The sequence below is a fragment of the Psychrobacter sp. DAB_AL62B genome (assembly GCF_028895345.1).
Taxonomy (GTDB): domain Bacteria; phylum Pseudomonadota; class Gammaproteobacteria; order Pseudomonadales; family Moraxellaceae; genus Psychrobacter.
On sequence record NZ_SAXC01000004.1, the window covers coordinates 1 to 57,671 of the forward strand.

Here is a 57,671-nt window from a genome sequence, read left to right on the forward strand (position 1 = left end):
TATCATACCGCCCATACCGCCATGTGAATATCCCCACCATGCCGCGACCGCTAGGGCAATGGCTGTGAAGATAAAGTCTAAATAAAAATGTCTCATGACACATCCTGTCTGGTTGCGTAAAGCTAAGTGTATCTACTAAAGATATGTGGTATAAAAAAAGTGGCTATTGCTAGCCACTTTTCTATGTGTAATTTTTAATGGAATATAAAGTATTTTTGAGAAATCTTCTATATAAAATTGTGAACGTATTTCAGCTTTACTCTACTACAATAAGAAATAAATCAATCATCAACAATATAAGGTAAATCAATGCATCAAATGAGTGACTGGGTGCTGGCTATCATGGCAAAGTTTGGCTATCTTGGCATTATGTTTGCTATGTTTGCCGAAAATGTTTTTCCGCCTATACCATCTGAGCTTATTATGCCAGCAGCAGGTTTTGCGGCCGCTAGGGGTGATTTAAATATACTGTTGGTGATAGTAGCCGGTACGTTTGGCAGCGTTTTAGGTGCCTTACCTCTCTATTATTTGGGAACTATATTTAATAAAGAGCGGCTAATGATATTTACTGAAAAGTACGGTAAATACGTATTTATTAAGTCTGAAGATGTTTTATCGTCCAATGCTTGGTTCGATAAACACGGTAAGAAAGCGGTTTTTTTTGGCCGCATGATGCCTGGTATTCGCTCACTGATCTCCATTCCTGCGGGGATGAATAAAATGCCGCTGGTCTCGTTTTTAGTATTAACGGCTTTGGGATCTAGCATTTGGACGACAATATTGACCCTAGCAGGGTTTTACTTGGGCAAAAACTACGAGGTCATTGCGACTATGCTAGCGCCTTACTCTAAAATCTTCTTGTTGCTTGCCGTAGTCATTATCATTGCTTGGCTTATCAAACGTCGACTATCTGATCACCACAATAATAATGTTTAATACAAAACTCATTTATTCATCTTCCAAATTTAAACGACTTTTCTAAATAAAACACAGCTAATGTAACCCTTAGTCAGCGCTAAGCTTCTCCTATGTTTTATCCCGTATACTGAAATTATAAATACAGTGGATGGTACAACCCATCTGTCATAAAAAAACACTCAAAGATAAAGGATAACATCATGAAAAACTTATCAACTCTAAGCAAATCTATCATTATGGTACTGAGTATTGCTGGTGTCAGCACCGCTGCTATCGCTGTAGGACAAACTACCACCACCAATAGCCAAGTCAGTGAAGCCGTAGCAGCGGCACAAAGCAAGATCAGTCTTGAGCAAGCTATTGTTATTGCTAAAAAAACCATTAAAGGTGATGTTGTTAGCGCTGACTTTGATCAACATGACCATTCAGCAGGTGGCAATTACGAGGTTAAGATTGTCGCTAATAATACTGAATATGAAGTAAAAATTGATGCAAATAGCGGTAAAGTTTTAAGCAATAAGCAAGAGAAGCTTGATAAAGAAGATATAGCAGAATATAACGCCATGAAAAAGTCTAAAACCAGTCTCAACCAAGCGATAAAAAAGGCTAACCAAAGTGTGAAAGGAAAAGTCATTGAAGCAGGATTTGATATGGATTTTGGCAAACCTGCTTACAAAGTTGAGATTGTTAAAGGCACTCAAGTACATAAAGTGGTTATCGATAGCATGACTGGTAAGATTATTCGTAGCCAAGTAGAAGCCGCTGACAGTGATGATTAATAGTAGTGCGAGTAAATGCTAAGATAGTAAGTTAACCTCTCATATCTAGTGATTTCTGAATGGCTCTAAGCGATATTATTATATCGCTTAGAGCGTTTTGGTTTAAAGCTGCCATTACCAATAAAGGATAGCTCATGCGCGTGCTACTGGTCGAAGACGATTTAATGATTGGCGAAAGCCTGAGCGAGGCGTTGCAAGATGAGGCTTATACGGTCGATTGGGTAAAAGATGGTCGCCAAGCCATCTTGACTTTAAAAGTTCAACCTTATGATATTATTTTATTGGATTTAGGCTTGCCTGAGATTGATGGTATGGGCGTATTGACCGTTATCCGAGATGCTAAGATTAACACGCCTGTACTCATTATTACCGCTCGTGATGATGTCAAAGACCGTATTGCAGGGCTTGATTCAGGGGCAGATGATTATGTGGTCAAACCTTTTGAGCTCGCGGAAGTCTTTGCACGGATGCGCGTGCTTATTCGCCGTGCTCAAGGCAAGGCGGACAATCAGCTCAGTGTTGTTGGTAATTTACATCTAGATACAGCGCATAAGCGCGTCATCATGGCTGACGCTCCTGTTGACTTGACGGCCAAAGAATATATGTTGCTCACTACCTTTATGCAGTCGCCAGAAAAAGTTATGTCTAAAACGGAACTTGAAGATTCCTTATATGGCTGGGGCGGTGAGGTTGAAAGCAATGCGATTGAGTTCTTGATTCATAGTCTAAGAAAGAAGCTGGGGCAAGACCGAATTAAAAATGTCCGAGGACTTGGTTGGTATATCAGTAACAATAAGGCGTAATCAATGCCACCTCTCTCTCCATAAACTCTTTAAATCGATGCAGTTTCAGCTGATTTTTTGGTCAATGTTAGCGTTGCTACTTTTAGCCATCGTTGCAGGTGGCTATGACTTTTGGTATAGCTATGAAGAAATCAATGAATTTCAAGATGATAACCTTAAGAGTATGTCAGCCTTACTTGAACAAACGATTGATATTGAAACATCTGGTGCTAATCCGTTGTGTAAGAACCGCATGCACTTCGAGACCGATGAGGACGATGGGAGTATCACTGTCGATGTCATCTTATAGTAAATCAACTATAAGCTGGTTGCTGTATAACTGGCTATAAAAGTGCGTTAAACAACGTTAACATACCTCTAAGTATGAGTAAGATTCATCGCCTTAGTATAGCCTGTAGGGGCAAACTTCATCGTGACAATCAGCATTACTACCAGCGTGATCAACAGCATCAACCAAACGGCCTGAAAACTTCTAGTCCATTCACTCAATACCCCTGCAAAATAAGGAACAATCGCCGTAATAATAAAGCCAATGCCTTGTACAAAAGCCGTCAGCGCGCCCGCTAATTTGGGCAGTGATAAATGATCAAGTGCGACTGTCAACGTGAGTGAAAAACAAGCCCCGAGACCACAACCGATGAGTGCCACCCAAAGAATTAGCAAGGAGGCTGGCATCAGAATTAACCCTACAAAACCGATGACCTGAATACCCACGGCAAAAAATAACCAAGGGCGGCGATCTAAGCGCTTAGCAGACAGCGCCGGCGCTCCTAACGCACCCAGCACCTGAAAAACAGTCATGATACCGATCAGCTCACCGCTACTTTGGGCGCTCCAATCTAAACCACGAGCATAAGTCGGTAAAAAAGCAATCATACAAGCATAGCCAGCGTTAGCCAAACCAAAATAGCTGGCTAATAACCACGCTCGGCGATTGCTAAAAAAATTGACTTTTACGCCACTATGTTTACTTTCCATCACCTCTGAAGGTCTGAGCCACCATAACAAGAGTGCAATGACCGGCAGTATGAGCCAGATACTCAGGCCCGCTTGCCAGCTGCCATAATGCTGCGCTACTAGCGGGCTGAGTGTGGCTGCAATACCGCCACCAGCCATGAGAGCAGCTGAATAAATACCCATCGCTAGCGGAACACGCCTAGGATACCAGCGTTTTACTACGCCAGGCGCTAACGCTTGTACGATAGCAATACCGGTACCGCCTATCAAAGCGCTAGCAATCAATGTCCAACCGGACCCTAACCACAAGCGCCATAAGCCAGCTGACGCAATGGCAAACAGACCGCCAGTTATCCAAGTACTTTCGCTCAGGCGCTTACCAACCCAAGGTAACAATAATGGAAATATGCCCATACACAGCATCGGCAACACCACCAGTAATGAGGCTGCTTGAAGTCCTATACCCGTACTCAGGCGGATTTCCTCCAGTAGAGGACCCGTGGACGTCAGTGTCGGGCGTAGCGTCAGTGCCAATCCAGCAATCACTATCATAGGCCAAAATAACGTCAGCGCCGACTGGTCTATCCTAGAGGTAATACGTTCAGTACTCATTAGTAAGCAGGTTTCCCTTGTCGCTCAAAGTGTGGCCGGAAAAAGCCGACGCAGGACGCCGACTTTTACCATATTTGTTTAAAACATTACAAACTATTAGAAAGGTTTAAAAGGTAGGAATTTACCATCAAGGGTAATCACTGCACGGTCGCCACCTTCTGGATCTGCTACTTTTTTGATATCCATTTTAAAATTGATTGCACTGATAATACCGTCGCCAAACTGTTCATGTACCAGTGCTTTAAGAGTCGTACCATAAACCTGCATCATCTCATAGAATCGGTAGATGGTAGGATCAGTAGGCATTTCACTGCCGATACTACCGCGTAATGGAATCATTTGTAATAAGGCGATCGCCTCATCATCAAGACCTAACGTTGCGCCAACTTTTTGCGCGGCTTCCGTCGGTAATGGATGCTGACCTAGCAGCGCTGCGGTGACGTATACATCACTGAGACCAGTGCCTGCAGCTATTTGCTCAAACGATAAGCTTTTCTCAGCTTTTGCCGCAATGATAATATCGGTTAGCGCTTGACGGGCGCTGTTGCTAATTTGAGACTGAATCATGATAGTGCCTTTTATAGTTAGTGGTGGTAATTAAATTAGTAATTGATTGGTTGATTGGTTGATTGGTTGATTGTTAAATTAAAAAAGTTTTAGTCAGTATGCTTGATACTTAACAGCTGATATTTAATACTTAATAAAATTCAAATACTCTTTTATTAAAAAATCAAATTAAACAGTCAGGTTAAACCACGACAGAAAGCTGCTGTATCGGATAAGCGCGAACCTCAGTATTCTCGGTAAGAGGAACAAAGTTGTTAGTAGCGCCATCTAACGCCTCAATACTACCCGTTTCAATATCGTAAACCCAGCCATGTAAAGCCAAACGCCCTTCTCTTATCGCCAAACGAACAGAGGGATGCGTTTTGATATTTTCAATCTGAGCGATGACATTTTCTCGTACCATAGATTCGATACGATCGCTGTCGCTTAGATGTTTGATAGATTCATTGACCACACGCGCTGAGTCGGCGTAACGTAACCAGCTGCCCACCGCTGGCATATGATCCATACAAGTACAATTAGCAATAGCTGACATGGCTCCGCAGTCTGAATGTCCACAAATCACCACATCGGTAACTTGCAAGGCAGTTACAGCGTATTCTACTGAGGCCGAAACCCCGCCTGGCTCTGGCCCATAAGACGGGACGATGTTACCAGCATTACGAATGACAAATAGCCCGCCTGGTTCACGCTGAGTGACCAACTCAGGTACTAAGCGGCTGTCCGAACATGAGATAAATAGCGTGCGCGGGTTTTGCTTAGTCGCTAAATTTTTGAACAAATCAGCGCGTTTCGGATAAGCATCACTATGAAACTTCAAAAAACCTTCAATAATATCTTTCATAACCGTTGGCTGTGTTGTGTCGATAAAGTAAATAATACGCCGTTATGATCATAAGGTAAAAGACTGGTATATTATGATATCGATAATAAATACTTATAGTTAAATCATAATATTTTATATAAGATATAAAAAACTTAGATAAAAAACGATATATAAGAGACTGTAGATAAATCATGATACTTCGACACATAAAATATTTTCTTGCGGTAGCAGAGCATCAAAGCTTTACACGAGCAGCAGCGTCTCTGTATGTCTCGCAGCCTGCTTTATCACAGCAGATTAAGCAGTTAGAAGAAAGTCTGGAGACGACTTTGTTTGATCGTTCGGGGCGTCATGTCAAACTTACCGACGCTGGTGAAGTGTATGCGCGCTATGCGCACAAGGCACTACAGGATTTAGAAGAGGGACGGCGAGCGCTTCACGATGTGCAAAACCTGAGTCGCGGCGCGTTGCGTATTGCGATTACCCCCACTTTCACCACTTACCTTATAGGGCCATTGATAAAGACGTTTCATAATCTTCACCCAAACATTACCCTGAGCGTGCAGGAAATGTCACAGGAACAGATGGAGAAGCAATTACTTGATGATGAATTTGATGTGGGTATTGCCTTTGCGCAGGTGCATTCTGCCGAGATAGAAACCCAGACCTTACTCGTTGAAACACTGGCGTTGGTTGTGAATAAAGACCACCCACTTGCAAAGTATCAAGCGATTGATTTACAAACGCTAAGCGAGCAATCATTAGTACTGCTAAGCCATGAGTTTGTAACTCGTGGACAAATTGAACATTATTGCCGTCAGCACGGCATAAAACCGCAGGTGTTGATGGAAGCCAATTCATTAAGCGCCGTTCTTGAAATAGTACACCATACTCAATTGACCACATTATTGCCGTCCAACATCGTGAGTAATCGAGATGAGCTGATTGCGATTGCACTGGCGCCCTCTTTACTCCAGCGCACTGCGGTATTACTGCAACGAAAAGGGGCTTATCAGAACGCTGCTACGAAAGCTTTTATTCACTTAGCGCATCAGCATTGCGAATCAAATTAAACAGTTAGTTTCGAAAAACCTAAATAACAACGATGACTAACAACGTGAGCCGTTTGGGTATGTTATAAACCATCTGTTGCTCTTACGCTGTTTGAAAAATAGTTGCTCAAAACATTGTTGTTTAAAAGTCAATCGGACTGCCATTTTTAAGTTAAAGTGATAAGTAGTCGCTAAATGGCAATACTATCTAAACATTCAGAGCTTTGCTGTACTACTTAAACGGGCATTTTATGATTAAAAAAATAGTTTTATTAGGGATTGCAGCGCTGGCTATCGTTCTGTTTTTTTATTTTGACCTAAATCAATTGCTAACGCTAGATGGACTAAAAGGCTCAATGGCAGAGTTTGAGCAATCTAAAGCGCAATCTCCGTTATTAGTTATTGGTGGCTTTTTCTTACTGTATGTATTGGTGACTGCCCTATCTTTACCGGGCGCAGCTATTTTAACCTTGGCAGCAGGTGCATTGTTTGGTTTAGCTGAGGGTTTATTGGTCGCCTCTTTTGCCTCCAGCATTGGTGCCACGTTAGCATTTTTAGTCTCACGCTATCTTCTACGCGATACAATTCAGCAGCGCTTCCCAGAACGTCTTGCAGCTATTGATGCTGGCGTTAAAAAAGAAGGCGCATTCTACTTATTTACTTTACGGTTAGTACCGATATTCCCGTTCTTTTTAATCAATCTGCTCATGGGTCTCACCGCTATTAAAGCACGGACATTTTACTGGGTGAGCCAAATTGGTATGTTGGCTGGTACTTTTGTGTTTGTAAATGCCGGTACGCAATTGGCGCAAGTTGAGAGCTTGTCAGGTATTTTATCGCTTAATCTGATTTTATCCTTTGCGTTATTAGGTTTCTTCCCACTGATTGCTAAAGCGATTTTGAATGGTTTTAAAAAACGCCGCGTCTATAAAAACTATCATAAACCTAAAAAATTCGACCGTAATATGATTGTTATCGGTGCTGGTGCGGGCGGCTTAATCACCAGCTATATTGCTGCGGCTGTCAAAGCAAAAGTAACCTTAATCGAAGCTGGTGAGATGGGCGGTGACTGTTTAAACTATGGTTGCGTACCCAGTAAAACAGTGATTAAAAGTGGCAAAGTTGCTGAGCAAATTCGGCATGGCGAGCTTTACGGCTTAGATAATATGACCCCCCAATTCTCGTTTAAGAAAGTAATGGCGCGCGTACAAACCGTGATTGACGCTATTGCCCCGCATGACAGTGTTGAGCGTTATGCCGATTTAGGCGTAGAAGTCCTAAAAGGCTACGCTAAATTAATCGACCCGTGGACGGTCAAGGTCGAGCTTAACGATGGCGGCACGCAAACCCTCACGGCGCGTACTATCGTTATTGCCACAGGCGCACGCCCCTTTATCCCGCCATTACCCGGTATCGAAGAAACCGGCTATGTCACCAGCGATACCCTATGGCGCAAGTTTGCTGAGTTTGATGAAGCACCAAAAAAACTTGTGGTACTCGGTGGTGGCCCAGTTGGCTGTGAACTGGCGCAAAGTTTTGCGCGACTCGGCTCAAGCGTTACCCAAATTGAAAGAAGTGCTCGCTTGATTAAGAAAGAAGATACTGAGGTATCAAGTTTTGCTTATGAAGCCTTAGCAGCAAGCGGTGTCAATATTCTCACCTCACACCAAGCACTACGCTGTGAAGCGCGCGACGGTAAAAAATTCATTGTGGTTAAACATCAAGAACAACAATTTGCTATTGAATATGATGAGCTACTTTGTGCTGTTGGTCGTAGCGCTCGCCTTGAGGGTTACGGCCTCGAAGCATTGGGCATTGAAACGGATCGCACCATTGTAACCAATGAATATTTAGAAACTTTATATCCGAATATCTATGCCGCAGGTGATGTTGTTGGCCCTTATCAATTTACCCATGTGGCCTCGCATCAAGCATGGTTCGCCGCCGTAAACGGTCTATTTGGTCATCTTAAAAAGTTTAAAGTGGATTATCGAGTGATACCGTGGACGACGTTTATTGACCCAGAAGTCGCTCGCGTGGGCATCAATGAGCAAGAAGCTATTGAAAAAGGTATCGATTATGAAGTCACCCGTTTTGAATTTAAAGCATTAGACCGCGCTATTGCTGAGGGCGCAACTAAGGGCTTTATCAAAGTCATTACTCCTAAAGGCAAAGATAAAATTCTTGGGGTGACGATCGTCTCTGAGCATGCAGGCGACTTATTGGCGGAATTTGTACTAGCAATGAAGCATAACTTAGGGCTTAATAAAATACTCGGCACCATTCATAGCTATCCGACTTGGGCTGAAGGCAACAAGTCGGTAGCCGGTGAATGGAAACGGTCGCATGCGCCTGAAGGCGTATTAAAATGGGTAGAAAAATATCATACTTGGCGTAGAGGGTAATTTTTTCAAAGATGCTTAAGACCTGTTTAAGACGCATTTAGAGTAATCGTCAAAAGCGTTATTTTTAGGCGCAATTTGACTTGATAAAACAGGTACTCTTAACAAGAGTAATATGAAAATCAACTTTAGATGATATTAATTTTGGATAACAACTGGAATCTAAATGCCCGCTATCAAGCCTTGGCCAACACTGACGCGCTACCGCCTTTACTGGGTGGCGCTTGGTTTTTTTTTGAGTATCTGTGTGGGCATCACAGCAAGCACGGCAATTACCCATACCAGTATCGAAGAGCAATCGTACTGGCAGCAGATAGAAACGCAGGGTAAAAACCAAGAGGTTTACTTTTATGCGTGGGGCGGTGATCCACAGATAAACGCTTATCTACAATGGGTAGCCAAGCAAGTTAAGAACAAATACAACATTAACTTAGTGCATGTCAAGCTCAGCGATACCAGCGAAGCCGTCAGCCGAGTATTAGCGGAAAAATCAGCCAATAATAACCGCCAAGGTAGCGTTGATTTGGTGTGGATAAATGGGGCTAATTTTGCCACCATGAATGAGCACTCATTATTATTGAAACAATGGGCGAATAAATTACCAAACTTTACCCTTACCGATCCCAATAACAATCCTGCCGTTACCTTTGACTTTGGTATTGCAACCGAAGGTATGGAAGCCCCGTGGGGACAGGCATCGCTTACTTTTTATTATGATAGCTTAGCGATTGACGGATCAGAAAACAACAAACCACCAACCACGTTAAATGAGCTATCACGCTGGAGTGCCCAACATCCTGGACGCTTTAGTTACCCAAAGCCGCCTGATTTTTTGGGCATGAGCTTTTTAAAATATGCCTTGGTCATGCTCCATGAGCAAAGCCCGGAAAGCATAAAATCACAATTAAACCAGCCAGCGACTAAGCAAAATACAGCGTTAGTATTAGAACCATTATGGCAGTTTTTAGATAAGCTGCACCCGACTCTATGGCGCAAGGGCGAGTCTTTTACACAAAGTGGCGCACAAATGCGCCGTTTAGTCGACGATACCGAACTAAGCTTAGCCTTTACCTTTTCAGCACCTGAAATACCTGCTGCGGTACAGCGTTATGACTTACCGACAAGTATTCGTAGCTATGCCATGGATGACGGTAGTTTGAGTAATACCCATTTTGTCGCCATTCCTTATAACGCCAGCCATCAAGCAAGCGCGCAACTGGTCGCTAACTTCTTGCTCAGCCCCACCGCACAGGCACACAAACAAAAACCTCATATCTGGGGCGATAGCACCGTGCTTGTTCAATCCATGCTCAGCCCCGAGCAACAAGCCTTATTTAAAATAAGCAAGCCGCATCCTAGCGCCTTGCCTGTTAATAGTATCAAACGCACAGTGAGCGAGCCGCATCCAAGCTGGGTTGAGGCGATTATGCAAGGCTGGCAGATGCGTTATGGGGTCAGTCCATGAGTACCGCGCCTAATAAAAAAGCAGATAATAAAGAAGCTGAGAAAGTTGCTGCTAAAGAAACTAATACTGCACCAGTAACGACTTACAAGACCGATAACTTTACACGCCTTGTAAAACTGAGCCCAAGATTTTTATTATTGTTGCTTATATTGCCGGTATTTGGCGGTTTAATCAGTGTGCTATTACCGGCCTTTGGTTGGTCACCAGCACTCGAGAAAACAACGTTTGGCCTGCAAGGTTTTAAGGAACTTTGGCAAACGCCGGGCCTTGCGAAAATGGTTAATTTAAGCGTGGCAGCTGGCTTAATAAGCACTTTTCTTGCCTTTGTAATAACGATTATGATGCTGGCCGCTTTTTTTAATAGCGTTTGGCTTAATCGTATTGAGCGTTTACTTAGCCCTATTTTAGTGATCCCACATGCAGCAGCAGCGATTGCCGTTGGCTTTTTAATTGCCCCATCCGGTATGTTCTCTCGCATAATCTCACCGTGGTTAACTGGCTGGGAGCTGGCACCGCACGGTATATTTCCGCACGATGCTTATGGTATCAGTATCATTTTGGGCTTAACGCTAAAAGAGCTGCCATTCTTATTGTTAATGGCGCTCGGCGTATTGGCGCAACCTGAGTTTGGCAAAAAGTTACGCCAGCAGCACAAGGTAGCGCTTAATTTAGGCTACTACCCAATGACGGCTTTTTTTAAAGTGGTATTGCCCAGTCTCTATCCGTTATTACGCCTGCCTATATTTGCCGTACTCGCCTATGCCAGCGCCAGTGTCGAGATGCCACTCATATTAGGTCCCAATACCCCGCCAACATTGGCCGTTGCCATCATGAATTGGTTTAACGATGTCGATTTAAATTTACGTATAAAAGCTTCTGCTGGTGCAGTATTACAGCTTGCTCTAACAGGTGGCTTACTTGCCTTTTGGCTGGCTGCTGAAAAGGTTGTAAAGTACTTATGTAGGCAGTCAATCACCAATGGTCAGCGCAACTATGGCGATACTGTTTGGCAAAAAATAACCGTAGTACTGACCACTGTGGTTATTGGTTTTATATTAATGGTATTGATTGGACTAGTAATGTGGTCGGTTGCAGGATTTTGGCGTTTTCCAGCGGCGCTACCAGAGCAATTTGTACTACTGCATTTTCAAAGCGCCTTGATGCAAATAGGCAGCCCGCTCTTTAATACGATTACTATTGGGCTAATAACGACTACTTTTGCTGTGGTGCTCACTTTGCTTTGTTTAGAATCAGAGCAGCTCACTGCCAAAGTCATTTCTCCCTTTACCAGTTTGATTATTTATTTACCGCTATTAGTGCCCAGTATTGCCTTTTTATTTGGCTTGGTATGGTTACAGCAATTGGTCAATAACCAAACCACGTTTTTTAACGTCGCCTTTACCCATTTATTATTTGTACTGCCTTATGTATTTTTATCGCTGTCGGGTAGCTATCGGCGCTTAGATCCGCGTTTTGCCAATGTAGCTGCCAGCCTTGGCGCTACTCCTAGCAAAGTATTTTTTCAGATTAAATTACCGCAGTTATTTGCGCCTATTTTAATTGCAGTGGCATTAGGCTTGGCAATCAGTTTTGGGCAATACCTGCCGACCTTGCTAGCCGGTGGCGGGCGCATAGCCACTATAACTACCGAGGCCGTTACTCTAGCTAATGGCGCCAGCAGACGCACTAGTGCCGTTTATGCCATTATACAAATGGCGTTACCGTTAATCGGTTTTACGCTAGCGTGGATATTACCTAAGTACTTTTTTAAAAGTGCGAGGCTTTAAGAGTGCAAAGCGTTAAATGTGCAGCTCGTTAAAACTGTATATTATTAAACGTACAAATTATGAATTAAAAGCGTACATCGTTAAAAACTCATATTTTTAAACAGGCGTAATGTTAAAGGTGTCTTGATGCAATCCTCTTTACAGATAAAAAACTTACAGCTTTTTCGTCAAGACCAGTTATTACTCAGCTTAAATGAGCAAGTCAATGGCGGCGAAATACTTACTATCATGGGACCTTCGGGTAGCGGTAAATCGAGTCTATTAAATTGGCTGACAGGCACACTTGCCAGCAGTTTTAGCGCTACTGGTGAGGTATTACTTAACGGTCAGAATATCAGCAACCTACCAACCCATTTACGTAATATCGGAGTGTTGTATCAAGATGCTTTATTGTTCTCGCACTTATCAGTTGCCGGAAATATTGCTTTTGCGATGCCTAAAAGTAATAAAGAGGGTAAGAAAGAAGGCAATAAAAAACAGCGGCTGGAAAAAATAGAGGACGCACTTGCGCAAGTAGGCTTAGCAGGCATTAGCAACCGCCATCCCGATAGTCTCTCTGGCGGACAACAAGCGCGAGTTGCGTTACTACGACTACTCCTTAGCGAGCCTAAAGCCATTTTACTAGACGAGCCATTTAGTAAACTGGATACCCAGTTGAGAGTGGATACACGCCAATTGGTGTTTGAGCAAATTCGTAACCGTAACCTGCCTGCTATTATGGTTACCCACGACCATAGCGATGCTGAGGCAACTAATGGCAAAGTGATTCATTTAGAGAGTGTTAATTAACAGCTTATCAACTCAGTACAATAGTTTTAGATTCACAAGTTTAAAGCCAAAAGGCAACCAGTATGCTAGATAAGTACCTTACTCCCATTATAAAACCACTGTTAACGCCCATAGTTATAGTACTGCATAAGCGTTCTATAACAGCTGATCAGTTGACGGTAGTGGGGTTTTTAATTGGACTACTAGCCGTACCACTAATCGCCTTTGAGTATTGGTATGCGGCATTAGTCGCTATCATTTTGAATCGGATTTTAGATGGTCTTGACGGCGCGCTGGCAAGATATGCCAAGCAAAGCTCTAGCGCTGGCGGTTATTTAGACATTACTCTCGATTTTCTATTTTACGCGGCGATTCCGTTTGGATTTATTCTCTCCCATCCTGAGCAGAACGCTGTTGCTGGTGCATTATTATTAGCGACATTTATTGGAACTGGCTCAAGCTTTTTAGCCTTTGCTATTGCCGCTGAAAAGCTTAAAATTGATAGACCACAGTTTAAATATAAAAGCTTTTATTATCTAAATGGCCTAACCGAAGGCACGGAAACCATTGCGCTATTTATAGCCTTTTGTATTTGGCCACAGCATTTTGCCTTATTCGCAACGCTCTTCGCTATTGCGTGTACGATTACTATTTTTACCCGCATATATGGCGGTTACCATACGCTCAAACAGCAAGAAGCCGAAATAGAAGCTAAAATAAATGGAGCAATCGATGACACATGAAGTATGGTGGCGACTCGGCTTCTTTTTTAGCATTTTAGTGATAATGATGCTAGTTGAATGGCTGAAACCAGCACGACAATCACCCATTAAAAGTAGCAAGCGTTGGTTCGCTAATTTTGGATTGGTGTTTGCCTCATCGCTTATTGCCCGCCTAGTAGTACCGATTGGTCTGACGGCGGTGGCAATTTATACCCAAAAAAATGGTATTGGCTTATTTAATCTCATAGAGCTGCCAAGCATCATAGTCATTGTGCTTAGTTTGATTTTGCTTGATATTTTAATCTATTGGCAACATCGACTGTTTCATCGCGTTCCTATATTGTGGCGTTTGCACCGAGTGCACCATGCCGATGCGCATGTCGATACCAGCACCGGTCTTAGATTTCATCCGCTTGAAATTGTACTCAGTATTCTGATAAAGCTGATTGCCGTTATTGTACTGGGCGTCCCTGCTATAGCAGTACTCATATTTGAGATCGCACTAAACGGTTTAGCATTATTTAATCATGCCAATATTCGCCTGCCACCAGCCATTGAAAAACCAGCGCGCCTTATATTAATGACCCAAATTTTGCACCGTATACACCATAGCCAAGTCGTGAGTGAGACCAACTCAAACTATGGCTTTAGCGTTATTTGGTGGGATAAATTGTTCGGTAGCTATAAAAGTGTCGCAAAAAAAACCGATGATCAAATTGATATCGGTTTAATTGAATACCCTACTGCCAAACAAAATGCGTCATTGTGGCACTTATTAATCATGCCATTTAGAAATAAATGAGTGGTTTATTAATTGGTTTCTACCAAGTTGTTTATGCCATCTCTATAAATAGGCGCGCAAGCTACTGGCTACCTTGGGGCATTTCTCACGCCACCGCATAATGCTATTTTCTTAGCAGCCAATGTTCCAGTTCCAAATTTAGTTGCAGCGGATGTAAACCTGCTTGCTGAGCAAATTATTCTGAGCAAGCAAATATAACTATATTATTGCAATATCGATCTTTGTTACGCACAATGATTATTTAGTGCCACTAATTATAAATACTAACCAATAGGTAAACTTATGATTAAAATTATTCCCATGGTCGCTTTTGCATTGCTAGCATCCTCTTGTGCAAGCCTTGGGCAAAACGTGCAAACATCTAAGGATAACCAATCAGTTAAAGAGACTGCTGCTTATGCAAATATTGGCGATGGCTTGGTCACACTTGAGAGTGATTATTCGGTTAAAGAGACTGCCGATAGATTCGAATCTATCATCAAAGAAAAAGGCTTAACGCTATTTACCAGAATCGATCACCAAAAAAATGCTGAAGGCGTCAATTTAGAGTTAAGACCGACGGAAGTCATCCTCTTCGGTAATCCGAAAGCTGGCACCAAACTGATGCAGTGCGCTCAAAATGTGGCGATTGATTTACCGCAAAAAGTACTCATTAGCGAAGGCGCAGATAAAAAGGTATATCTTTCATACAATAGTCCTGACTATCTTAAAGCACGCCATAATATTCAAGGTTGCGACAAAGTCATCAGTGACGTCTCAACGCTTCTTGGTAAGCTAAGTACTGCTGCGACCTCAAATTAATCTATGCTAGGCATAGTGCTAGATAAAAACTCTCAGCTCTATTTGATTTTTTACGCAGCAGCTATTAACAGTCAGCTCTATATAAAGTGAGAAGTTATACATATAGAGCTGATTGCATATATTTTGGATCACTACTTATTTTCTTATTGAAGTCAATTTATTCACTATTGATGACTTAGACTCGTTGATTATTCTGCAAAACACCTTGACTTGAATTAACATGTCTATATTATTAGACATATGGAAATAACTAACGCTACTGCCAGCTTTGCTGCCCTCTCTCAAGACACTCGACTAAAGGCATTTATGCTGCTGGTCAGTCATGAGCCTAACGGTCTGCCTGCTGGTGAAATCGCCCGTCAGCTTGATGTCCCGCATAATACAATGTCTGCTCATTTAGCCGTTCTTGCACGAGCAGGATGGGTGGTCTCACAACGCCAAAGCCGCCAGATTATCTATCGCGCCTCCCTCTCGCATATGGAAGCTGTCGTTCAGTTTTTATTAAAAGACTGCTGCGCTGGACACCCAGAGCTGTGTGACTCACTTTTAGAAAGTTTGAGTGATTGTGACACTAGCGTACTTAATAAGCTTAATAACTAAACGATTATTCTGTTTAAAAATACAAACACTTCTAACATTATAAAAGGTTGTTATGACACCTATCATTTTTCACAATCCCAACTGCGGCACCTCTCGCAATACCTTAGCAATAATGAAGGCGTCAGGTGAACAGCCGAATGTCATTGAGTATCTTAAAACACCACCTACTCGCGACTATCTGCTTGAGCTATTGGCTTTGATGCAACTATTACCACGCGAACTGCTACGCCAGAAGGAAAATATTTATAAAGAGCTTGGTTTGGATAACCTAGCGTTATCAGATGAGCAGCTTATTGATGCCATGATGGCGCATCCTATTTTGATGAATCGTCCTATTGTAGTGACCGATAAAGGCGCAGCTTTATGTCGACCTTCAGAACAGGTATTTGAATTATTAAACCATCCAGTGAGTAGCTTTACCAAAGAAGATGGCGAAATTATCTACAACTCTAGGGACAACATCATATCCGAAGCTGGTAACTATGATGATTTACCGAATATTGATGCGGCAGAACTGCAACCGATTGATATTGATGCTCTAATTGCTACTAATGATTTACGTCATCCACCAAAAATATTAGTGCTATATGGCTCTTTGCGTGAACGCTCGTTTTCTAAACTGGCAGCGGAAGAAGCAAGTCGGATATTGCGCTGGTATGGTTGCGAGGTACGTACCTTTGATCCATCAGGATTGCCGTTGCCTGATAGTACCGATGCCGATCATCCAAAAGTGCAAGAATTGCGCGAGCTGGCAGCATGGTCAGAAGGCATGCTCTGGGTCAGTCCTGAACGCCACGGCAGTATCACCAGTATTATGAAAGCGCAGATTGATTGGATTCCGCTATCTTTAGGTGGTGTGCGCCCGACTCAAGGTAAAACGCTTGCCGTAATGCAAGTTAGCGGCGGCAGTCAGAGCTTTAATACCGTCAATCAGCTACGTATTCTTGGCCGTTGGATGCGCATGATTACCATACCCAATCAGTCCTCTATTCCGAAAGCATTTTTGGAATTTAACGACGATAACCGCATGCAACAGTCGCCTTTATATCAGCGTATCGTCGATGTGTGTGAGGAATTGGTGAAGTTTACTTGGCTCACACGTGGACGCTCTACTTATCTGACCGATCGTTATTCTGAACGCGTAGAAAGCCGTGATGAGCTATCAAAGCGCGTCAATCAAAAATCGTTATAGTCAGTTCAAAATAAAAGAGAGTCATTTATAGCCATGTGCTACTGGTATGATTTTTTTGCTTGCTGTTCGCAAGCGTGACAGAGGCTGCAAAAAATCCATGCCAGCATCACTGTATTTTTCTTAAATTAAATCGACTATATAACGTCAACTTGCCATAACATCAGATGTTTTTAACGTCATTGTTTTATTAAGGCACTTTTATGCTCGCGTTAGCGATTTTTATCGTCACTTTGGTCTTAGTCATATGGCAGCCAAAAGGATTGGGTATCGGCTGGAGTGCGATGGGTGGCGCATTAGTCGCGCTACTCTTTGGAGTGGTGCAACTATCAGATGTTGGTATCGTCTGGAATATTGTCTGGGATGCGACTTTCACCTTTGTCGCGCTCATTATCATCTCACTGATATTAGATGAGGCTGGTTTTTTTGGCTGGGCAGCCTTACATGTAGCAAGATTGGGCAATGGTCAGGGGCGTTTGCTGTTTCCTATGATTGTCATTCTAGGGGCGTTTATTTCGGCTTTTTTTGCTAATGATGGGGCGGCATTATTGCTCACCCCTATCGTGATCGCTATCTTGCTGCGCCTTGATTTTACTCCTAAATCTGCCTTTGCCTTTATTATTGCTACCGGCTTTATTGCCGATACGGCAAGTCTGCCTCTCGTGACTTCTAACCTAGTCAACATCGTTAGTGCCAATTATTTCGATATTGGTTTTGGTCGCTATGCGGCAGTCATGGTGCCAGTGAATATAGTGTCTGTTATTGCAACGTTACTGGTGTTATGGGTAGTCTACGCGCGCCATATTCCAAAACACTATGCAACTAATAATCTTAGTTCACCGCAGTCTGCTATCAAAGATCCTTTGGTTTTTCGAGCGGCTTTTCCACTATTATCCTTATTACTTATTGCTTATTTTGCCACCGAATTACTCGGTATCGTGATCTCATTGGTGACTGGTATCGCGGCACTAGTGCTGATGGCAATCGCAGGTCGCTGGTGGCAAGGCGGTCGTGGTACAAAGTTTTCTGTGACCAATGTCTTGCGCAAAGCCCCATGGCAAATCGTCTTATTTTCAATCGGTATGTATTTGGTCGTTTATGGTTTGGGCAATGCTGGTCTCACCGCCTATGGCGCAAAGATACTTAACTGGTTAGGGCAACAAGGTAATGTCATTGCTACGTTAGGGACTGGCTTTCTCTCTGCTATTGTCGCTTCAGTCATGAACAATATGCCATCGACACTTATCGGCGCACTTGCTATTGATAGCGCTCAAGTCCCCGCGGCAACACGTGAGCTGATGATTTATGCCAATGTCATGGGCAATGATTTAGGTCCAAAATTTACCCCGATTGGTAGCTTAGCAACTTTGCTATGGCTACATGTACTGGCAGAGAAAGATTATAAAATCAGCTGGGGTCAGTATATGAAGATTGGCTTATTAATCACTCCTCCCGTATTGCTAGTCACACTTTTAGCCTTGGTATTTTGGTTGCCAATGCTAAGTGGCTAAGTGGCTAAGTACTTATAGTAAGCTCAACATAAAATACGTACGATTGTCACAACATTTATCATAACATTCTGCTGCTATAAATTTTTCTCGCTTGTTGTTCACTTTGCCAGACAGATACTTCTAATAAAAGTTTCGCAAAATTCATACCAGCAACAATATATTCTTTTTATAGTGAATAGACTATAGGTAATAGCTAGCGGGGTTACCGAACGTTTAAGTATGATTTTCTTTGCCCTATTTTGTACAATTTCTGCTTTGAATGATTAAATAATGAACGGTGGCTCTGTATTTATTCACTCATAAAATTATTCATATATATTGTGTGTTATCACCAGTCACGTCACAGTCGTACACTCATACTGATTTCTGCTAAAATTATCTAATGGCGTTAGCAATAGCTAATAATAAGTATAGATAAAAAGGACTGAACATGCGATTGGCATCACTTATTCAAAAAATACATGAGCGCACTCCTAAACTTGGCAAAGCCGTTTCACTGGCGACTGCAACTGGCGTCATTGCTGGCAATAGTTTTGGTGGTAGCATCCCCATGTGGTTAATGGGCGCGACCAAAATGGTTACCGGCGCGCCTGTTGCTGATAAGATCGTGATTAAAATCGCCAATCACTGGATCAATAGTAACAACGCCCTGATTGACAATATTTTGCCACAAAAAGACTGGCGTATTAGTTTGCCTGATGACACGCATATAAACGGTAAATACTTACTCGTGAGCAACCATCAATCGTGGGTCGACACCAGTATCGTTCAATATATTAGTGAAAAGCGCTTACCGTTAACGCGCTTTTTTACTAAGTTTGAATTGATATATATCCCTATCGTTGGTCAGACCTTTTATTTTTTAGATTTCCCAATGATGCGTCGGCATTCTAAAGAAGCCATTGCTAAAAACCCGTCATTAAAAGGCAAAGATATCATAGAAGCAAAACGTGCCTGCGCGCTGCTTAAAGACAAGCCTTTTACGCTGCTTAGTTATCTAGAAGGGACGCGCTTTACCCCCACTAAACGTGACAAGCAGCATTCGCCCTACACGCATTTACTTAAGCCACGGGCCGGCGGTTTGTCTCTTGCTATCAACGCATTGGGCGCAGACATAGATGGCATCTTGGATATGACCATCGTTTATCCTGATGGCGTACCGACTTATAGTGACTTATGGAAAGGTAATATTAAGCGCTTAGGTGTGGATGTACGGCATATTGACATGCCTGATGCGCTATTTTCCAGTATTCAAAATGGTGGTTACGAAAATGATGAGGCGACCAAAGCGCAAATGTTCGACTGGATAGAGCAAATATGGCGACAAAAAGATCAGCGTATTGCTGATATGCTTGCTGAATTTGAAACTGAAGCTGTTGATAAATAGGCTTAGTTGACCCTCTATTTTCTAAGCTAATGTTTGTGGATCTGACATCAGATATCACCTTTCTCGTAATATCAGAATGAGTATGTTTTATTCGATTTGGCAATGCCTATAAAACATCATACTCAGTGATATCTGAAGACGTTCTCGTCCAGCTTGGATAACCGTATGCAATAGTGCTAGGACTCAGATTTAGATAGCTTGAAGATAACTCTCTAAATCTGGTACTGCTGCCATGCCAATACCAAAATGGCAGCGGCCAGCAGCCAACCTACCACACCTAATAATAATGCTTTATACAAGCCAATATGGCTAAAAGTGAAAAACACCAAAAGCGTATAAATGAAATGCGGTATGACGCCAAGCATACTAAAAACCAGCGCTACTTTTAAATCTGCAGTACTACGCTGCGTACCGACTAAGAAATGACTGATTAGAGTAAAGGTTGGAAATAGTGGTGCAAGCGCTGCCAAATAAAAAAATCGGGTTTGGGCAAATAGTTGAATGATTAATACCATCAACGCGCCAATGAGCATTTTTAGCCAAATCATGGTCAGTTAATTTCCTTTCATACCTTTAATAATAGTAATAGCTATTATTATGCACGTTACCCTCTAGCGCACTAAAATAACTGGAGAGAGCGTACTGGCAATAATCTCGGTTGTTGTACTACCTAAAAACAGCTGCTGCCATTTAGAACGTCCATAAGCACCAATCACGATGATATCGATATTATTGTCTGCTTGAAAGGTCAATAATCCATTAACGGCATCTGTCTCAGGTAAGTGATGTGCCTTGATCATAAAACCTGCAGACATGAGTTCCGCAACTGCTGCCGCTAAGCTTTGTTTAGACAATTCATCATGATGACCGACCATCACGATATGACCTTGCAACCCTTTGAGTAAATAACTTCTAGCAACCATTTGTGTAGCGGTAATGGCTATTTTACTGGCATCAAAGGCAATCATATACGAGGTAGGCGTGGTAAATGCTTCTGAACAAATTAGGATAGGTATGCTGGACGCGCGCGCAACCGTTTCGATTTGGCTGCCAATATTGATTCGACTGCCTTTATGATCTTCTCCACGCCGTCCCATTACGATGGCGCGATTTTGGGTGTGGAAATGTTCAATAGCAGGTAATAGCTTGCCATGACGCTGATAGATACCGACGTCTACATCGAAGTGACTTTCAATATAGCTTTTTGCATCTTGGACCAAGGCGGTGCTATAACTGTTGACTACTTTGGCTCTTTGTTCATCTAACTGGGTTAATTCTTCTAATAAAACTTGGCGACTGTTGATACCTATCGCCCCTGACAAATCCCGTCTTGTCGACGCTGGTACGTCGATCACATTTAATAATGCAACCGGTAAGCCCAAGCGACTGGCATACCATGCGGCATAATCACACACGGATTCTGTCACTGCCGAACCATCAATACACGCTAGAATATGCTGTTGTGTTGTCATTATTTTATCCTTAGTATTTTTATTATTGAATGGGTAAGCTTATCAATGAGTGCCTAAGCTATTAGTGGCATCCGATTTGTCATGAACGCCGAATTTTTCTACCATCGCTTGACTGGCTTCATTCAGACCGAGGAGCTCAACTTCAGTACCTTGGCGGTGAAACTTGATAATAATCTTGTTAATAGCTGCGACTGCCGTCACATCCTAAAAGCGCGCGTCAGAGACCTCAATAACTACTTTAGCGACCTCCTCTTTAATATCAAAGGATTCCATTAGGCGCTCTGCAGATGTTAAAAACACTTATCCTTTTACCTGATAATAGCGCGTTTGTACTGATTCATCTAGCTGTGTCTCAATACTCATATAACGCTCAATCTTCTTGGCAAAGAATAATGCTGATAACAGCGCCCCAATTGTTCGGCGCTGTCGTGGCTTGCGGTCTCGGTTATGCTGAAGGGGCACGATTGTCACGAGAGCTCGGTAGTTGGCAAGTAATCAGTTGGGCTTTAGTGTTGTCTCTACCTGTTATGTTACCGCTGATGTGGTTAACCTGGCCAAAATCTTTGGAAGAAGTGGGTTTTGCTGCTTGGGCAAGCCTAATTTATATTGCTGTATTTAGTATGTTTATCGGGTTTCTGTTCTGGTATCGTGGTTTGGCTTTAGGCGGCATTGTTGCTGCATGAGACAGTTAGTATTGGTATGTTGATCAGTACATTAGGAGCAGTCGTTTGCGTGGTAGGTGCGAAAAATTTTTCTATATAAATAGCGACTATTTTAATTTCCAGTATTCTACGATTAATAGCGGCAACCTTAACAATACAGAGTTACTAAGCGATATATTCAGTTGCTATTATTCAGTTCATATATAGCTGTTTAAAAACGGTCGTTATGAGCTGACGAACGCATTTTTCATACTTCTTAAGCGGAATATGTGCTTGATGTTAGCTGTGTCGTTATCTACACTGATCAAAATATGAAGGATGGGCTATCTGATAGTTTAACCGCTGGCAAATCGATTGAAGGTTTTACTGAATTCTATAAAGTTCCGATTGCTGTTCCAACTCTTAAACAACAATCTACCGTATAAACATTATTAAACGAGATCGTCTTCAGTCCCGACTTTTAACAACCTTGGTCACAAAATGGTCACGATTTGGTCAACGAGCACTTGGTCACCGATTACTAAAAGATAGATTGTCTGCTGACTATTTTATATCGTATACGATAATAAAGAGTAAGCTGCTTCTAACGAGAAAGTAGAGATAAAATATAAAACCTATAAAAATCAAATATTTATATAAATCAATAGACACAAAAAAACCTCAAACAATCTAATGTTTGAGGCGAAACCTGCTTAAACTCGAGAGTTTAAATTCGTTTTAAATATGGCGCAGCGGACGGGACTCGAACCCGCGACCCCCGGCGTGACAGGCCGGTATTCTAACCAACTGAACTACCGCTGCTTAGGTCGTTTTTAGCGTCTTGCCCTTATAAATAGAGCCCACTTCGCTAAAAGAGTGGTGGGTGATGACGGATTCGAACCGCCGACATTCTGCGTGTAAGGCAGACGCTCTACCAACTGAGCTAATCACCCTGAGAAGCGTTAAAAAATTGCATTGCAATTTTAGCTTCGCAAGAGAAAATTCTTTAAATAGAATTTTCTAAAGCTTTATTAATTAAAGATGTCACACTTTAATTAATAATCGAAATCTCTTACTGAGAATTCTAACAACTCAAAGCTCTTTAAAGCCCCTTGCTGTGGGTGTGTATTATATAGATTTACACATGGCTGTCAAATAGTATTTTCCTTTTTATAGGCTATTTTTAAAATTATTACTCATTGCTCTGACAAGCAGTTGTTTTAATTGGTTTTATATTTTTACCAGCAATACTAAATATTGACTATTTATACACTGACGGCTACCAATGCCGTTTCTACATCGGTTTTTATGGCATCAGGTTTGGTTGTTGGTGCATAGCGGTCGATTACTTGCCCTTTACTATCGATTAAAAACTTGGTGAAATTCCATTTGATACCATCTGTTAGTAAACCACCCTTTTGCTTCTTTAGCCATTCAAAAATTGGATGGGCGTCTTTACCATTAACATCAACCTTTGCCATCATCGGAAAGCTAACGCCATAATTTTTTTGACAAAACGCACCAATCTCATCATTACTACCGGGATCTTGGCTGCCGAATTGATTACAAGGAAAGCCGATGACTACTAACCCTTGATCTTTATATTGCTGATACATCGCCTCTAAACCTTCAAATTGCGGGGTAAATCCACATTTGCTTGCGGTATTGACGATCAATAGTACCTTACCTTCATAATCAGAGAATGGTTGCGAGGTAGCGTCCATACGCTCAGCGTTAAAGTCGTAAATAGTGCTCATTATTTATCCTTAAATAAATTTATTATTGGTATATTCTATTTAGAATCGCACAGTATTTTTAATTAATTTAATGAGTAATAGGGGAACACTATACGATCCCCTATTATTTTCTAACTTTATCTTAACGACAAACTCGCTATTTTTTGAGCTATTCTTCAGTTTTATCTAAATCAATAGACACTGAGTTGATGCAATAGCGCATGCCAGTCGTCTCACGTGGACCATCAGGGAACACATGACCTAAATGCGCACCGCAGTTGCTACAAGTGACTTCCGTACGGCGCATACCCAATGAGTCATCGATATGTTCATCGATAGCACTACTATCGATACCTTGATCGAAACTTGGCCAGCCGCAACTAGCATCAAACTTGCTGCTTGAATCGAATAATTTTGCGCCACAACCTTTACAGTTATATATCCCTTTATCATTGAGGTCGTTATAAACACCAGTATGTGGACGCTCTGTGCCCTTCTCGCGCATCACATGATACTCGTCAGCACTCAGGCGCTCTTTCCAATCAGCTTCTGTCAGTTGGCTGATTTCTTCTTTGCTCAGTTGATTGTCTTGCATAACCTATCCTTATTGAATGATTTATAGTCTAATCTACTGTGAATCATTTGCTACCAGTGATTTATCGTCTTATTTTTATAAAAACGATGGGCTTTATCTGTTGGTTGGTGCTTTATTATTCAAGACATTCATTACAAGAACGCCAACCATATCAATTGATAGCATACGGGCTTAAAACAGTAGCGATAGGTAAAATATAACAAATTATCTTGAATCATCGATGAGTAAAGATGTAATTTTAAGAAACATCAACTTTAATGCAAGATATTCTTGCATTAACAGTTATTATAAATCATTAAAAAACTTGCATTAAAATTAGTTATGCAATAATATCTTGCATTAGGTATGAATTAAAAATTTATCACTTTGATATTTTTTCTTTAATACGCTATTTATTACAAACTCATTGCATAAAAAAGGCTTACATGATGATAGCTGATGATAAGAGCAAGGATACACAAGCTGAACGACTGGTACAGCTACGCCGTGACAAAGGGATGACTGCCGAGCAATTAGCACAAGCGATGACTGCCGCTGGCGCAAAGGTCAGTCGCGGCGCTATCTCTAATTGGGAACGTGGAACGAATGGCATTGTGTCATCCAAGTTACCTACACTAGCGCGTATCTTAGGCTGTAGCGAAGGCTATCTATTGCGTGGTGAGCTTCAAAGTGACATCAATAACGATGTAGATTCAAGCAATCTTATGCAGTCTGACAATACCAATGAAGACGTTGCCTCAGGCGAGCAAAATAGCGGCGACAGTCAACATCAACAAACAATCTCCTCTACTCCCCGCACAAATTCATCAAACAATCTTATGAGTGGTCACTCTATGAATGCCATAAAAAAATCCGATAAATTACAAAACGTCTGCTACGACATTCGTGGTCCTCTCTTGCAAACTGCCAATAAAATGGAAGCTGAAGGCAAACGTATCCTCAAGCTTAATATTGGCAACCCTGCCCCTTTTGGTTTAGAAGCGCCGCATGAGATTTTGCGTGATGTGGCGATGAATCTGCCAGAAGCAACGGGCTATTCAGATTCGCAAGGGATTTTTTCAGCGCGTAAAGCCGTCCTGCAATACTACCAATCAAAGGGACTGCTATCAGCGGTTGATGTCCGTGATGTGTATCTAGGTAATGGCGTTTCTGAACTCATTGTCATGACCATGCAGGCGCTGATGAACGATGGCGATGAAGTGCTGGTCCCAATGCCAGATTATCCACTTTGGACGGCAGCTGCCAATCTAGCAGGCGGTACAGCGGTACATTATCGCTGTAATGAAGAAGACAACTGGCATCCTGATATTGAAGACATCAAATCCAAAATCACTAGCAAAACTAAGGGCATTGTGGTTATTAACCCCAATAATCCAACCGGCTCACTTTATAGTGATGAAGTGCTACTGCAAATCATCGAGGTCGCAAAAGAGCATAATTTAATTATTATGGCTGATGAGATTTATGACCGTATTCTTTATGATGATATGGAACATACGCCGATGAGCACCTTGACCGATGAAGTGCTGGTCTTGTCATATAATGGTCTGTCAAAGTCGCATCGCATCGCAGGCTTTCGCGCAGGTTGGATGATGGTTTCAGGTCGCAAAGAACATGCCACTGATTTTATCGAAGGTTTGGATATGCTCGCCTCTATGCGTCTGTGCTCTAACGTCCAAGGGCAATATGCGATTCAGACAGCCATGGGCGGCTATCAAAGTATGAAGGATTTAACCTCTACAAAAGGTCGTTTATACAAGCAGCGCGAGTTGGCAGTTACCCGCCTTAATGCGATTAAAGGTATTTCTTGCACCATGCCACAAGGGGCGTTTTACTGCTTCCCAAAGATGGATCCTGAGATTTACCCTATCGAAAATGACATGCAGTTTATGATGGATTTATTGTTGGAAGAAAACGTATTGATGGTACAAGGAACAGGGTTTAACTGGGACAAACACGACCATTTCCGCTTGGTGTTTTTACCCAACTTACACGACTTAGAAGACGCCATGGATCGCTTAGACCGCTTCTTTGCTAAAAAGCGTAAGCAATTTGGTACCGATTGATTTAACTTTTACATACATTACTGTTTATAAAAAAACGCTTACCGATATGATATCGATAAGCGTTTTTTATATCTGACGTTTTTATAAGCAACTGAAACTTAAAATACTATAAGTTTTAGTTTTAAAAGATATTTATCAATACGATATAACTGATTGCAGACATCGCGGCTGCCGCAGGAAGTGTAATAATCCATGCTAAACCGATAGGCTTCATCAGCGCCCAGTTGGTATCTCTATTGACGATACCAATGCCAAGTACTGCTCCTACTAACGTATGCGTACTCGATACTGGTAGACCCATGGTTGAAGCGCCCATGACCACAGCAGCGGCAGCCAATTCAGCTGAGAAACCAGAAGCGGGATGCATTTTTGCTAAGTTCGTACCCACTGTTTGAATCACTTCTTTACCGATGAACCAAAGACCAACGATAAGAGCAACACCAAAAGTTAGCATCACTGCTGGAGGTACTGCGGCTTCTGTGGCAATACTATTGGTACGGATAACATCCATAATCGCTGCAAAAGGACCAACAGCATTGGCAATATCGTTTGAGCCATGACTAAAGGCAAAAGCTGACGCGGTAAATACTTGCATCCAGCTAAACATAATAAACGTGGCTTTGGTCAAGTCTTCTTTATGCTTGCCACGGATACTTTTGGTATAAATAAAGGTCGCAAGCCACACTAGCGCCGATATCATCCCCATGATTAAAAAGCCTTGCAGCGTCGTCATACCATTATTGACGTTCTTCAGACCTTTAAAAATGACCAAAGAGGCCATGACCGCACCGCCTGCAGCCGCAATAATAGGTACCCATTTTTTAAGTGCTTTTAAGGTATCAAGGTTGCTGCGCTCGTTCTCAATCTCATAAAGCTCTTTGTAATAATCGGTCTCTAAATCTTCAACGACGCAATCATCATCTTTATAAATTTCTTGATCACGTAACATCGCTGAAGTATAAGCCAGTTGTTCTGATTCTGTCAGACCGTCCAAATACTCTTTATGATTGTGTTTTAGCGTCTTTTTATTGTCTTTAAGAGTCGCAATATGCGCCTCTGTTTTATCATTATACTCAATGATGTTTTTCTTAATCTGTCCATATAAAAGATAAGAAAATATGCCGCCTAGTAGCGGTGATATCACCCAAGAGATAGCGATAGTGCCAATCGTGCCCCAATTCACTGTAGATAACGCCATTTCAGTACCACCTAAAGTGATACCTAATACAATGGAGCTACCAACCACGCCGCCGATAATGGCATGAGTGGTCGAAACCGGCAGGCCTTTTTTAGTGGCAAACAACAGCCAAAATGCGGCAGCAATCAAAGCTGAAAGCATGACATAAATGAACTGGTTGGGTGTTACCGATAGACCATCTAAATCGACAATGCCGCTGCGAATGGTGTCGGTCACTTCACCGCCTGCCAGCACGGCGCCCGACACTTCAAATATCGCTGCTATACCGAGCGCTTGAGGGATCGTTAACGTCCCTGCACCCACTGAGGTACCAAAGGAGTTGGCGACATCATTACCACCAATATTGAATGCCATAAAGACACCAAAAGCAGTGGCGACAATAAATAGCGTCGTCTGCTGATGCATGGTGTAATCTAGACCCCACCACAAAAAGTAGCCGGTCATCGCAATAAGTAAAACACCAAAAAATAGATTAATTCTCATAGAACCGACTGCTTTCGTTGATCCTGTAGAGCTGCTGCTAATACCCATACGTCGATACGTCCTGCGTAAGCTGATTGAAATTATATGCGATTGATGACATTGCGATGCTATTAATGGATGATGGAATGTTTTTTACCATCCAAAACTATGATAGCGTGCGCGCAACGTGGTTCTTTATTATACGGTTTTGAATTGCTTTTTTTAAATACGCTATTAATACATTACCTTGGCGATTTTATAGGTTGCTTAAAACACACTTTGGTTTGACCATGCTTTGGTTTGAACACGACAAAAACATAAGATAAAAACCCATCATGCAAAATACTATAAAGCCGCAAGGGATATTGCCAAATCGTCCGATTAGAGCATCTTGCGGCTTAGGTATTTATAGTGATAGTGTTGTTGTGGTAAATTTGATTGTCATGAAAAAAACATTGATATTAAAAGATAAATTGATATTAAAGAATAAACAGTCAAGCGACCAAGCTATTTTAATAGATAGCAGCGCTCATTACGCGCCTATTATATTAAATATAGACGCATAATGCATGATGATATTACAAGATTTGTAACTGTACATCTGTGGTTTGAAAAATTTGCTCATTTAGTCAAAGAGCGTTGTTATATTTTAATCATTAATCAGCCTCGATATCCGCTTTACAACTAGTCCACAACTACTATGGGCATGAGCGAGCGCAGTAAATATCAGAGCCTTAGCGAGTAGAGAGTACCGCTGAGAGCTGCTCAATCGCATGGTCTAAAACGTCCAGACGCGCTTGACGCTTGTCGTTAGTCGCAATAACACACCAAGGCGCACTTTTGGTATCGGTACGTGCCAGCATATCAGCAGCAGATTGTACGTAATCTGACCAGTTCTCACGATTACGCCAATCATCGTCCGTTAATTTAAACTGTTTATGCGGTGTCTCTTCACGCGCTTCAAAACGTTTGAGTTGCTCTTGTTTATCGATAGCCAGCCAGTATTTGATAACCAAGGTACCTGACGCTGCCAAGTCTGCCTCAAAACGATTGATTTCATCGTAAGCGCGCTGCCACTCCTCATCAGTGGCAAAGCCCTCAATACGTTCAACCAATACACGTCCATACCACGTACGATCAAAGATAGCGATACGACTGATACGGTCTGTTTGCTCGTTTGGGAGTTTGGTCCAAAAGCGCCATAAATAAGGATGCTGTAGCTCATACAGCATGGGCGCGCTAATATTATAAATTTGATATTCACGTGGATCGAGCGGTGCCACCAGCCTTTTAATAGCGCCGCCCTTGCCAGCGGCATCCATACCTTCAAAAGCAAACACCACATGACGGCCCTTACGCGCGCGGAGTAATTCAGCGAGCTTTACTTGCTTGGCTTCAAGTTGTTGATGATAGTCTGATTTATCTATATATGAATCGGCTATTTCCGTCAATAATTTAGGTGGCTTTACATTCTCAAACTTAACAGGCTCAAACTTTGGTTGATCACTATGATTTTTCTCTACTTCACTGCTTTCTGCTTCACTGCTTTCTGCTTCACTGCTCGCCAATGCCATTTGCATAGCATGTAAGGCTTCATGACAAAAATGCATGGCGGCTTTTGATTTATCAGCACCATCAATAATGGTCCAATCACCTTGCTGGCGTAATAAGGTAGCTGCTACCTCATTAAACTGCGTCACTACTGCCGCGCTATGCCAATCAATCTGATACAAAAAACGTGGGTCTGTCTCATCATCGTTTAGCCTTGCCTGCAAGGTTTCGATATCTACATGAAACCAGCACTTCAGCAGCTTAGTATGATTCGCAGCAAGATCTTGCTCAAAGGCTTGCAGCTCAATCAGCTGTTGCTGCAAATAATCTTGCCACTTACCAATGGGTAACGCCTTAGTATTTATATTCGTATCTATATCAGCATCGGCACACTTTTTATTTTTTATCAATTTCTCATTATTTTTGCTATCTGAATGTGCCATACGCATCACGTTATATAGCAAATCGGCATACCAGTTGCCAAAATAAACCATCACATCACCGTAGCGCGGCATGGCTTTAGTATGCGCTTGCCAAATCGGCTGATGATCTAATGGGCAATCACCGATGATCGCCTCAACCTTAAGTAGACGCGGATCTACCCACTGCCGTAGCTGCGTGACCGCGGTTCCCTTGCCTGCCTGCTCCATACCATTGACCAGTACCAATAGCCCCATTGGTTTATTGGTGGTTGGCGGTGTTTGTTGACGCGTCGCTCGTAGGGCGAACTGGGCGGTGACCAATGCCAGTCGAAGCGCATCCTTATCCATAAAAAACTGACTTAAAGGATTGGGTGTTAAGCGCTGCTCAACGACTTCTTTACTAAAGGGGGCGCTCACTGCTTGTGGCGCGTCTGCTTCAGTCGTATGATTTTTTTTGCTCATATCTGTGCTCGCTATAGCGTTATTAAATAATGAGGTTAAAATAACGAAGTCACTTAATCATAGCACTGAGTCCATTCAGTAAATAACGCGGCTATGTAACAGAGCAAGATAACAGGACGAAGTAACAGAACTAGATAAGAGCGCTATGTAACAGTTTGGCATTTGTATTCTGCTTTATTTTCTTTTAAGGTGAACAAAATCTTGCGAGCATGTTTTAATAGCTACCCATAAGCATAAAAACTCAAAACCACTTAACTTATTTATTATCAATTTGATGAATATTTCTACTTTTATAGGATTACCTGCCATGTCTGCTTTAGCCAATCTACAACAGCATTTAAACCGTTTTTGGGCGCTGCCACATCATAACGATGCCGCATTAAACACCAAGCTCAAAGAGGTACAATCATGGCAACAAGCACGTATCAAGCAGACGCATAGCGCGCTATTTGAACAACCAAAAAACAAACCGATGGCAGATTACTTTTTGACCCAGCTCTACGGTGGTGATGAATTCAAAATATTAGCAGAACAATTGGGTCGTATTCTTCCTAAGGCCAAAAAACTTGAACGCCTTGCTAAAGAGTCGGCTTTAGAAGCAGGAAGCATGGGTATTCAAGCCTCTATCTTGGCGATTGAGCTCGATTTACATTTGGCTCAATGGTTACTTGCTCAAGACCTACCGGTCAATGAAGAAAATATGCTCACCGCTTACCGCGCTGTCGATGAAGCCAATGAGCGCCGAGTCCAAATTAATAATCTTAAAGAAGTCTGTTATCGCACCGATAAGCATCTCAACTCATTTATGCTAAAAAAAGCCTTTGCAATAGCAAAAGGTGCAGCTTATCGTCATGGTTATCAACCGCTTTACGACTTTATTGATGCAGGCTTTAAAGCGATGAAACCACTCAGTAGTGTGAGCAGCTTTATCGAACCGTTTTGTGAGCGTGAGCTACAAATTATTGATGAAGTTCATGCCACGGATAATGGCGGTAAGCCAGCAACGTTTGGTGTATGATAGGATTTATCGTATAAGTGGCTAACGGCACACTTTATATGAATAATCATGGCCAAAAAACAAGCATAAAAACCAATAATAGGACAATGCAATGACTGATCAAAAACCTAATGCGAATGTCAATACTACTACCAACGGTCACTTACAGGATAAATTGGTCAGTGATAGCATCGCTCATAATCAAGATATCACCGCTCAAGTAAAAGCACGTCAAAATACTGGCACAAATCCATTGCTACAAGCCAATGCGCAAAACAGCAGTGACAGTGTTAACAATAATGACTTCACGCAAGTTCAAGATTTACCAACAGGAACGCCGCAAGGCCAACAAACGACTATGCCAAATACCAGTACAGCAAATGCCAATCTAAATAACGCTTCGAACGCCTCAGCACAAACCAACGCACAAACAGCCAAACAAACGGTCTTTAATCAGCGTGATGATATCAATAACCCACATACGGCTGATACTGATGGCAATGAAGAAACGCATTTTGGTTATAAGACCGTCAATAAAGCAGAGAAGCAAGCACGTGTCGCTGATGTTTTTACCTCAGTCGCCAAAAAATACGACATCATGAATGACTTAATGTCATTTGGTATCCATCGTCTGTGGAAGCGTTATGCAATTAGCTTATCGGGCGTTCGTGCCGGTCAGCATGTGCTTGATATCGCTGGCGGTACCGGTGATTTGGCGAAAGTCTTTAGCCGTGAAGTGGGCAAAAACGGTCACGTTGTATTATCAGACATCAATGCGGCGATGCTAGAAGTCGGTCGTGAGCGCCTCATCAATGCCGGTTGTAACAATGTCGATTTCGTATTGGCCAATGCTGAAACTTTAGCGCCCTTTGACGATGAAAGCTTTGATTTGGTCACCATTAGTTTTGGTTTGCGTAATGTCACGGACAAAGATGCTGCTTTAAAAGCCATGTATCGTGTACTTAAGCCGGGCGGTCGTCTATTGATTTTGGAATTCTCAAAACCAGTATTTGAGCCATTATCTAAAGCCTATGACTTATATTCATTTACTGCCTTGCCGATTATGGGCAAGCTGATTGCCAATGATGCTGAGAGCTATAAGTATTTGGCTGAGTCGATTCGTATGCACCCTGATCAGCAGACGCTAAAACAAATGATGCAACAAGCGGGCTTTGAAAATTGTGATTATCATAACCTGACCGCTGGTATCGTCGCCGTACATCGCGGCTTTAAAGCGTAGCAATAAAAAGTCGTAGCAATAAAAAAGCTTAACGATGAAAATTTTCATGATAAAAATCGTGACGATAAAAATTGCTAATACTCATCAGTCGTAACAATTGACCCCGATAAACGATGCGCTTTTTTTAAGGCGCTCAACTAAATATGTGAGAGCCTTATGCTGACTGTCTTACTTTTGGCTGGTGCCGAAAAGCTGATTAATATCGCTATTACTAGCGATGAAATTACCAAAGCTGGTCTTGCACCGCTTGCTGGCAAAGTATTACGACTAAATATGGGTGCACCGGATGTGAGTTTGGATGTGCTATTTACTGATGAGCGTTTGCGTTTTGAGCCGGTAACGACCGAAAGCGTTTTTGAAAGCAATTTTAAAAACGCTTCTAAAAGCAACGATCATACTAATGAGCGTCAAAAAGCCAATATGGATAAAGCACGAATTGGCCACAGTAGTCCAGACTGTGTCATCACCGTTGATAATCCAGCTCAACTGCTCAACCTAATGCGCGGCACTGACGGTAACCTGCCTATCGCTGGTGATTACAAAGTACTGATGCAGCTTAAACAACTGGTAGCAGGTTTTGATCCCGATGTGGCTGGACAACTTGAACCATTTATTGGTAAGCCGATGGCCAGTCAATTGCATCTGCTCATATCACAGCTCAAAAGTGGCTGGCGGCATAGTGCCAAACGCGCTTTTAACGATGTCAGCGATTGGGCCAATGATGTGGCGGGTAATGTTGACTCTGACCCTATGCAGACAGCAGAGATGAATGACCTTAAGCAGCAACTATTAAAGCTACGGGCCGATGTCGAACGTGAAGAAGCCAGACTGGCAGCTATCAAAGACGAGCAGGCGCGTTTAACCAACCATAGATAAAAGTGTTATTAATCACACATTATCTATAGTGGCTTAATCTATAACGACTTACTTTAAAAGTAAGACAGTGCTGCTGTGATGGTTTTTTTGCAGCATACATAATCGCAGTATAAACAATCACAGCGCCTACCCTATTTTCGACTTTATCTAGAGTACTTATACCTCATGCTATTATCTCATCGCGCCCGTTTACTTGAGCTTTGGCGTATTGCCGCCACGTATCGTATTGACACGCACCTGTCTGTTGAAGAGGCACCGCAGCTACAACCTTTAGCGCGTTTAATCCGTATGCATCCAGCAGCTTGGGGTAAAAAGCACCAGCCCAATGCGATTAAATATGCCCTTGAAGATATGGGTACGCTTTTTTTAAAGCTTGGGCAATTACTCTCTACGCGTCGTGACTTAGTACCGCCTGAGATTATTGAGCAGCTGGTACAGCTGCAAGATAAAGTTAAATCTTTTGACTCTGATATCGCCATTGCTCAAATCCAAGACTCTAAACACGGTCTCGGTCAATCTATTGGTACTTTATTTGCGCGCTTTGATGTAAAACCTTTAGCAGCAGCTTCTATCGCCCAAGTACATACCGCCGCCCTGCATGACGGGCGTGAAGTGGTAGTCAAAGTGGTTCGTCCTGACATTCGGACTACCATTATTGCAGACTTTGAGCTACTGCGTGAATTGGCTGATTGGGCATCGGCTCGTATTGAAGCGGCGCGTGCCATACATATCATCGATATTGTCGAAGACTATCGGCAAGTGATGCTCAATGAGTTAGATTTGACCCTTGAAGCAGACAATACCACCCAAATGCGCAACAACTTCTTAGGTTCTGCATTGATGTATGTACCTGAAGTTTATGACGCTGCTAAAAACGTTATGGTCATGGAGCGTATTCAAGGCGTCCCTATCTCGCAAGTTGAAGTATTTGATCAGCTGGGCTATGACCGAGCCGCACTAGCAGAAAAAGGCTTAACCATATTTTTCACCCAAGTATTTCGTGATAACTTCTTTCATGCTGATATGCATCCGGGTAACGTCTTTGTAGAGACACCACCCGTTAAAACTATCCATGCAAATATGGCTGCGATTGATTTGGGTCATGAGCCACGCTATATCGGTCTTGATTGCGCCATCATGGGCACCTTATCAAAGGACGATCAGCTCATCGTAGCGCGGATGCTATTGGCGGTGATGAATAATAACTTTACCGCGATGGTTGATATCGTCAGCCGAGCTGGCTGGATACCGCCAAGTGCCGATAAACATGCGTTGATGCGTGACATGAGCCGCACTGTCGGTCCGATGTTGCAAAAATCCATTAACGATATCGATTTTGCTGGCGTTTTGATGCAAATTTTGGATATCGCCCGCCGCCATCATATGAGCATTCCACCGCAATTAATGCTACTTCTTAAAACCTTGGTACATGTCGAAGGACTCGGTCGCGACTTATATCCTGATCTTGATATTTGGTCACTTGCTAAGCCAATTTTAAGCAGCTGGATTAAAGAGCAATTAGATCCGATGCGTAATTTACAACAGCTACGCCAGCAATTGCCAGAGATATTACTGTCGACGACTGATATCCCTAAGCTGCTAGACCAAGGACTGCAAAGTCTCGCCTCACAAGGGTCACGCCAAGACAGTCAACTGCGTGAAATACAGCAGATTCGTTCCGATATGCTCAACGACCGTCGCCGCGATTGGTTGGCGCTGTCGGGTTTCGCTATTTTCATTGCGATTGCGACACAAGTCGGTTGGTTTGCACCTGTCTTTTATCTATTGGCTATTTTAGTCGTCGTTTGGCGTATCTTAGCCTAGACCGCTGAATGCTAAATGCTAAATGCTATTAATAATCATCAATTCAAACGTTCGTTAAACAAGCGCTCACTAACTTTAATTATCCTTTGAAAAAATATAAAGGTAGCTAGCGCTTAGCTTTATTTTATGTCTCGTCCATTCAGTTTAGAACCCGCTTTATATGTAGGAATCGACCATGTCATCTTTACCCGCTTCTCACCTTGAAAACACTGTTAAACCAGATCATAGTGCTGCTATTGCGGTCCTACAAACTCGCTTCGGTAAACAGCTCAGTACTACTGCTACGGTACGCGAGCAGCATGGCCACACGATGACTTGGTTAGCCAATCAGCCGCCTGATGCGGTACTAACCGTACAGGATAAACACGAGGTAGCAGCGGCCGTAGAGATTTGCAATCAATACCAGATGCCGGTGATTGCCTTTGGTATTGGCTCTTCTTTAGAAGGTCAATTGAATGCTCCTTATGGCGGATTGTGTATCGATATGCATGCGATGGATGCGATATTACAGGTGCATAACGAAGATCTGACAGTGACCGTACAACCTGGCGTCACACGTGAGCAATTGAACCATTATTTACGTGATACGGGGTTATTTTTTCCGATAGATCCTGGTGCCAACGCCAGTATCGGCGGTATGGTTGCTACTCGCGCTTCAGGGACTAACGCAGTACGTTATGGCACTATGAAAGATGTGGTGCTCGCGCTTGAAGTCGTCACAGCAAGTGGAGAGATTGTTCGAACAGGCACACGTGCCAAAAAATCTGCTGCCGGTTATGATTTAACGCGGCTAATGATAGGCTCAGAGGGTACGCTCGGTATCGTTACCGAAGTCACGCTCAAATTATTTGGTATTAGCGAGTGTATTGGCAGCGGCATTTGTCATTTCCCAACCATTGAGGATGCTTGTCAAGCAGTCATGCTCACCATTCAAATGTGCTTGCCTATTGCACGTATTGAGCTACTGGACGCCATGCAAATCAAAGCTTGTAATCAATATGCCAATCTTAATCTACTTGAAACGCCGACGTTATTTGTGGAGTTCCATGGCACAGAAGCTGGCGTTCGCGAACAAGCGCAGATGTTTACCGATATCATTGAAGAGTTTGGTGGCACCGATTTTGTTTGGGATACCAATGAAGCCGAGCGTAAACGTCTCTGGCAAGCGCGTCATAATGCTTATCACGCCAGCTCCGCCCTACGCCCTGAAGCAAGCGCCTTATCGACTGATGCCTGTGTACCCATTTCACGCTTAGCGGAATGCGTCAGTGCGACGGCAAAAGATATCGAAGCGTCCGGTATGATTGGACCTATCGTCGGTCATGTTGGTGATGGCAATTTTCATGTTTTATTATTGGTTAATACTGATGATCCAGTAGAGGTGGCTACTGCGGACGGTATTATCGATCGTCTTGCTATGCGCGCGATTGCGATGGATGGTACCTGTACCGGCGAGCATGGAATCGGGCAAGGCAAACAAAAATATATGGATCAAGAGCATGGCAATGCCATCGCGATGATGCAGGCTATTAAGGCAGCACTTGACCCTAAAAACATCTTAAATCCCGGTAAAATATGGCCTCAGCCTTTACCTATAAAATCGTAACCTATAAAATCGTAGCCATATAATAATTAACAAAAAAAGTTTACCTGCGTTTAATTAGAGAATTAAATGCAAGTACACTTTTGGGCTTATGATTTATGATTTGATATTTCTGATTTTAATACTATACCATCTGATCAATCGCCATCTGTGTCAATACTCGTCCGCGTGCGGTCCGTAGCACATAGCCTTGCTGGATAAGATAAGGCTCAATGACGTCTTCTAACGTTCCACGATCCTCAGCCATCGCCGCGGCCACTGCTTCAACCCCAGCAGGACCACCGTCAAAACGCTCGTGTAATATCTCGATATAACGCCTATCTAAATGATCAAGGCCGCGTCTATCAACTGCTAGCATATCGAGCGCGCTACCCGCAATCGCACCATTGATACTGCCATCGCCTCTGACTTGAGCATAATCACGCACACGGCGTAGTAAGCGGTTGGCAATTCGTGGCGTACCACGAGCACGGCGAGCAATCTCAACCGCACCGTCCTCACTCATCGGCACCCGCATCAGCCGAGCTGCACGGCTCACAATCGTCGTCAAATCAGCAATGTTATAGAACTCAAGCCGCTGTACGATACCAAAGCGATCGCGTAAAGGTGACGTTAATAATCCTGCTCGCGTGGTTGCTGCAACTAGCGTAAATGGTGGCAAATCAAGCTTAATAGAGCGTGCTGCTGGACCTTCACCAATCATAATATCCAGCTGAAAATCCTCCATCGCTGGATAAAGGATTTCTTCAATAACAGGACTTAAACGGTGAATCTCATCGATAAATAACACATCACCAGCTTCTAAATTGGTTAGCATGGCCGCTAAGTCGCCTGCACGCTCTAATACAGGCCCTGACGTTGAGCGTAGATTACCACCCATCTCACGAGCAATAATATTGGCAAGGGTTGTTTTGCCCAAGCCTGGCGGACCAAAGATTAGCGTATGATCCAACGCTTCATCACGCGCACGTGCCGCGGCAATAAAAACTTCCATCTGCTCACGTACCACTGGCTGACCGATATATTCAGCCAATAATGCTGGTCGAATATTGGCATCAGGAGCATCAGCTGCTCCTTCTAGCGGATTAATCAAACGATCTTGCATCATAGGTTTTATCATTATATTTAAATCATTATTTTTAAAAGACTGGGTAATAAATAGCATAACTAAACGCTACGCATAAGTCATGCAAAACATCATAAAGTACGCGCCAAAACGAAAATAAGCGACACTTAATGTCGCTTATTTTTAATAATCATTATTCACGTAAAAGCACCGCTACTTAAAACTCTGAAACTGCTGCAATGTGGCTTTTAATAAGCTTTGCGTATCTGCAAACGTCTCGCCATTACCCTTCGCCGCCTTAATAGCTTGCTGAGCTTCTTTTTCTTTGTAGCCCAAGCTCACTAGAGCGCCTTCCACCTCAGCAATAATACTGCCCTCGTGAGAAACTGGCGCTGATTGAGAGATAAACTCTAAATTACTGTCATCAACTTCGATATTTTTAAGCTTATCTTTTAGCTCAATTAATAAACGCTGAGCCGTCTTTTTACCAATACCAGGAATGCGCATGAGTGCCGTTTCCGAGTCTTGCTCAACGTGCATTTTTAGCTCAGCGGCTGACATTGCAGACAGCATTGCCAATGCCATTTTGGCACCAACACCATTAATTTTAATCAATTGGCGAAAAACATCACGCTCTTTACGATCGATGAAACCAAACAGCAGCTGTGCATCTTCACGAACATGAAAGTGCGTCCAGATACTTGCTTGCTGATTCAGTTGCAACTGGCAAAATGATGGCAGTGGCAGCTCAATATCATAGCCGACGCCAGATGTGGTCATGACACAGGCAGTTGGTGCCATCAAATACTGCACCTGTCCAGTAATCAATCCAATCATAATCCACTACCTCTCATAAGCGCTATTATAAAAAATGAAATGAGCTGCCATCTCGTTATTGAGTGCTGTCTTTTATCAGTCAAGCTTACTGATAAAAATCGACCATACCTTCGAGGCTAATAGGGCGAATCTTATGCGCTTGACCAGCAGAGCCAAAAGCTTCAAAACGATTGGTACAGATATCTGACATTGCTACCATTGATGCTTTGAAATATTTACGTGGATCAAACTCGCTAGGATTTTCTGCAAGGAATTTACGGATAGCGCCTGTTGATGCCAAACGTAAATCAGTATCGATATTTACTTTACGGACGCCATGCTTAATCGCTTCAACGATTTGCTCAACGGGCACACCATAAGTTTCGCCAATATTACCACCATTTTCATTGATAATTTTTAACCACTCTTGCGGCACTGATGATGAGCCATGCATGACCAGATGCGTATTAGGAATACGAGCATGAATCTCTTTTACACGCTCAATCGATAAAATATCGCCTGTCGGTGGACGGGTAAATTTATAAGCACCGTGACTGGTACCAATGGCAATGGCAAGCGCATCAACGTTAGTGTCTTTAACGAACTGCTCGGCTTCGTCAGCGCTGGTCAATAGCTGCTCATGATCTAGCACCCCTTCTGCGCCAGAACCATCCTCTTCGCCTGCCATACCAGTCTCAAGACTGCCCAAGCAACCAATCTCGCCTTCTACTGAAACACCGCAAGCATGAGCCATTTTGACCACTTCACGCGTGACGCTGGCGTTGTAATCATAATCCATTGGCGTTTTGCCGTCTTCACCAAGCGAGCCGTCCATCATCACTGATGAAAAGCCAAGCTGAATTGAGCGCTGACAAATAGCAGGTGACATACCGTGATCTTGGTGCATCACGACTGGAATATGTGGCCACTCTTCAATAGCAGCAATAATCAAGTGACGCAAAAATGCCGAGCCTGCATAACTACGCGCGCCGGCACTGGCTTGTACGATCACAGGAGAGTCACAGGCGTCAGCCGCTATCATGATGGCACGCATCTGCTCTAAATTATTGACATTATAAGCAGGAACACCATAGCCGTGTTCAGCAGCATGATCCAAAAGTTGACGTAACGATATTAAGGCCATAAAACGCTCTCTGGTTATGTTTTAAAAATAGTATTTTGAAGATGATATTAAGAAATCATTTTTAACAATACGACGCTGCAATACTTACTCTGCAACCCAGCTTTGTAATAGATATTCCATTATAAGCCAGCAAAAAGCACTGTTTTTTGCTCGTCATTATTACGCCGTGATTATAGCAAAAATTACCGCCGCTTCGTAGCGCTTAGCCGACTATTTGTTTGCCTGCTTGGTTTTTCTAGCTTGTTTGCATAATTAGGCTATCGATCTCGTTTGCTACCAGTAATAACTTACTTTTTATAAAGGCTACCGATTATTTTTATCAATAAAAAAAGCCTTGGCAATCACCAAAGCTTTTTCCATTTTTTTAGGGCTTGTAAAGCAACTAATAAGCTAATGATTTACCCATTAATTCTATATTAATAGAGTTAGCTTTATTTTTCTTAGTATTGTTGCTCTGCTTCTACTGCGTTTTCACTGGCTTTATCCGCGACAGCCGTTGCGCCATCGGCAACCACTTCAGCAGTATTGGCAACGGCTTCATTTGCGCCTACCACAACCGCTTCACCAGTATTTTCTAGCGCGTTTGCAGCATTAGCACCAGCGGTTTCAGCATTGTCTGCAGCATTAGCACCAGCTTCTTGAGCAGCAACTTCCGCTTCAGCAGCAGCAGCTTCAGTTTTCGCAGCGGCTTCTTCCGTGTTGGCAGCAGCATCTTCACCAGCAGAGTCGGCTGCAGCGGCAGTTTTATCTTGTGTTTCTTGGCTACATGCAGTGATTGCAAAAGTACCAGCAAGAACGCTAGCAAGTAATAAATGACGTTTTAACATAATAAATCCCTCATAAATAAAGCATGTCAAACACATGGTTTGCGCTATTTTATAGAGTGCAAATTAGACATGCAATAACAATTTTCAGTATAGAAACAAATAATTACCACTTAACAATAATCAATAACCATTCATGCTTATCGTACTTAAAACAGTAAGATAAGAATAGTAGCCAAAATATTATCGCTACAGCTTACCTTAGATGTTGAGGCTGAGTTGTACGCCTAATGTTACTCATATGCTTACTATTGTTAAGGCATTAGTCATTGATTTGTAGAGCAGCAACCGCCGGTAATACTTTACCTTCTACAAACTCTAAGAATGCGCCACCACCGGTTGACATATAGCTAACCCCATCAGCCACTTGATATTTATCAATCGCAGCAAGCGTATCGCCGCCACCAGCAATCGAGAAACCTTGGCTGCTTTTGACAGCATCCGCCACTATTTTAGTACCATGACCAAAAGCATCGACTTCAAACACACCTACTGGACCATTCCATAATATGGTTTTTGCATTGATAATGGCATTAGCCAGTTTTTCAGCACTTGCTGGGGCGATATCTAATATCATGTCATCATCGCCGATTGCATCGACAGATTTGATAGTGGCCGCAGCCTTTTGTAATGAGCCCGTAAAATCGGCAAAATCAATATCATTTTTATTGGCAACGACGACATATTCAGGCAATAAGATCTCGGTTTTCCCCATGATTTCACGAGCCGTATCCACTAAGTCTGCTTCGTATAATGAGGCACCAACGCTATGACCTTGTGCCGCCAAAAAAGTATTGGCAATCCCGCCACCCACGATAATCTGCGAGCAGAGCTCAGCCAAACTATGCAAAACTTCTAGTTTGGTAGAGACTTTTGAGCCACCGACAATAGCCAGCATCGGCTGCGCTGGTGTTTCAAGCGCCAAACTCAATGCATCAAGCTCGGCTGCCAATAAAGGTCCAGCACAGGCAGTTTTTCCAGCTTGGTGCATAGCTTGGGTAACGCCTTCAGTTGATGCTTGCGCACGATGGGCAGTACCAAAAGCATCCATCACAAATATATCGCACAAATCCGCATATTTTTGCGCTAAAGCCGCATCATTTTTCTTTTCACCTTCATTAAAGCGCACGTTTTCTAGCAGTACGACTTCGCCCGCTTTGATGGAGACACCTTGAGTCAGGTAATCACAATTGAGCGTCACTGGTTTTGATAGTTGCGCTGCCAATTTATCACTTAAATAATCAGCGACGGGCGCTAGCGAATATATTGCCTCAGGAGTTCCCTCCGTTGGGCGACCTAGGTGTGAGCAAACAATCACCGCGGCCCCTTTCTCAAGCGCCATTTTAATCGTTGGTAAGCTTGCTTGTAAGCGAGCGTCACTGGTGATTTTACCTTCTTTAATAGGCACATTAAGATCTTCACGAATCAACACCAATTTATCGGTCAAACTCAGCTCGCTCATACGCAAAAAATTCATTACCTGCTCCTATGCATCATCTATTGTTAATCTACAATGTGGCTGTTTGTTAAATATTACTGAATGATTTTTATTAAACTTATTTAGTCGATTCATCTTGCTGGTTATTTTTATAACACTGACCCAGCAAGAATTTAAGGCGGTGTATTCTAGCAGCTTTCTAACTGGCGCTCATAAAGAACCTGCTATAAATTTTGCTCACCGGAAAAGAATATACTTAGACGTAACAAAACGAGCATTAACATTTCGTGGTGGTACTCAAAGAGTCTGCCGTTTATGATAGAGACGCTGTTTATAATCAATAAATCCAACAATAAAAACAACTTACTAGGAGAATATAATGAGTATCGACTTCAAAGCGGCCAAACAAGAATTATTAAAACTAAGAGAAGAGTATGAGACTCGAATTGATAAAATCGAAGACCATATCCAAAACCCTCAAGACGACCTCAATGAACACTGGGAAGACCAAGCGATTGCTTATCGTCAAAACGACATGCGCAAAAATCTAATGGTCGAGGCACGCCAAAGTTTAATCTACGTCGAAAATGCGTTAAACCGTATCGAAACTGGTCATTATGGTGAATGTGAGGTATGCGGCGAGGCAATCGAAGCACAACGCTTACAAGCACTGCCCTATGCTACCTTATGCATGGAACATGCAGAATAGCCCATCATCGCTATCTTTAAGCTAGCTCTCGTTTTAAGCTGACCCTCATAAAGTAGGCGCATTCCATGTATTAAGCGCCTGCTGCCATTGCTGACAACGCGCAGCAATTTGATGCACGGGTAAATCCATAATATCACCGACTACCGCCACATAAGTAATGGGCAAACCTGCCAGCTCGGTAATATTTTCTGCCGTTAAACCCCCGATCACGCATATCTCTATTCCTTGCTGACAGCCTTCTATGAGCTGCTGACGTGAGATGACATTTGCATTAGGTTTGGTAGCCGAAGCAAATACCGCACCCATGGCTGCGTAACTTACCCCATCATTTTTTGCTTCTTTAACCAGCTCTATATCGCCATGGCAAGTGCGACCGATCATCTGATTCGGTGCTAAACACTGTTTGGCATCACTAATATCACCATCCTGCTGCCCTAGATGCACACCGACACCAAGCTTTGCCGCCAAACTGATATCATCATTTATAACGACCGCTACCTTGTATACTTTGGCTAAATTAACTATTTTCAGCGCTTCTGCGTATAGAGTCGACTCACCATCAGGCAATGCCAATATATGCTTGCGACGTATTTGTAATAGCGCAATCAGCCCCGTTGCTAATGCAGCTTCTAATTTACGATATAAAATCGTAAATTCATCGTCATTAGTGAGTAGATATAACTTAGGTATGGCATGAGAAACGGTAGAAACTGGTGGCTGAATCATTTAACGGTCCTTAATATCAATACGGTTTTTGACATAAGAAAAAGGCTGTTATATCGAATAACAGCCTCTTTTATTAATGTCTTTTAGCGATGCAGATTTACGTAATGATAAGTCTTATACGCTACGACGAGTCGCCAAACTGTTCAAAATATTTTTGGCATCGCCCCAACGTGTTGCTGAGCTATTGGCGCCCAAAATAACGATAATCGCTGGGCGGTTATTCACACGCGTTTCCATTACCACGCAACGACCAGCTTCATTGATAAAGCCTGTTTTTGAGATACCAATCGGATAGCTGCCATCGCGGACTAGACTGCTGGTGTTATTGGCTTTATAAGTACGGTTGCCACTTGAGTAGTTAGAGACATAAAAATCATAGCTTTTGGTAGTCGAAAAACGACGAATCACGTCATAGTTACCAGCCGCACGAACCATTTTAACCAAGTCATTTGATGAAGCAACATTACGCTTATCAAGACCAGTAGCATCACCGAAGAACGCCGTGCTCATACCCAAATCTTGAGCTTTGCGATTCATGGCACGCATAAAGGCCTTATCGCCACCTGGATAGTTGCGAGAAAGGCTTTTTGCTGCTGGATTTTCTGACTTCATTAATGCCATCAATAGCATCTCAGCACGATTTAGACGATCACCCGACTTGAGGTTTGAGCTAGCACGCTTAGGACCGACAAAATCTTCTGGATCAAGCGTGATTTCTTCACGCATATCTAAACCAGCATCCAACACTACCATAGCCGTCATGACTTTGGTAATACTGGCCATAGGACGGGCTATATCAGCATCTTTTTCATAGATAGATTCGCCAGTTTCTGCATCGATTACCGCCACACTGCGCGAATCGGTGCTGATCGGGATCATGTTGCTACTGCCAAAACTACCGCGATAAGTGGTGTTATAGCTATTGGTATTATTATAACTGTTATTACTGCTACCAAAACTATTGGTAATGTTGGTCGTGCCATTGCCATTATCTACTTTTTTAATCGTAGAGCTATTACTAGACTTGGACATGATACTACGCGCTTCGGACAAGCTGTCGGCACCGCCCCAACTCATACGAGCACTAGACTCAGAGGTAGAGCTACCATTAATTGTAAGTGCGGCTTGTGCAACACTGCCCAAACTCAATGAAATCATAGCAGCGATTAATTGCTGTTTGGTTAATGGTAGTTGCTTCATTATGCCTCCTGCCGCCGCGATGCTATTAGTCAGTAAATGAGTTACATACTGACTAACGGCAACAACGTACGTAGCGTTTATGGATGTGTTTGTAGATACTCACATAGAGTTTTTGTATTTTTAGTGTATCATGGTTTGCATTTAAGTTTAATCTACTAAATCAATTAGATGTGATTTTCTAGCCACATTCAAACTTTACTACATTTACTTTATATTACAGCAATACTAATTAACATTGGCGCAATATAGCATTACATTTGAGCTGTAAACCTCTCAATTACGTATTCAATATTAAAATATAACGCTTAATATTGATGTTTTTGTGAATGTATAAACTTATGCTAATTATTTAGACTGGTTTAGGTGGCTTAAATTTAATAGTGCACCCTTTATTCTGACAGATAAAAAAGAGTATAACGATGATTCGAGTATTAGTAGTAGATGACCATGATTTGGTGCGGATGGGTATCAGCCGTATGTTGGCCGACAGTGCCGATATCGAAGTCGTCGGCGAAGCAGACAGCGGCGATATGGCGATAAAATTGGCCAAACAGCTGCGTCCTGATGTGATATTACTGGATGTTAATATGCCTAATATTGGTGGTCTTGAAGCAACCAAACGCTTGATTCAGCTTGATATGGGCATTAAAATCTTGGCGGTCAGTAGTATGTCAGCTCAGCCTTATCCCTCAATGCTCATCAAAGCGGGCGTCAATGGTTATATTACTAAAGGCACACCGCTTGATGAGATGATACGAGCCGTCAAAAAAATCTATCAAGGTGGGCGTTATTTTAGCCAAGATGTGGCTGAACAGTTGGCTGATGTTCTATTGTCTGATAATGCCAACTCACCTTTTGACTTATTAAGCGATCGTGAAAAGCAGGTAGCGATGATGGTGGTCAACTGTCAAAGTCCCCAACAAATCGCCGATCAGTTGTTTGTGAGTGTAAAAACCATCAATACCTATCGTTACCGTATTTATGAAAAAGTGAATGTCGATAGTGATGTGAAATTGACTCATTTGGCGATTCGCCATGGCCTCATTCAACCCTAATTGTCAAGAACCTCTTTTATCAAGAACATTAGTTATCAACCCATGAATCCTGTCAAATCTGCCTCGAATCTTATCACTGTTATTACTGACTATATAGAGCAAGATGATATCCTGCCTGTGCCGCAGCTACGTAAACTGGGGCTCATTTATAGCAGTTATCGCTTTATCGTCAGCTTATTTTTTATGCTGATGGTGTATATTACGGTTCGCGCTGATGGCAGCCCATCATTGCCAAGTTTTTTGCAGCAAACCGTGCTCAGTTTTTACGTTTTACTGAGCTTAATCTTGCTGGGATTATTTTATACCGTTGGCAAACATATGCGCCGACAGTTGGCTTTTGGGCTGGCGCTAGATGTCATTATCCTAAGCTTACTGCTTTATACCGCTGGCGCGCCTGATTTGCAGCTGACGATGTTGTATATGGTGGTGGTAGCCGCAAGCTTCATGTTATTACATGGTTCGCAAGCGCTGATTATTACCTTACTTGCTATTATTTTCGTTATCTACCAGCAGTTTTTTTATGCCATCGCTAATAGCATGAGTTTGGCAAATTTAGGGAACGCCTTACTCATGTCAGCCAGCTTTTTGGCAGTCGGAGGCTTAAGTTGGTCAATCTCGCAGCGCTTGGTACAGCTTGAAAAAGTAGCCGCTACCCATGTCAAAGAAGTCGAACGACTGAACGTGATTAACCAAGAAGTGATTACTCAAATGGCTAATGGTGTTATCGTAATTGATAGCCAACACGTTGTATTAGCAAACCTTGCTGCCTATCAATTACTTAGTATTCCAAATAATTCATCGCTAGCATCAACAGACACCGCTATTATTAACGCAAGCAATATACACAAAAACTCCCTAAGCACAAAAAACCATAAGCCGTTATCCGACTTTCAGCAGCAGCTTAACGAACAACACCTGCAACTATTTGACGCCTGTTTATCCATAGCTGCAGGACAATCACGTACTTTCGTTTATGAATTGCCAGCCGTCGCCAATGCTTCTGTCATCGGCAAGCTGCGTGTCGAGATTATCCATCTAAAAGATGACAGTAAGTTGATCATATTAGAAGATTTACGCCGCGAACAAGCCAGCGCTCAACAGTTAAAACTGGCTTCGCTTGGACAACTGACCGCCAGTATCGCCCATGAAATAAGAAACCCTTTAGCGGCGATTTCCCAAGCAAGCCAATTATTAATAGAAGATGTCGTCGAAAGTGAGACGCGAGCTGGCACCACACTAGCCCATATAAATAGCGACCATTTAAATAGTGAAACAGCTAATAACCACGAACTTTATAAAATGATATTTTCGCAAACCAAACGGGTTAATCGCATTATTGAGGATGTTTTAAAACTGTCTCGCCAGCAGACTGCCAACCAGCAAAGCATTGTACTTGCTGATTGGATGCCGATATTTTTGCACAATTACTTTCAAGGTCATGATGTTTTTTTACACATCAATACGCAGTCTACTATCTCATTTGATACTCATCAATTAGAGCAGGTATTAATTAACTTGATTAATAACGGCTTACGTTACAGTAGCTACGCCCACCCTCATGCCTTTGTGGAAATCGAAATTTATTGTGCAGATAACGATGTTATAATTGATGTCTTAGATGAGGGTATGGGCGTTGGTACTGATGATTTAATCCATTTGTTTAATCCATTTTTTACCACGGATAAGGCCGGTACCGGTTTGGGATTGTATTTATCCCAAGCATTTTGTGAGGCCAATCATGCACGGTTACTTTACGTTCCTGACTATAAAAAGACCTGCTTTCGTCTGATTGCCCCCGCGATTTATAATGAGACTGCTGGCTAAGCACTTGTGTTAATAAATGAGCGCTCATTCCCAATAAAAAAGCCTTTGGTTAAAAGCGGATAGATTAGAACTATTTATATTTGACACCCAAAACCATATGCCTGCGATAAACGCCATTATTTACCCTCTATAAATCGTTATAGGATTATTTTTTAATACTTTTGTAGTACTTGAAAACAATGAGATGATGTATGACAACCACCGCGCTAGTCGTTGATGATGAAGTAGATTTATGCCGATTGATGCAAATTACGCTGACTAAGATGGGTATCAAAAGTGATGTCGCCTATACTTTGTCACAGGCAAAATCATACTGGCAGGAAAATGATTATGATTTTTGCTTAACTGATTTAAAATTACCTGATGGCTCAGGGTTAGAGTTGGTCAAACATATCAGTGCCAGCTCTAGTAAGCCTATCGCTGTCATCACCGCACATGGCAGTATGGATTTAGCGATTGAAGCGCTAAAACTGGGGGCTTTTGATTTCGTGAATAAACCCCTTGAGCTACCACGTTTACGTCAGTTGGTTGAAAACGCTCTAAAGGTTATCCAGCAAGACAATACCGCAAAATCTACGCCTCAGCGCTCACCTGAACAGCAGATGTTAGATGATCGTCTGATTGGTAATTCAGCCGTGATGCATCCTTTAAAAAACACTATTTTAAAATTGGCTCGCTCACAAGCGCCGGTGTTTTTATCTGGTGCTTCAGGTACCGGTAAAGAAGTCGTTGCTAGATTGATTCATGACTTAAGCCCGCGCCGTGACGGCAGTTTTGTGCCGGTCAACTGCGGAGCGATACCTTCAGAGCTGATGGAATCAGAGTTTTTTGGTCATAAAAAAGGCAGCTTTACCGGTGCTGTTGCTGACAAGCAAGGATTATTTCAGCAGGCTAATGGCGGTACTTTATTTTTAGATGAAGTAGCAGACTTGCCTTTAGCGATGCAAGTTAAATTGCTGCGTGCCATTCAAGAGAAGACGGTTCGCGCGATTGGTGATACCAAAGAACTGCCAGTCGATATTCGCATCTTATCGGCAACGCATAAAGATTTGAATCAACTCGTACAGGCAGGGATGTTTCGACAGGATTTATATTACCGCATCAATGTGATTGAGCTTAAACTACCGACACTTAACGCGCGGCGTGATGACATACCAGTATTAGCCAAGCATTTTTTGGCACTGATTGCTGAAGAATGGCAATTAGAATCACCACCATTGCTAACAGCAGATGCTTGCGAGCGCTTACAACAGCATAATTTCGCTGGTAATGTTCGTGAGCTGCGTAATGTACTTGAGCGCGCCGTAACACTGGCTGAAACATCAACGATTGATGCCAGCCACCTCGGTCTATCTGATTTTGATATGCATCAAGAAGTCGAGATACATCAAAATACCATAGCACCACAAAGCCAAAATATAAGCGCGAATAACGCCATTGTCTCCCGCGGCTCAAATCAAAGTATCGATGAGAGATTCTCAGCTGAGTCGTTAAAGAAAAGTATAGAAGAAAACACTAACCCCCAATCTCAGTCTATAGCAGAGAAAAATGCTCAGCAAACAACATCTCAGCAGGTAACGACTAATCTACACCCCTACCGTACGATTACCCAGCATTATTCTTCAATGACGCCTTCAGCAATCCCTTCAACGTCCTCTTCAATCAATCAGCGCTCAGCGGTAAACACCGTAGAATCGACTAATAACTCAATAGGTCAACATACACAAGAGTCGTTAATCAAGCAGCATGATGACGGTGAAGGATTCAATCAATCCACAGATACAAAAGGTATAGCCGACGGTCAATTACCAGCGCAGGGATTAGAGCACTATCTTCAAGAGCAAGAAAAACAGCTGATTATCACGGCGCTTAAGCAAACAGGCTGGAATAAAACCCAAGCAGCTGAATTGTTGGGGACAACTTTCCGATCCCTGCGCTATCGCATGACGAAATTAGATATTGCTGAAGATCAATCTGAATAGCGCTCCATGTTTTAAGGTTAAATTAAGGTTTGTCTTTAGGTGTCGGTTTTTCAATGACATTATCTATGACGCTATTGTTTTTAATGATACTGTTCTTGTTGACACTGCTTTGGATACTACTGTTTTGAAGGTTGTTATTTTTCTCAGAGCGGTCTTCTACCGTTCCCTTACGCACAAACCGAATACCTGAAGCAAGCGCCTTCTTTCGTAGTAGATCAAGGGCTTGCTGCTCCCACGTACTCTCACTACCCGATAATGCCACATCAGGCTCTACTCCAATGCCCTCTATTTTCTTACCTGAGGCAGTCATATAGTGGGCAACCGTTAGCTTGACTGCCTGATCATTATTAAGTGGTATCACTGACTGTACCGATCCTTTGCCATAACTGACTTCACCCAAGATAGTGGCGCGCTTTTGCATCTGTAAGCTACTTGCTAATACCTCTGCTGCTGAAGCTGAATAGCGATTTTGTAAAACCACCATGGGCAATGGTTCAAGTAATGCTACGCCTTGAGTTGATAAAGTACGTGAATCACCTTGACGACCTTTTACTTGCACCACATCAGTCTCATTCATAAACAGGCTGGCGACGCTTACGGCGGATGCCAAGACTCCACCCGGATTATCACGCATATCTAACAAAATACCTGATACTGGCGCCTCTAAATCGATTAAGCTTTGTAGCAATTTTTCGCGGCTATTGTTCTGAAACGCCGGTAATCTAATAATAGCGATACCATCAACGAGTCGAGTCTCAATAATTTGAGGATGATTGTTATTACGCTGTAAAGTCGTGGTATGTTTACGGCGCCCTGCTTTTGAGGTCACCACATCCACTTGCGTGCCTGCAATCCCTGTCAAGAGTTGATTAATATCATTACTTTCTTCATCTTCGCTAAGCTTAAATTCATCCACTTGATGTAAATAATCGCCGACCGCAATGCCTTTTTTATCGGCAGGTGAATCATCGATTACGTCGGTAATGACCCAATAGCCTGATTGCGATTGATACTCTACCTTAATGCCAATATCTCCGACATCGCCTTCAGTAAAAGCGCGCAGATTTTCATAGGCTTCAGCATCCAAAAATTCAGCATGGCTATCAAGCTTGGTCAACATGCCACTCATCGCATTGTTAAATAATTCTTCGTCATTAACAGTATCAACGTACTCACGGCGGACTAAATCGACCAACGCCACAAAAGTTTTCAGCGTCTCGGGGGAGATAGCATTTAACGAAACCTGAGCCACTTCAGCGGGAATGTCAGTATTGAAAGCACCTGATTCATTATTTAACGCACTTTCATCGGCAATACTATCTATTGAATCATCAACTTGATCAGCAGACTCCAACATATCAGCAATGTCTGATAAATCATCAGCACCGTTGTCTAGTGGCACGTCATCCGTATTTAAACGGATTAATTGTAAACTTGCCGTAGAGCTAGCGGTAGGTCGAGCGATAGTATCGTTGAGCGCTGCTTGTGCCTGCACATTAACAACACTTAGCCCCAGCAGACCAACGATAAGTGTCGGCTTTAATGCATGTGAGCGAATAGATACTGTCATCATTGGATTCTCTAATCTTTTAGACATCAATGAAAGTATAGGGCTGATAGAACGCATAAAATGAATCACCTAAAAAATTCGTCCGAAATATTTACGACATTATTGTTATATAGTTATTGTATGGTTATTAATGGATAATAGCTTATAAGATAGCATCAAGCGACCCTCTAAGAGTAGGATAGTATTGCAAGTAACTTAGGTGATAAGTTACAAGTGAAATATTAGACAAAATTTAGCATCAAAAAAGGGAGAGATAATGAATATCCCTCCCTTACCTGTTCATCATTCGTCACTATTTTACTAAGCTGTCATAGCACGGAATACTGACATGGCAGAGCTAAGGTGCTGCGACTAGTAAACTTTCGCCTGTCATTTCAGTGGGTGCTTCGATATTCATCAATGCCAAAATAGTTGGTGCGACATCGCTCAGCCTACCGCCGCTACGTACTTTTAGTTTTTTCTCACCAACATAAATCAATGGAACGTGCTCAGTGGTGTGCTGAGTATGTACCTGACCGCTTTCATAGTCTTGCATCTGCTCACAGTTGCCATGATCTGCTGTGATAAGCATATCGCCACCAGCCGCACGTACTGCTGCCTCTACGCGACCAACGCAGATATCTAGCGCTTCTACCGCTTTGACAGCAGCGTCAAAGATACCGGTATGTCCAACCATGTCGCCATTGGCATAATTGACAACCACTACATCATATTTGCCAGACTCAATAGCAGCCACTAATTTATCTGTCACTTCAGGTGCGCTCATTTCAGGCTGTAGATCGTAAGTAGCAACATCGGGAGAGGGCACTAAAATACGTGTTTCGCCTTTATACTCTTCTTCACGGCCACCACTAAAGAAAAAAGTCACGTGGGCATATTTTTCGGTTTCAGCGATACGCAGCTGGGTTTTACCTTTGTCCTGCAAATATTCGCCAAGCGTATTAGTTAATGAGGTTGGATAATAAGCGATGCTGGTTTTGGGATTATTCGCCAAGACGTCAGAATATTTAGTCAGCATCACAAACGCCGCAAGCTTTGGCTGTTTATGACGGGCAAATCCAGAGAACTCATGGTCTGGCAATACAAAGGCTTGTGCAAGCTCACGGGCACGGTCAGCGCGGAAGTTCATAAAAATCAGGGCGTCATTATCATCAACGGTATATGGCACCTCGTCACGCCCAATCACTACAGTAGGATTGATAAACTCATCGGTTTCACGCGCTTTGTATGCCGCTTGCACCGCGCCATCGGCTCGGGTTGCTAAACGATCCGCTTTACCCTCAGTGATAAGCTCATAGGCTTTTTGTACTCTATCCCAGCGATTGTCACGATCCATCGCATAGTAGCGGCCGATAATACTGGCAATCTGTACGCGACCACCCTCATAATGCGCATTCAGCTTAATGATATGGTCGCGTAGACGATTGATATATTTATCAGCAGACTTAGGCGGGGTGTCACGCCCATCTAAGAAGCAATGCACAAAGACGTTCTTAGCCCCATGTACCAATGCTGAATGGCACATCGCTTCGATATGGTCTTGATGTGAATGTACGCCGCCATCCGACAGCAGTCCCATGATATGGACATTACCGCCGAGCTCATTAGCGGCTTTTACCGCATTAACTAAGGCTTCGTTTTTGTAAAAATCACGATTAGCCACCTCACTTGAGATACGGGTAGAATCTTGATAAAGAACGCGACCAGCGCCCAAGTTCATATGCCCGACTTCCGAATTACCAAACTGACCATCTGGCAAACCAACATCTTCTCCTGAAGCGGATATCAAACCATGTGGATATTTTTGATAAATCTTATCCATATTTGGCATATTAGCGGCAGCAATCGCATTATCCTTATCATCTTCACGATGCCCAAAACCATCTAATATCATTAAAACATGCGGTACTTTTTTATTTTGATCGCTATTTTGTTGATTATTGCGCTGAGCCTGATTATCGTCGATAAATTCTGATTGTTGCTGGATATTGGTCATGGATTACCGCTCCTCAAGTGAATGAACGCCTATAATGCTGTATTAGGATGTTTAAAGCCCTCTATCTTAACACACATCTCAAAATAGCTGAAAAATCGACTTTTAGGCTACCAATTAGTTGTTTTTTATGCCTTTATCTGACTAAAAATTTAGTGAAGCTCTGATCTTAATGATGCTCATTCTTAAAGCACGTATCAATAAGACACGTATCAATCTGTAAATCGCACTTGCAATCACTCAAACCATTGGTTAAGATAAATGTATTCTGAAGTGTTGGCTAGTAGATGTTTATTCCCTGAGCCGATAATGCTTTACCAGGATGTGGTACCTATTGCCTCATTGTGTATGCCTGCACCGCTTGCGGTGTCTCAGGAAACCTGCCGAGGTAATGACGCATCCGCCCTGAACTTCACGGTTCATGGGTCACCATCTTACGGCGGCACTTCGGTTGTTATATTCGGTTATTAACTATTTTATTTATAGCCAATAGGTTAATAGGAAATTAGTAATAGCCACTAAAAAGCCCCTTTTGTCATTGACGAAAGGAGCTTTTTTTATGTTAAAATTTCTTTATACCTAATTTATAATCAATCTACTACTCATCATTGGCTGGCTTGGTAATTTTCTTCACATCTTTAGGAATGTTTTTGGCAGTGCCATCCACAGTTGTATGCTGTTTAAACACATCACCGAACGGATTTTGTTGTTGACCAAATGGATTTTGGTTATTCATACCACCTGCTCCGCCAAATGGGTTTTGTCCACCCATGCCACCAGCACCGCCAAACGGATTTTGACCAGCACCCATTTGCCCACCCATCTGCTTGGCCATCATTTCCATCATTTTTTGCTGGTTGTTCATAACGTAGTTATTAGCAAAGTCTTTGAGTTTCTTTTGCACCGGTGGTAAGACCACCAGTAACGCCAGCAAATCACTGAGCACGCCAGGAATAAGAAGCAAAATACCCGCTGCTGCCATTGCCACACTTTTGATCATAGTCGATTCTTGCGGACGCATTGCGGGGTTCATCATACCGCCAGCTTTCATCTGCTGTGCCATTGGGTTGAGAGCGGCCATACCTTTACGCATGAGTGAGATACCGATAACAGCAGCAATAATGAACCACATAAATATCCACCAGCCACTCATAAATTGAGCAAGCAAATACCACAGTAGCATCTCGATAATAAACCATACAATGGCAATACCAACTATCTGGCCCATAAAGCGTCGTCCTATAAAATAAAAATCAATAAATTGAGCGCCATGCAAATTAAAATGGCTAACATATGATGTATATGGGGATTGATTGCTATACTATCAAACTTACGGCTAATTTTTAAGCCATAAAATAAAATGTGAGCAAAACGAAATACTATGGCAATTATTATTGGGATTGATCCGGGTTCACGCATGACCGGTTATGGTATCGTGCAACAAACCGGCGATAAACTTACCTATATTGATGCAGGTACTATTCGCACGGATACCAAAGAGATGCCTGAACGCCTTAAGCGTATTTTTAATGGCTTGACGCGTATCACTCAGCATCATTTAAAATATGCGGACGAGCCTATTTATACCGCGATTGAACAAGTATTTATGGCAGAGAATCCTGACTCAGCGCTTAAGCTTGGGCAAGCACGCGGGGCCGCCATTGCAGCGATGGTGGCATTGGATTTGGAAGTATCAGAATATACCGCACGCCAAATTAAACAAGCCGTTTGCGGTTATGGTGCTGCGGCCAAAGAACAAGTGCAGGAAATGGTCTGTCGTATATTGTCTTTAGACGTCGTGCCACAACAAGATGCGGCAGACGGTCTTGCCTGCGCCATTTGTCATGCGCACTCAAGCCATTCGATGAACAAACTACTACTCAATAGCTCAATGCGCGGGCGCGGCGCCTCGAAGAAAAAAGGACGCTGGCGTTTGACTGAAGAAGACCTAGGTAATTTGCGTTAAAATAAATGCTCATAAAAACCAGCCAAAAAAAACACGCGTCTAATGGCGCGTGTTTTTATGACTATGGCTATATATGCCGGCTATTTAATAAAAATTATTGATAGCGCTATTTGACAACCGAGCTTTCAATAACCGCATCTAATACATAGGCATACTCTTCATCTGATTCATTTAAAGCGCCTGTAGTCTTGTCTTCTGCCGTTTCGCTGTTATTTAACTGGTAGCGCTGTACTCTTAGCACTTCGTCATGTTTGCCATCATGCTGATAGCCATCTATTTCACCTTTAAATGCCGCCCACTCACCTTCGCTAGTTTTGATACCTTGGTCATCATAAGTAATAGGTTTTACTTGCAGACACATCTGTGAGCTATTGTCTTCGCACGGTACCATTTTAGAGTTCACCGCCCAAAATACAGTCTCACCTTTACTATTGTACTTAGCTTGCGACGTCAGTCTACCTTTCCAGATTAAAGTCTCAGCGTCACTTGTTACTTGCGTCAACATTGGATTATCGCCCATAGAGCCCTCATCTTTAGACTGATCATCTTTTACTAAGGTTAATTGGCTGTCACCTTGCATCAGCTCACTTAAACTGTTTTCAGCTTTATCAAGACTCCCACAAGACATTTTAGTACTCATGCTGTCTTTGATAGTTAAGGTAGATCCTTGCAGCTGATATGTTGCACTTATAGTATTACAACCAACGCTATAGATTAAAGTGTTTTGACCTTGGTACTGGTTAAATGACAAGCGTACTTGATCTTTAATTTTCATCAGCATATTTAATGGCTGAGCACCTTTATTTGTTACAGATACCAGTATCCAACGATAACTTGAAAGGTTGGCAATCATCTGTTCTTCAGCACTCATCTCGCCCGCCTTATCTAACGTGACACTATCATTCTCTATATCAACATTTGCGGCACTAGCATTGGCATCAGCTACCTCGATATTTTCATCAGTTGAAACAGAAGTATCTTGGCAAGCACCTAATGCTAAACTTATCGCTAGCATACTTGGCAATAAGGCAAATCTAAAAGGCAATTTTTTAAAAGATGGCGTCATAAAAAATGGTGTCATAACAGTCATACCTTGTGGCTAAACCTTTTCACAATCCGAAGAGTAGCTATATCTATCCAGAGAGTGATTATATCTATTTTCATAGAGCTTAATAATTTTTTATATAGCTTAATAGTTTGACCACTATAACGCTCGTGTCTGTTATGGGTGTAACGAAGTGTTTAATTTTATAAATTGATAGTAATTAACAGTAACTGCTATGATTATTTTTTTGATTGAATAAATGTATTAAAAAAATCTTAAGTAGCTAAGCATCATACCTGCTACTCAAGATTTTTTATTATCTATAGTCGATTCAATTTAAAAATAATACAGTGCTGCTGGGATAAATTTTGTGAAGCCTCTGGAGTGCGAAGCACACAGCAAGCGAGGAAAACTTATCCCAGCATAACGCTATTTTTAGCGTACCTCTTTTATAGTGAACTGATTATATAATACTTAGCTCTTTAAAAAATTACGTTATTCGCCCTCATGAGCAGGTTTGGCTTTCGCCATATTTTTAATACTGAAACGCTCATTCATCATCTGATAAAAACGAGCAAGATTTTCGCCCTGCTCATTAGGGTTTACTTTAAGTATCTTGCCAAAATCCAAGCCGAGATAAAGCACAATATCAGCAAAACTTAATTGATCACCAACTAAGTAATTGTGACCTTTTAAGGCGTTTTCAAAATAAGGCAGTGCTTTCACAGCGCGTGCGATAGACGGCGCGACAAACTCCGGCACTTGTTCGACTCGCTGAGCTTTAGACGGGTGGCTATGCTGAAATGCCAACATAAAGTTATACAGCACCTCAAACTCAGCGATGCGGCGCATAGAACACACCTGTGCACGCTGTACCACATCATTGCCCATCACCGAGCGCTCACCATAAACTCGATCGAGATATTCACAAACTGCCTGCGAATCATTAAGTACCGTACCATCATCTAATGTCAAAACCGGCACTGTCTGCATGGGGTTAATTTTGGTAAATGCCTCTGACATTTGCTCATTGACAGCAAAATCAATATCGACTACATCGAGGTCATCTATATCGTCCACATCAATGCCTTTTGATGCTAGTAAAATAAGGGCTTTGCGTGGATTGGGTGCCGTACGGGTGACATATAATTTTTTCATAACAAACTCCTTGTAATATGAATTAAAAAGCGGCTCAGCGCTGATACACTTTATTATGGTTG

The 57,671-nt window shown here is 42.4% G+C and carries 51 protein-coding genes, 2 tRNA genes, 1 other RNA gene and 1 pseudogene; 31 read left to right on the forward strand and 24 right to left on the reverse strand.

The window, feature by feature from the left end; genetic code table 11:
* The first annotated feature begins 309 nt into the window (after positions 1-309).
* The 4 genes from EPB74_RS07190 to EPB74_RS07205 all read left to right on the forward strand — a co-directional run bounded on the left by EPB74_RS07190 (position 310) and on the right by EPB74_RS07205 (position 2,789).
* Complete coding sequence (locus EPB74_RS07190; protein ID WP_274903577.1) at positions 310-936, forward strand: DedA family protein; 627 nt, start codon at positions 310-312, stop codon at positions 934-936.
* A gap of 182 nt (positions 937-1,118) precedes the next feature.
* Positions 1,119-1,697, forward strand: a complete 579-nt coding sequence (locus tag EPB74_RS07195; protein WP_274903578.1) for a PepSY domain-containing protein — start codon at positions 1,119-1,121, stop codon at positions 1,695-1,697.
* A gap of 134 nt (positions 1,698-1,831) precedes the next feature.
* Positions 1,832-2,500 carry a response regulator gene (locus EPB74_RS07200; protein WP_274903579.1) on the forward strand — a complete coding sequence of 223 codons (669 nt, stop codon included), beginning with the start codon at positions 1,832-1,834 and terminating at the stop codon, positions 2,498-2,500.
* Positions 2,501-2,564: 64 nt separating this feature from the next.
* Positions 2,565-2,789: a hypothetical protein gene (locus tag EPB74_RS07205; protein ID WP_274903581.1), complete on the forward strand. Its 225-nt coding sequence runs from the start codon at positions 2,565-2,567 to the stop codon at positions 2,787-2,789.
* A 68-nt stretch (positions 2,790-2,857) separates the two neighbouring features.
* Here EPB74_RS07205 and EPB74_RS07210 read toward each other — a convergent pair whose 3' ends face one another.
* From EPB74_RS07210 to EPB74_RS07220, 3 genes are all read right to left on the reverse strand, one after another.
* Positions 2,858-4,069 (reverse strand): CynX/NimT family MFS transporter, encoded by a 1,212-nt coding sequence (locus EPB74_RS07210; RefSeq protein WP_274903582.1) that lies wholly within the window; start codon positions 4,067-4,069, stop codon positions 2,858-2,860.
* Positions 4,070-4,165: 96 nt separating this feature from the next.
* Positions 4,166-4,636, reverse strand: a complete 471-nt coding sequence (cynS, locus tag EPB74_RS07215; protein WP_274903584.1) for a cyanase — start codon at positions 4,634-4,636, stop codon at positions 4,166-4,168.
* A 181-nt stretch (positions 4,637-4,817) separates the two neighbouring features.
* Complete coding sequence (locus tag EPB74_RS07220) at positions 4,818-5,480, reverse strand: carbonic anhydrase (RefSeq protein WP_274903586.1); 663 nt, start codon at positions 5,478-5,480, stop codon at positions 4,818-4,820.
* Positions 5,481-5,653: 173 nt separating this feature from the next.
* Here EPB74_RS07220 and cynR point away from each other — a divergent pair, with 173 nt between their 5' ends.
* The 13 genes and pseudogenes from cynR to EPB74_RS07285 all read left to right on the forward strand — a co-directional run bounded on the left by cynR (position 5,654) and on the right by EPB74_RS07285 (position 19,948).
* Positions 5,654-6,535 (forward strand): transcriptional regulator CynR, encoded by an 882-nt coding sequence (cynR, locus tag EPB74_RS07225; RefSeq protein ID WP_274903587.1) that lies wholly within the window; start codon positions 5,654-5,656, stop codon positions 6,533-6,535.
* A gap of 230 nt (positions 6,536-6,765) precedes the next feature.
* Entirely contained in the window at positions 6,766-8,919 is a 2,154-nt protein-coding gene (locus EPB74_RS07230; protein WP_274903588.1) for an FAD-dependent oxidoreductase, read from the forward strand.
* Between the two features lie 163 nt (positions 8,920-9,082).
* Positions 9,083-10,381, forward strand: coding sequence for an ABC transporter substrate-binding protein (locus EPB74_RS07235; protein ID WP_274903589.1), 1,299 nt, complete (start codon positions 9,083-9,085; stop codon positions 10,379-10,381).
* Positions 10,378-12,168 (forward strand): ABC transporter permease, encoded by a 1,791-nt coding sequence (locus EPB74_RS07240; protein WP_274903590.1) that lies wholly within the window; start codon positions 10,378-10,380, stop codon positions 12,166-12,168. The genes EPB74_RS07235 and EPB74_RS07240 overlap by 4 nt, the downstream gene beginning before the upstream one ends.
* A 126-nt stretch (positions 12,169-12,294) precedes the next feature.
* Positions 12,295-12,957, forward strand: a complete 663-nt coding sequence (locus EPB74_RS07245) for an ATP-binding cassette domain-containing protein (protein ID WP_274903591.1) — start codon at positions 12,295-12,297, stop codon at positions 12,955-12,957.
* 62 nt (positions 12,958-13,019) lie between these two features.
* Complete coding sequence (locus EPB74_RS07250) at positions 13,020-13,679, forward strand: CDP-alcohol phosphatidyltransferase family protein (RefSeq protein WP_274903592.1); 660 nt, start codon at positions 13,020-13,022, stop codon at positions 13,677-13,679.
* Positions 13,669-14,460, forward strand: a complete 792-nt coding sequence (locus tag EPB74_RS07255) for a sterol desaturase family protein (protein WP_274903593.1) — start codon at positions 13,669-13,671, stop codon at positions 14,458-14,460. Before EPB74_RS07250 ends, EPB74_RS07255 begins: the two co-directional genes overlap by 11 nt.
* Positions 14,461-14,742: 282 nt before the next feature.
* A complete protein-coding gene (locus tag EPB74_RS07260) occupies positions 14,743-15,261 on the forward strand; it encodes a DUF302 domain-containing protein (RefSeq protein ID WP_274903594.1) in 519 nt (172 codons plus the stop codon).
* A 240-nt stretch (positions 15,262-15,501) separates the two neighbouring features.
* Positions 15,502-15,861 (forward strand): ArsR/SmtB family transcription factor, encoded by a 360-nt coding sequence (locus tag EPB74_RS07265; RefSeq protein WP_274903595.1) that lies wholly within the window; start codon positions 15,502-15,504, stop codon positions 15,859-15,861.
* A 52-nt stretch (positions 15,862-15,913) separates the two neighbouring features.
* A pseudogene (gene arsC / locus EPB74_RS07270) lies at positions 15,914-16,318 on the forward strand (arsenate reductase (glutaredoxin)); the annotation flags it as partial.
* Positions 16,319-16,324: 6 nt separating this feature from the next.
* The gene (gene arsH / locus EPB74_RS07275) at positions 16,325-17,053 is read left to right on the forward strand and encodes an arsenical resistance protein ArsH (RefSeq protein ID WP_446740030.1); all 729 of its coding nucleotides are present in this window, start codon (positions 16,325-16,327) and stop codon (positions 17,051-17,053) included.
* 200 nt (positions 17,054-17,253) lie between these two features.
* Positions 17,254-18,561 (forward strand): arsenic transporter, encoded by a 1,308-nt coding sequence (locus EPB74_RS07280; protein WP_274903596.1) that lies wholly within the window; start codon positions 17,254-17,256, stop codon positions 18,559-18,561.
* A 430-nt stretch (positions 18,562-18,991) separates the two neighbouring features.
* Positions 18,992-19,948 (forward strand): acyltransferase, encoded by a 957-nt coding sequence (locus EPB74_RS07285; protein ID WP_079691181.1) that lies wholly within the window; start codon positions 18,992-18,994, stop codon positions 19,946-19,948.
* Between the two features lie 212 nt (positions 19,949-20,160).
* Here EPB74_RS07285 and EPB74_RS07290 read toward each other — a convergent pair whose 3' ends face one another.
* The 3 genes from EPB74_RS07290 to EPB74_RS07300 form a co-directional block, all read right to left on the reverse strand.
* Positions 20,161-20,496 carry a GlpM family protein gene (locus tag EPB74_RS07290; protein WP_274903597.1) on the reverse strand — a complete coding sequence of 112 codons (336 nt, stop codon included), beginning with the start codon at positions 20,494-20,496 and terminating at the stop codon, positions 20,161-20,163.
* 63 nt (positions 20,497-20,559) lie between these two features.
* Positions 20,560-21,420: a universal stress protein gene (locus tag EPB74_RS07295; protein ID WP_274903598.1), complete on the reverse strand. Its 861-nt coding sequence runs from the start codon at positions 21,418-21,420 to the stop codon at positions 20,560-20,562.
* A gap of 42 nt (positions 21,421-21,462) precedes the next feature.
* Positions 21,463-21,621, reverse strand: a complete 159-nt coding sequence (locus EPB74_RS07300) for a hypothetical protein (RefSeq protein ID WP_274903599.1) — start codon at positions 21,619-21,621, stop codon at positions 21,463-21,465.
* A 191-nt stretch (positions 21,622-21,812) separates the two neighbouring features.
* Between EPB74_RS07300 and EPB74_RS07305 the strand changes: the two genes are divergently transcribed.
* The gene (locus tag EPB74_RS07305) at positions 21,813-22,103 is read left to right on the forward strand and encodes an EamA family transporter (protein WP_274903600.1); all 291 of its coding nucleotides are present in this window, start codon (positions 21,813-21,815) and stop codon (positions 22,101-22,103) included.
* Positions 22,104-22,806: 703 nt separating this feature from the next.
* On the opposite strand, the gene EPB74_RS07310 is transcribed toward EPB74_RS07305, so the two are convergent.
* The 4 genes from EPB74_RS07310 to msrB all read right to left on the reverse strand — a co-directional run bounded on the left by EPB74_RS07310 (position 22,807) and on the right by msrB (position 24,392).
* Positions 22,807-22,883, reverse strand: a tRNA-Asp gene (locus tag EPB74_RS07310).
* Between the two features lie 55 nt (positions 22,884-22,938).
* Positions 22,939-23,014: transfer RNA gene (locus EPB74_RS07315), tRNA-Val, on the reverse strand.
* Between the two features lie 312 nt (positions 23,015-23,326).
* On the reverse strand, positions 23,327-23,818 hold the full coding sequence (locus tag EPB74_RS07320; RefSeq protein ID WP_274903601.1) for a glutathione peroxidase: 492 nt from the start codon (positions 23,816-23,818) through the stop codon (positions 23,327-23,329).
* Between the two features lie 148 nt (positions 23,819-23,966).
* Positions 23,967-24,392: a peptide-methionine (R)-S-oxide reductase MsrB gene (gene msrB / locus EPB74_RS07325; RefSeq protein ID WP_274903602.1), complete on the reverse strand. Its 426-nt coding sequence runs from the start codon at positions 24,390-24,392 to the stop codon at positions 23,967-23,969.
* 428 nt (positions 24,393-24,820) lie between these two features.
* Here msrB and EPB74_RS07330 point away from each other — a divergent pair, with 428 nt between their 5' ends.
* Positions 24,821-26,458 (forward strand): aminotransferase class I/II-fold pyridoxal phosphate-dependent enzyme, encoded by a 1,638-nt coding sequence (locus EPB74_RS07330; protein ID WP_274903603.1) that lies wholly within the window; start codon positions 24,821-24,823, stop codon positions 26,456-26,458.
* Between the two features lie 121 nt (positions 26,459-26,579).
* On the opposite strand, the gene EPB74_RS07335 is transcribed toward EPB74_RS07330, so the two are convergent.
* A complete protein-coding gene (locus EPB74_RS07335; protein ID WP_274903604.1) occupies positions 26,580-28,187 on the reverse strand; it encodes an inorganic phosphate transporter in 1,608 nt (535 codons plus the stop codon).
* Positions 28,188-28,453: 266 nt separating this feature from the next.
* Between EPB74_RS07335 and EPB74_RS07340 the strand changes: the two genes are divergently transcribed.
* On the forward strand, positions 28,454-28,684 hold the full coding sequence (locus EPB74_RS07340) for a hypothetical protein (RefSeq protein ID WP_079691172.1): 231 nt from the start codon (positions 28,454-28,456) through the stop codon (positions 28,682-28,684).
* 168 nt (positions 28,685-28,852) lie between these two features.
* Here EPB74_RS07340 and EPB74_RS07345 read toward each other — a convergent pair whose 3' ends face one another.
* Complete coding sequence (locus EPB74_RS07345; RefSeq protein ID WP_274903606.1) at positions 28,853-30,553, reverse strand: ATPase; 1,701 nt, start codon at positions 30,551-30,553, stop codon at positions 28,853-28,855.
* Positions 30,554-30,860: 307 nt separating this feature from the next.
* Here EPB74_RS07345 and EPB74_RS07350 point away from each other — a divergent pair, with 307 nt between their 5' ends.
* The 5 genes from EPB74_RS07350 (at position 30,861) to EPB74_RS07370 (ending at position 37,096) form a co-directional block, all read left to right on the forward strand.
* Positions 30,861-31,571 carry an FFLEELY motif protein gene (locus tag EPB74_RS07350; protein WP_079691170.1) on the forward strand — a complete coding sequence of 237 codons (711 nt, stop codon included), beginning with the start codon at positions 30,861-30,863 and terminating at the stop codon, positions 31,569-31,571.
* 91 nt (positions 31,572-31,662) lie between these two features.
* On the forward strand, positions 31,663-32,790 hold the full coding sequence (gene ubiE / locus EPB74_RS07355) for a bifunctional demethylmenaquinone methyltransferase/2-methoxy-6-polyprenyl-1,4-benzoquinol methylase UbiE (protein WP_446740029.1): 1,128 nt from the start codon (positions 31,663-31,665) through the stop codon (positions 32,788-32,790).
* 156 nt (positions 32,791-32,946) lie between these two features.
* Complete coding sequence (locus EPB74_RS07360; RefSeq protein WP_274903607.1) at positions 32,947-33,666, forward strand: ubiquinone biosynthesis accessory factor UbiJ; 720 nt, start codon at positions 32,947-32,949, stop codon at positions 33,664-33,666.
* Positions 33,667-33,831: 165 nt separating this feature from the next.
* Positions 33,832-35,490 carry an ABC1 kinase family protein gene (locus EPB74_RS07365; RefSeq protein WP_274903608.1) on the forward strand — a complete coding sequence of 553 codons (1,659 nt, stop codon included), beginning with the start codon at positions 33,832-33,834 and terminating at the stop codon, positions 35,488-35,490.
* A gap of 175 nt (positions 35,491-35,665) precedes the next feature.
* Positions 35,666-37,096: an FAD-binding oxidoreductase gene (locus EPB74_RS07370; protein WP_274903609.1), complete on the forward strand. Its 1,431-nt coding sequence runs from the start codon at positions 35,666-35,668 to the stop codon at positions 37,094-37,096.
* A gap of 121 nt (positions 37,097-37,217) precedes the next feature.
* Here the strand turns inward: EPB74_RS07370 and ruvB are convergent, their stop codons facing one another.
* The 5 genes from ruvB to EPB74_RS07395 all read right to left on the reverse strand — a co-directional run bounded on the left by ruvB (position 37,218) and on the right by EPB74_RS07395 (position 42,420).
* The gene (gene ruvB / locus EPB74_RS07375; protein ID WP_079693028.1) at positions 37,218-38,198 is read right to left on the reverse strand and encodes a Holliday junction branch migration DNA helicase RuvB; all 981 of its coding nucleotides are present in this window, start codon (positions 38,196-38,198) and stop codon (positions 37,218-37,220) included.
* A 174-nt stretch (positions 38,199-38,372) separates the two neighbouring features.
* On the reverse strand, positions 38,373-38,996 hold the full coding sequence (gene ruvA / locus EPB74_RS07380) for a Holliday junction branch migration protein RuvA (protein WP_274903610.1): 624 nt from the start codon (positions 38,994-38,996) through the stop codon (positions 38,373-38,375).
* Positions 38,997-39,081: 85 nt separating this feature from the next.
* On the reverse strand, positions 39,082-40,119 hold the full coding sequence (gene fba, locus EPB74_RS07385; protein WP_079691164.1) for a class II fructose-bisphosphate aldolase: 1,038 nt from the start codon (positions 40,117-40,119) through the stop codon (positions 39,082-39,084).
* A 440-nt stretch (positions 40,120-40,559) separates the two neighbouring features.
* Positions 40,560-40,946 carry a hypothetical protein gene (locus tag EPB74_RS07390; RefSeq protein WP_079691163.1) on the reverse strand — a complete coding sequence of 129 codons (387 nt, stop codon included), beginning with the start codon at positions 40,944-40,946 and terminating at the stop codon, positions 40,560-40,562.
* A gap of 259 nt (positions 40,947-41,205) precedes the next feature.
* Positions 41,206-42,420, reverse strand: coding sequence for a phosphoglycerate kinase (locus EPB74_RS07395; protein ID WP_274903611.1), 1,215 nt, complete (start codon positions 42,418-42,420; stop codon positions 41,206-41,208).
* A 340-nt stretch (positions 42,421-42,760) separates the two neighbouring features.
* Between EPB74_RS07395 and EPB74_RS07400 the strand changes: the two genes are divergently transcribed.
* Positions 42,761-43,090 carry a TraR/DksA family transcriptional regulator gene (locus tag EPB74_RS07400; protein WP_274903612.1) on the forward strand — a complete coding sequence of 110 codons (330 nt, stop codon included), beginning with the start codon at positions 42,761-42,763 and terminating at the stop codon, positions 43,088-43,090.
* A gap of 45 nt (positions 43,091-43,135) precedes the next feature.
* On the opposite strand, the gene EPB74_RS07405 is transcribed toward EPB74_RS07400, so the two are convergent.
* Together EPB74_RS07405 and EPB74_RS07410 are read right to left on the reverse strand one after the other, a co-directional pair.
* The gene (locus EPB74_RS07405; RefSeq protein WP_274903614.1) at positions 43,136-43,816 is read right to left on the reverse strand and encodes a thiamine phosphate synthase; all 681 of its coding nucleotides are present in this window, start codon (positions 43,814-43,816) and stop codon (positions 43,136-43,138) included.
* 114 nt (positions 43,817-43,930) lie between these two features.
* The gene (locus EPB74_RS07410; RefSeq protein ID WP_079691159.1) at positions 43,931-45,016 is read right to left on the reverse strand and encodes a serine hydrolase; all 1,086 of its coding nucleotides are present in this window, start codon (positions 45,014-45,016) and stop codon (positions 43,931-43,933) included.
* Positions 45,017-45,435: 419 nt separating this feature from the next.
* Between EPB74_RS07410 and EPB74_RS07415 the strand changes: the two genes are divergently transcribed.
* The 3 genes from EPB74_RS07415 (at position 45,436) to EPB74_RS07425 (ending at position 49,877) form a co-directional block, all read left to right on the forward strand.
* Positions 45,436-46,071: a response regulator gene (locus tag EPB74_RS07415; protein WP_011279989.1), complete on the forward strand. Its 636-nt coding sequence runs from the start codon at positions 45,436-45,438 to the stop codon at positions 46,069-46,071.
* A 42-nt stretch (positions 46,072-46,113) separates the two neighbouring features.
* Positions 46,114-47,895 carry a sensor histidine kinase gene (locus EPB74_RS07420; protein ID WP_274903617.1) on the forward strand — a complete coding sequence of 594 codons (1,782 nt, stop codon included), beginning with the start codon at positions 46,114-46,116 and terminating at the stop codon, positions 47,893-47,895.
* A gap of 191 nt (positions 47,896-48,086) precedes the next feature.
* Positions 48,087-49,877, forward strand: coding sequence for a sigma 54-interacting transcriptional regulator (locus EPB74_RS07425; protein WP_274903619.1), 1,791 nt, complete (start codon positions 48,087-48,089; stop codon positions 49,875-49,877).
* A 22-nt stretch (positions 49,878-49,899) separates the two neighbouring features.
* On the opposite strand, the gene EPB74_RS07430 is transcribed toward EPB74_RS07425, so the two are convergent.
* Together EPB74_RS07430 and gpmI are read right to left on the reverse strand one after the other, a co-directional pair.
* Entirely contained in the window at positions 49,900-51,450 is a 1,551-nt protein-coding gene (locus tag EPB74_RS07430; RefSeq protein WP_274903621.1) for a S41 family peptidase, read from the reverse strand.
* A 334-nt stretch (positions 51,451-51,784) separates the two neighbouring features.
* Positions 51,785-53,443, reverse strand: a complete 1,659-nt coding sequence (gene gpmI, locus EPB74_RS07435) for a 2,3-bisphosphoglycerate-independent phosphoglycerate mutase (protein ID WP_274903622.1) — start codon at positions 53,441-53,443, stop codon at positions 51,785-51,787.
* A 259-nt stretch (positions 53,444-53,702) separates the two neighbouring features.
* Here gpmI and ssrS point away from each other — a divergent pair.
* A non-coding RNA gene (gene ssrS, locus EPB74_RS07440) (6S RNA) lies at positions 53,703-53,898 on the forward strand.
* Between the two features lie 140 nt (positions 53,899-54,038).
* Here ssrS and EPB74_RS07445 read toward each other — a convergent pair.
* Complete coding sequence (locus EPB74_RS07445; protein ID WP_274903624.1) at positions 54,039-54,668, reverse strand: FxsA family protein; 630 nt, start codon at positions 54,666-54,668, stop codon at positions 54,039-54,041.
* A gap of 153 nt (positions 54,669-54,821) precedes the next feature.
* Here EPB74_RS07445 and ruvC point away from each other — a divergent pair, with 153 nt between their 5' ends.
* Entirely contained in the window at positions 54,822-55,406 is a 585-nt protein-coding gene (ruvC, locus tag EPB74_RS07450) for a crossover junction endodeoxyribonuclease RuvC (RefSeq protein WP_079691154.1), read from the forward strand.
* A gap of 106 nt (positions 55,407-55,512) precedes the next feature.
* On the opposite strand, the gene EPB74_RS07455 is transcribed toward ruvC, so the two are convergent.
* Both EPB74_RS07455 and EPB74_RS07460 read right to left on the reverse strand, forming a co-directional pair.
* Positions 55,513-56,487, reverse strand: a complete 975-nt coding sequence (locus tag EPB74_RS07455) for an META domain-containing protein (protein ID WP_274903625.1) — start codon at positions 56,485-56,487, stop codon at positions 55,513-55,515.
* A 459-nt stretch (positions 56,488-56,946) separates the two neighbouring features.
* Positions 56,947-57,609, reverse strand: coding sequence for a glutathione S-transferase family protein (locus EPB74_RS07460; RefSeq protein WP_274903626.1), 663 nt, complete (start codon positions 57,607-57,609; stop codon positions 56,947-56,949).
* Positions 57,610-57,671: the final 62 nt, after the last annotated feature.

What these genes read in the sequence shown, in the direction of transcription:
- EPB74_RS07190 (WP_274903577.1), top strand. Translation starts at nt 310, where the DNA reads ATGCATCAAATGAGTGACTGGGTGCTGGCTATCATGGCAAAGTTTGGC.
- EPB74_RS07195 (WP_274903578.1), top strand. Translation starts at nt 1,119, where the DNA reads ATGAAAAACTTATCAACTCTAAGCAAATCTATCATTATGGTACTGAGT.
- EPB74_RS07200 (WP_274903579.1), top strand. Translation starts at nt 1,832, where the DNA reads ATGCGCGTGCTACTGGTCGAAGACGATTTAATGATTGGCGAAAGCCTG.
- EPB74_RS07205 (WP_274903581.1), top strand. Translation starts at nt 2,565, where the DNA reads ATGTTAGCGTTGCTACTTTTAGCCATCGTTGCAGGTGGCTATGACTTT.
- EPB74_RS07210 (WP_274903582.1), bottom strand. Translation starts at nt 4,069, where the DNA reads ATGAGTACTGAACGTATTACCTCTAGGATAGACCAGTCGGCGCTGACG.
- cynS (WP_274903584.1), bottom strand. Translation starts at nt 4,636, where the DNA reads ATGATTCAGTCTCAAATTAGCAACAGCGCCCGTCAAGCGCTAACCGAT.
- EPB74_RS07220 (WP_274903586.1), bottom strand. Translation starts at nt 5,480, where the DNA reads ATGAAAGATATTATTGAAGGTTTTTTGAAGTTTCATAGTGATGCTTAT.
- cynR (WP_274903587.1), top strand. Translation starts at nt 5,654, where the DNA reads ATGATACTTCGACACATAAAATATTTTCTTGCGGTAGCAGAGCATCAA.
- EPB74_RS07230 (WP_274903588.1), top strand. Translation starts at nt 6,766, where the DNA reads ATGATTAAAAAAATAGTTTTATTAGGGATTGCAGCGCTGGCTATCGTT.
- EPB74_RS07235 (WP_274903589.1), top strand. Translation starts at nt 9,083, where the DNA reads ATGCCCGCTATCAAGCCTTGGCCAACACTGACGCGCTACCGCCTTTAC.
- EPB74_RS07240 (WP_274903590.1), top strand. Translation starts at nt 10,378, where the DNA reads ATGAGTACCGCGCCTAATAAAAAAGCAGATAATAAAGAAGCTGAGAAA.
- EPB74_RS07245 (WP_274903591.1), top strand. Translation starts at nt 12,295, where the DNA reads ATGCAATCCTCTTTACAGATAAAAAACTTACAGCTTTTTCGTCAAGAC.
- EPB74_RS07250 (WP_274903592.1), top strand. Translation starts at nt 13,020, where the DNA reads ATGCTAGATAAGTACCTTACTCCCATTATAAAACCACTGTTAACGCCC.
- EPB74_RS07255 (WP_274903593.1), top strand. Translation starts at nt 13,669, where the DNA reads ATGACACATGAAGTATGGTGGCGACTCGGCTTCTTTTTTAGCATTTTA.
- EPB74_RS07260 (WP_274903594.1), top strand. Translation starts at nt 14,743, where the DNA reads ATGATTAAAATTATTCCCATGGTCGCTTTTGCATTGCTAGCATCCTCT.
- EPB74_RS07265 (WP_274903595.1), top strand. Translation starts at nt 15,502, where the DNA reads ATGGAAATAACTAACGCTACTGCCAGCTTTGCTGCCCTCTCTCAAGAC.
- EPB74_RS07280 (WP_274903596.1), top strand. Translation starts at nt 17,254, where the DNA reads ATGCTCGCGTTAGCGATTTTTATCGTCACTTTGGTCTTAGTCATATGG.
- EPB74_RS07285 (WP_079691181.1), top strand. Translation starts at nt 18,992, where the DNA reads ATGCGATTGGCATCACTTATTCAAAAAATACATGAGCGCACTCCTAAA.
- EPB74_RS07290 (WP_274903597.1), bottom strand. Translation starts at nt 20,496, where the DNA reads ATGATTTGGCTAAAAATGCTCATTGGCGCGTTGATGGTATTAATCATT.
- EPB74_RS07295 (WP_274903598.1), bottom strand. Translation starts at nt 21,420, where the DNA reads ATGACAACACAACAGCATATTCTAGCGTGTATTGATGGTTCGGCAGTG.
- EPB74_RS07305 (WP_274903600.1), top strand. Translation starts at nt 21,813, where the DNA reads ATGCTGATAACAGCGCCCCAATTGTTCGGCGCTGTCGTGGCTTGCGGT.
- EPB74_RS07320 (WP_274903601.1), bottom strand. Translation starts at nt 23,818, where the DNA reads ATGAGCACTATTTACGACTTTAACGCTGAGCGTATGGACGCTACCTCG.
- msrB (WP_274903602.1), bottom strand. Translation starts at nt 24,392, where the DNA reads ATGCAAGACAATCAACTGAGCAAAGAAGAAATCAGCCAACTGACAGAA.
- EPB74_RS07330 (WP_274903603.1), top strand. Translation starts at nt 24,821, where the DNA reads ATGATAGCTGATGATAAGAGCAAGGATACACAAGCTGAACGACTGGTA.
- EPB74_RS07335 (WP_274903604.1), bottom strand. Translation starts at nt 28,187, where the DNA reads ATGGGTATTAGCAGCAGCTCTACAGGATCAACGAAAGCAGTCGGTTCT.
- EPB74_RS07340 (WP_079691172.1), top strand. Translation starts at nt 28,454, where the DNA reads ATGCAAAATACTATAAAGCCGCAAGGGATATTGCCAAATCGTCCGATT.
- EPB74_RS07345 (WP_274903606.1), bottom strand. Translation starts at nt 30,553, where the DNA reads ATGAGCAAAAAAAATCATACGACTGAAGCAGACGCGCCACAAGCAGTG.
- EPB74_RS07350 (WP_079691170.1), top strand. Translation starts at nt 30,861, where the DNA reads ATGTCTGCTTTAGCCAATCTACAACAGCATTTAAACCGTTTTTGGGCG.
- ubiE (WP_446740029.1), top strand. Translation starts at nt 31,663, where the DNA reads ATGACTGATCAAAAACCTAATGCGAATGTCAATACTACTACCAACGGT.
- EPB74_RS07360 (WP_274903607.1), top strand. Translation starts at nt 32,947, where the DNA reads ATGCTGACTGTCTTACTTTTGGCTGGTGCCGAAAAGCTGATTAATATC.
- EPB74_RS07365 (WP_274903608.1), top strand. Translation starts at nt 33,832, where the DNA reads ATGCTATTATCTCATCGCGCCCGTTTACTTGAGCTTTGGCGTATTGCC.
- EPB74_RS07370 (WP_274903609.1), top strand. Translation starts at nt 35,666, where the DNA reads ATGTCATCTTTACCCGCTTCTCACCTTGAAAACACTGTTAAACCAGAT.
- ruvB (WP_079693028.1), bottom strand. Translation starts at nt 38,198, where the DNA reads ATGCAAGATCGTTTGATTAATCCGCTAGAAGGAGCAGCTGATGCTCCT.
- ruvA (WP_274903610.1), bottom strand. Translation starts at nt 38,996, where the DNA reads ATGATTGGATTGATTACTGGACAGGTGCAGTATTTGATGGCACCAACT.
- fba (WP_079691164.1), bottom strand. Translation starts at nt 40,119, where the DNA reads ATGGCCTTAATATCGTTACGTCAACTTTTGGATCATGCTGCTGAACAC.
- EPB74_RS07390 (WP_079691163.1), bottom strand. Translation starts at nt 40,946, where the DNA reads ATGTTAAAACGTCATTTATTACTTGCTAGCGTTCTTGCTGGTACTTTT.
- EPB74_RS07395 (WP_274903611.1), bottom strand. Translation starts at nt 42,420, where the DNA reads ATGAATTTTTTGCGTATGAGCGAGCTGAGTTTGACCGATAAATTGGTG.
- EPB74_RS07400 (WP_274903612.1), top strand. Translation starts at nt 42,761, where the DNA reads ATGAGTATCGACTTCAAAGCGGCCAAACAAGAATTATTAAAACTAAGA.
- EPB74_RS07405 (WP_274903614.1), bottom strand. Translation starts at nt 43,816, where the DNA reads ATGATTCAGCCACCAGTTTCTACCGTTTCTCATGCCATACCTAAGTTA.
- EPB74_RS07410 (WP_079691159.1), bottom strand. Translation starts at nt 45,016, where the DNA reads ATGAAGCAACTACCATTAACCAAACAGCAATTAATCGCTGCTATGATT.
- EPB74_RS07415 (WP_011279989.1), top strand. Translation starts at nt 45,436, where the DNA reads ATGATTCGAGTATTAGTAGTAGATGACCATGATTTGGTGCGGATGGGT.
- EPB74_RS07420 (WP_274903617.1), top strand. Translation starts at nt 46,114, where the DNA reads ATGAATCCTGTCAAATCTGCCTCGAATCTTATCACTGTTATTACTGAC.
- EPB74_RS07425 (WP_274903619.1), top strand. Translation starts at nt 48,087, where the DNA reads ATGACAACCACCGCGCTAGTCGTTGATGATGAAGTAGATTTATGCCGA.
- EPB74_RS07430 (WP_274903621.1), bottom strand. Translation starts at nt 51,450, where the DNA reads ATGATGACAGTATCTATTCGCTCACATGCATTAAAGCCGACACTTATC.
- gpmI (WP_274903622.1), bottom strand. Translation starts at nt 53,443, where the DNA reads ATGACCAATATCCAGCAACAATCAGAATTTATCGACGATAATCAGGCT.
- EPB74_RS07445 (WP_274903624.1), bottom strand. Translation starts at nt 54,668, where the DNA reads ATGGGCCAGATAGTTGGTATTGCCATTGTATGGTTTATTATCGAGATG.
- ruvC (WP_079691154.1), top strand. Translation starts at nt 54,822, where the DNA reads ATGGCAATTATTATTGGGATTGATCCGGGTTCACGCATGACCGGTTAT.
- EPB74_RS07455 (WP_274903625.1), bottom strand. Translation starts at nt 56,487, where the DNA reads ATGACACCATTTTTTATGACGCCATCTTTTAAAAAATTGCCTTTTAGA.
- EPB74_RS07460 (WP_274903626.1), bottom strand. Translation starts at nt 57,609, where the DNA reads ATGAAAAAATTATATGTCACCCGTACGGCACCCAATCCACGCAAAGCC.